General features: G+C 69.1%; 52 protein-coding genes (1 of these 52 only partly in view). 24 read left to right on the top strand and 28 right to left on the bottom strand.

The annotated features are described in order from the left end of the window. The 3 genes from CFP71_RS00690 to CFP71_RS00680 all read left to right on the top strand — a co-directional run. A protein-coding gene (locus tag CFP71_RS00690; protein WP_093931859.1) for a LysR family transcriptional regulator crosses the window boundary here: on the top strand, positions 1-650 show its 3' portion. Its footprint begins 298 nt before the window's first position; 650 of the gene's 948 nt are visible here — the last part of the coding sequence; the start codon falls outside the window, past its left edge; the stop codon is at positions 648-650. Further along, entirely contained in the window at positions 647-1,429 is a 783-nt protein-coding gene (locus tag CFP71_RS00685) for an alpha/beta fold hydrolase (protein ID WP_093931858.1), read from the top strand. The genes CFP71_RS00690 and CFP71_RS00685 overlap by 4 nt, the downstream gene beginning before the upstream one ends. A 108-nt stretch (positions 1,430-1,537) precedes the next feature. Beyond that, entirely contained in the window at positions 1,538-2,839 is a 1,302-nt protein-coding gene (locus CFP71_RS00680; RefSeq protein WP_167405947.1) for an MFS transporter, read from the top strand. A 272-nt stretch (positions 2,840-3,111) separates the two neighbouring features. Here the strand turns inward: CFP71_RS00680 and CFP71_RS00675 are convergent, their stop codons facing one another. The 3 genes from CFP71_RS00675 to CFP71_RS00665 all read right to left on the bottom strand — a co-directional run bounded on the left by CFP71_RS00675 (position 3,112) and on the right by CFP71_RS00665 (position 6,533). Further along, positions 3,112-3,414, bottom strand: coding sequence for a hypothetical protein (locus tag CFP71_RS00675; protein WP_244199510.1), 303 nt, complete (start codon positions 3,412-3,414; stop codon positions 3,112-3,114). A 740-nt stretch (positions 3,415-4,154) separates the two neighbouring features. After that, entirely contained in the window at positions 4,155-5,387 is a 1,233-nt protein-coding gene (locus CFP71_RS00670) for an HNH endonuclease signature motif containing protein (protein ID WP_425266586.1), read from the bottom strand. A gap of 87 nt (positions 5,388-5,474) precedes the next feature. Further along, a complete protein-coding gene (locus CFP71_RS00665; protein WP_093931857.1) occupies positions 5,475-6,533 on the bottom strand; it encodes an FAD-dependent oxidoreductase in 1,059 nt (352 codons plus the stop codon). An 81-nt stretch (positions 6,534-6,614) separates the two neighbouring features. Between CFP71_RS00665 and CFP71_RS00660 the strand changes: the two genes are divergently transcribed. Then, complete coding sequence (locus tag CFP71_RS00660; RefSeq protein ID WP_093931856.1) at positions 6,615-7,178, top strand: TetR/AcrR family transcriptional regulator; 564 nt, start codon at positions 6,615-6,617, stop codon at positions 7,176-7,178. On the opposite strand, the gene CFP71_RS00655 is transcribed toward CFP71_RS00660, so the two are convergent. The 5 genes from CFP71_RS00655 to CFP71_RS00635 are packed head-to-tail and all read right to left on the bottom strand — an operon-like array spanning position 7,175 to position 12,167. Continuing rightward, entirely contained in the window at positions 7,175-8,173 is a 999-nt protein-coding gene (locus tag CFP71_RS00655) for a TerC/Alx family metal homeostasis membrane protein (RefSeq protein WP_093931855.1), read from the bottom strand. The two genes, CFP71_RS00660 and CFP71_RS00655, sit on opposite strands and share 4 nt — an antisense overlap. A gap of 40 nt (positions 8,174-8,213) precedes the next feature. Continuing rightward, complete coding sequence (locus tag CFP71_RS00650; RefSeq protein ID WP_093931854.1) at positions 8,214-9,128, bottom strand: LysR family transcriptional regulator; 915 nt, start codon at positions 9,126-9,128, stop codon at positions 8,214-8,216. Then, a complete protein-coding gene (locus tag CFP71_RS00645; RefSeq protein WP_093931853.1) occupies positions 9,125-10,306 on the bottom strand; it encodes a glycine C-acetyltransferase in 1,182 nt (393 codons plus the stop codon). Before CFP71_RS00645 ends, CFP71_RS00650 begins: the two co-directional genes overlap by 4 nt. Then, complete coding sequence (gene tdh / locus CFP71_RS00640) at positions 10,306-11,337, bottom strand: L-threonine 3-dehydrogenase (RefSeq protein WP_093931852.1); 1,032 nt, start codon at positions 11,335-11,337, stop codon at positions 10,306-10,308. Before tdh ends, CFP71_RS00645 begins: the two co-directional genes overlap by 1 nt. Before the next feature lie 59 nt (positions 11,338-11,396). Beyond that, positions 11,397-12,167 carry a TetR/AcrR family transcriptional regulator gene (locus CFP71_RS00635; RefSeq protein ID WP_093931851.1) on the bottom strand — a complete coding sequence of 257 codons (771 nt, stop codon included), beginning with the start codon at positions 12,165-12,167 and terminating at the stop codon, positions 11,397-11,399. Positions 12,168-12,227: 60 nt separating this feature from the next. Here CFP71_RS00635 and CFP71_RS00630 point away from each other — a divergent pair, with 60 nt between their 5' ends. After that, positions 12,228-13,013 carry an ABC transporter ATP-binding protein gene (locus CFP71_RS00630; RefSeq protein ID WP_093931850.1) on the top strand — a complete coding sequence of 262 codons (786 nt, stop codon included), beginning with the start codon at positions 12,228-12,230 and terminating at the stop codon, positions 13,011-13,013. After that, complete coding sequence (locus CFP71_RS00625) at positions 13,010-13,786, top strand: ABC transporter permease (RefSeq protein WP_093931849.1); 777 nt, start codon at positions 13,010-13,012, stop codon at positions 13,784-13,786. Before CFP71_RS00630 ends, CFP71_RS00625 begins: the two co-directional genes overlap by 4 nt. Here the strand turns inward: CFP71_RS00625 and CFP71_RS00620 are convergent. Together CFP71_RS00620 and CFP71_RS00615 are read right to left on the bottom strand one after the other, a co-directional pair. After that, on the bottom strand, positions 13,731-14,468 hold the full coding sequence (locus CFP71_RS00620) for a GNAT family N-acetyltransferase (protein ID WP_093931848.1): 738 nt from the start codon (positions 14,466-14,468) through the stop codon (positions 13,731-13,733). The genes CFP71_RS00625 and CFP71_RS00620 overlap by 56 nt on opposite strands. Positions 14,469-14,529: 61 nt before the next feature. After that, positions 14,530-15,720 carry a PP2C family protein-serine/threonine phosphatase gene (locus CFP71_RS00615; RefSeq protein ID WP_093931847.1) on the bottom strand — a complete coding sequence of 397 codons (1,191 nt, stop codon included), beginning with the start codon at positions 15,718-15,720 and terminating at the stop codon, positions 14,530-14,532. 90 nt (positions 15,721-15,810) lie between these two features. Here CFP71_RS00615 and CFP71_RS00610 point away from each other — a divergent pair, with 90 nt between their 5' ends. The 8 genes from CFP71_RS00610 (at position 15,811) to CFP71_RS00575 (ending at position 22,038) form a co-directional block, all read left to right on the top strand. Then, the gene (locus CFP71_RS00610) at positions 15,811-16,269 is read left to right on the top strand and encodes a MarR family transcriptional regulator (RefSeq protein WP_093931846.1); all 459 of its coding nucleotides are present in this window, start codon (positions 15,811-15,813) and stop codon (positions 16,267-16,269) included. 77 nt (positions 16,270-16,346) lie between these two features. Next, a complete protein-coding gene (locus CFP71_RS00605; RefSeq protein WP_093931868.1) occupies positions 16,347-17,216 on the top strand; it encodes an STAS domain-containing protein in 870 nt (289 codons plus the stop codon). Next, positions 17,213-17,611 carry an STAS domain-containing protein gene (locus CFP71_RS00600; protein ID WP_093931845.1) on the top strand — a complete coding sequence of 133 codons (399 nt, stop codon included), beginning with the start codon at positions 17,213-17,215 and terminating at the stop codon, positions 17,609-17,611. Before CFP71_RS00605 ends, CFP71_RS00600 begins: the two co-directional genes overlap by 4 nt. After that, positions 17,601-18,026 carry an ATP-binding protein gene (locus CFP71_RS00595; RefSeq protein WP_093931844.1) on the top strand — a complete coding sequence of 142 codons (426 nt, stop codon included), beginning with the start codon at positions 17,601-17,603 and terminating at the stop codon, positions 18,024-18,026. Before CFP71_RS00600 ends, CFP71_RS00595 begins: the two co-directional genes overlap by 11 nt. Then, the gene (locus tag CFP71_RS00590; RefSeq protein WP_093931843.1) at positions 18,023-19,021 is read left to right on the top strand and encodes an ATP-binding protein; all 999 of its coding nucleotides are present in this window, start codon (positions 18,023-18,025) and stop codon (positions 19,019-19,021) included. Before CFP71_RS00595 ends, CFP71_RS00590 begins: the two co-directional genes overlap by 4 nt. Next, positions 19,018-20,202 (top strand): PP2C family protein-serine/threonine phosphatase, encoded by a 1,185-nt coding sequence (locus CFP71_RS00585; RefSeq protein WP_093931842.1) that lies wholly within the window; start codon positions 19,018-19,020, stop codon positions 20,200-20,202. The genes CFP71_RS00590 and CFP71_RS00585 overlap by 4 nt, the downstream gene beginning before the upstream one ends. After that, the gene (locus tag CFP71_RS00580; RefSeq protein WP_093931841.1) at positions 20,202-20,951 is read left to right on the top strand and encodes a sigma-70 family RNA polymerase sigma factor; all 750 of its coding nucleotides are present in this window, start codon (positions 20,202-20,204) and stop codon (positions 20,949-20,951) included. The genes CFP71_RS00585 and CFP71_RS00580 overlap by 1 nt, the downstream gene beginning before the upstream one ends. A 199-nt stretch (positions 20,952-21,150) precedes the next feature. Next, positions 21,151-22,038, top strand: coding sequence for a CPBP family intramembrane glutamic endopeptidase (locus CFP71_RS00575; protein ID WP_244199511.1), 888 nt, complete (start codon positions 21,151-21,153; stop codon positions 22,036-22,038). Positions 22,039-22,428: 390 nt separating this feature from the next. Here CFP71_RS00575 and CFP71_RS00570 read toward each other — a convergent pair whose 3' ends face one another. Beyond that, positions 22,429-23,478: an NAD(P)-dependent alcohol dehydrogenase gene (locus CFP71_RS00570; RefSeq protein WP_093931839.1), complete on the bottom strand. Its 1,050-nt coding sequence runs from the start codon at positions 23,476-23,478 to the stop codon at positions 22,429-22,431. A gap of 89 nt (positions 23,479-23,567) precedes the next feature. On the opposite strand from CFP71_RS00570, the gene CFP71_RS00565 reads away from it, so the two are divergent. Beyond that, a complete protein-coding gene (locus tag CFP71_RS00565; protein ID WP_093931838.1) occupies positions 23,568-24,170 on the top strand; it encodes a TetR/AcrR family transcriptional regulator in 603 nt (200 codons plus the stop codon). Between the two features lie 7 nt (positions 24,171-24,177). On the opposite strand, the gene CFP71_RS00560 is transcribed toward CFP71_RS00565, so the two are convergent. The 7 genes from CFP71_RS00560 to CFP71_RS00530 form a co-directional block, all read right to left on the bottom strand. After that, positions 24,178-24,768 carry a hypothetical protein gene (locus CFP71_RS00560; RefSeq protein WP_143267003.1) on the bottom strand — a complete coding sequence of 197 codons (591 nt, stop codon included), beginning with the start codon at positions 24,766-24,768 and terminating at the stop codon, positions 24,178-24,180. A gap of 126 nt (positions 24,769-24,894) precedes the next feature. Beyond that, positions 24,895-25,353, bottom strand: a complete 459-nt coding sequence (locus CFP71_RS00555) for an ATP-binding protein (RefSeq protein ID WP_093931836.1) — start codon at positions 25,351-25,353, stop codon at positions 24,895-24,897. 117 nt (positions 25,354-25,470) lie between these two features. Next, positions 25,471-27,717 carry a heavy metal translocating P-type ATPase gene (locus tag CFP71_RS00550; protein WP_093931835.1) on the bottom strand — a complete coding sequence of 749 codons (2,247 nt, stop codon included), beginning with the start codon at positions 27,715-27,717 and terminating at the stop codon, positions 25,471-25,473. Then, positions 27,714-28,625: a hypothetical protein gene (locus CFP71_RS00545; protein ID WP_093931834.1), complete on the bottom strand. Its 912-nt coding sequence runs from the start codon at positions 28,623-28,625 to the stop codon at positions 27,714-27,716. The genes CFP71_RS00550 and CFP71_RS00545 overlap by 4 nt, the downstream gene beginning before the upstream one ends. A 45-nt stretch (positions 28,626-28,670) precedes the next feature. Further along, positions 28,671-28,877, bottom strand: a complete 207-nt coding sequence (locus tag CFP71_RS00540; protein ID WP_093931833.1) for a heavy-metal-associated domain-containing protein — start codon at positions 28,875-28,877, stop codon at positions 28,671-28,673. A 68-nt stretch (positions 28,878-28,945) separates the two neighbouring features. Beyond that, on the bottom strand, positions 28,946-30,322 hold the full coding sequence (locus CFP71_RS00535; protein WP_093931832.1) for a sensor histidine kinase: 1,377 nt from the start codon (positions 30,320-30,322) through the stop codon (positions 28,946-28,948). Continuing rightward, positions 30,319-30,990 (bottom strand): response regulator transcription factor, encoded by a 672-nt coding sequence (locus tag CFP71_RS00530; protein WP_039916328.1) that lies wholly within the window; start codon positions 30,988-30,990, stop codon positions 30,319-30,321. The genes CFP71_RS00535 and CFP71_RS00530 overlap by 4 nt, the downstream gene beginning before the upstream one ends. Positions 30,991-31,091: 101 nt before the next feature. On the opposite strand from CFP71_RS00530, the gene CFP71_RS00525 reads away from it, so the two are divergent. Together CFP71_RS00525 and CFP71_RS00520 are read left to right on the top strand one after the other, a co-directional pair. After that, on the top strand, positions 31,092-31,820 hold the full coding sequence (locus CFP71_RS00525) for an ABC transporter ATP-binding protein (protein WP_093931831.1): 729 nt from the start codon (positions 31,092-31,094) through the stop codon (positions 31,818-31,820). Continuing rightward, positions 31,820-34,246: an ABC transporter permease gene (locus CFP71_RS00520; RefSeq protein ID WP_093931830.1), complete on the top strand. Its 2,427-nt coding sequence runs from the start codon at positions 31,820-31,822 to the stop codon at positions 34,244-34,246. Before CFP71_RS00525 ends, CFP71_RS00520 begins: the two co-directional genes overlap by 1 nt. Positions 34,247-34,434: 188 nt before the next feature. On the opposite strand, the gene CFP71_RS00515 is transcribed toward CFP71_RS00520, so the two are convergent. After that, the gene (locus CFP71_RS00515) at positions 34,435-36,495 is read right to left on the bottom strand and encodes a YhgE/Pip domain-containing protein (protein ID WP_093931829.1); all 2,061 of its coding nucleotides are present in this window, start codon (positions 36,493-36,495) and stop codon (positions 34,435-34,437) included. Then, positions 36,495-39,188: an MMPL family transporter gene (locus CFP71_RS00510; RefSeq protein WP_093931828.1), complete on the bottom strand. Its 2,694-nt coding sequence runs from the start codon at positions 39,186-39,188 to the stop codon at positions 36,495-36,497. The genes CFP71_RS00515 and CFP71_RS00510 overlap by 1 nt, the downstream gene beginning before the upstream one ends. 116 nt (positions 39,189-39,304) lie before the next feature. Here CFP71_RS00510 and CFP71_RS00505 point away from each other — a divergent pair, with 116 nt between their 5' ends. Both CFP71_RS00505 and CFP71_RS00500 read left to right on the top strand, forming a co-directional pair. Continuing rightward, positions 39,305-39,961, top strand: a complete 657-nt coding sequence (locus tag CFP71_RS00505; RefSeq protein ID WP_093931827.1) for a TetR/AcrR family transcriptional regulator — start codon at positions 39,305-39,307, stop codon at positions 39,959-39,961. Positions 39,962-40,341: 380 nt separating this feature from the next. After that, positions 40,342-40,782 carry a hypothetical protein gene (locus CFP71_RS00500; protein WP_093931826.1) on the top strand — a complete coding sequence of 147 codons (441 nt, stop codon included), beginning with the start codon at positions 40,342-40,344 and terminating at the stop codon, positions 40,780-40,782. Here CFP71_RS00500 and CFP71_RS00495 read toward each other — a convergent pair. The 4 genes from CFP71_RS00495 to CFP71_RS00480 form a co-directional block, all read right to left on the bottom strand. Further along, positions 40,754-43,660, bottom strand: a complete 2,907-nt coding sequence (locus CFP71_RS00495; RefSeq protein WP_093931825.1) for an AfsR/SARP family transcriptional regulator — start codon at positions 43,658-43,660, stop codon at positions 40,754-40,756. The genes CFP71_RS00500 and CFP71_RS00495 overlap by 29 nt on opposite strands. Further along, positions 43,660-44,325 (bottom strand): response regulator transcription factor, encoded by a 666-nt coding sequence (locus CFP71_RS00490; protein WP_093931824.1) that lies wholly within the window; start codon positions 44,323-44,325, stop codon positions 43,660-43,662. Before CFP71_RS00490 ends, CFP71_RS00495 begins: the two co-directional genes overlap by 1 nt. Beyond that, entirely contained in the window at positions 44,322-45,488 is a 1,167-nt protein-coding gene (locus CFP71_RS00485; RefSeq protein ID WP_093931823.1) for a sensor histidine kinase, read from the bottom strand. The genes CFP71_RS00490 and CFP71_RS00485 overlap by 4 nt, the downstream gene beginning before the upstream one ends. A 111-nt stretch (positions 45,489-45,599) precedes the next feature. Beyond that, the gene (locus CFP71_RS00480) at positions 45,600-45,971 is read right to left on the bottom strand and encodes an MmcQ/YjbR family DNA-binding protein (protein WP_093931822.1); all 372 of its coding nucleotides are present in this window, start codon (positions 45,969-45,971) and stop codon (positions 45,600-45,602) included. 112 nt (positions 45,972-46,083) lie between these two features. On the opposite strand from CFP71_RS00480, the gene CFP71_RS00475 reads away from it, so the two are divergent. The 3 genes from CFP71_RS00475 to CFP71_RS00465 are packed head-to-tail and all read left to right on the top strand — an operon-like array spanning position 46,084 to position 50,038. Then, positions 46,084-47,304, top strand: a complete 1,221-nt coding sequence (locus CFP71_RS00475; protein WP_093931867.1) for an SGNH/GDSL hydrolase family protein — start codon at positions 46,084-46,086, stop codon at positions 47,302-47,304. A 58-nt stretch (positions 47,305-47,362) separates the two neighbouring features. After that, positions 47,363-48,748, top strand: a complete 1,386-nt coding sequence (locus tag CFP71_RS00470) for an FAD-binding oxidoreductase (protein ID WP_093931821.1) — start codon at positions 47,363-47,365, stop codon at positions 48,746-48,748. Positions 48,749-48,775: 27 nt separating this feature from the next. Continuing rightward, positions 48,776-50,038, top strand: coding sequence for a class I SAM-dependent methyltransferase (locus tag CFP71_RS00465; protein ID WP_093931820.1), 1,263 nt, complete (start codon positions 48,776-48,778; stop codon positions 50,036-50,038). Between the two features lie 2 nt (positions 50,039-50,040). Here CFP71_RS00465 and CFP71_RS00460 read toward each other — a convergent pair whose 3' ends face one another. Then, the gene (locus CFP71_RS00460) at positions 50,041-51,651 is read right to left on the bottom strand and encodes a thiamine pyrophosphate-binding protein (protein WP_093931819.1); all 1,611 of its coding nucleotides are present in this window, start codon (positions 51,649-51,651) and stop codon (positions 50,041-50,043) included. Continuing rightward, positions 51,648-52,424, bottom strand: a complete 777-nt coding sequence (locus CFP71_RS00455; RefSeq protein ID WP_093931818.1) for a cyclase family protein — start codon at positions 52,422-52,424, stop codon at positions 51,648-51,650. The genes CFP71_RS00460 and CFP71_RS00455 overlap by 4 nt, the downstream gene beginning before the upstream one ends. Positions 52,425-52,543: 119 nt before the next feature. Here CFP71_RS00455 and CFP71_RS00450 point away from each other — a divergent pair, with 119 nt between their 5' ends. Then, positions 52,544-53,017 carry a GNAT family N-acetyltransferase gene (locus CFP71_RS00450; RefSeq protein ID WP_093931817.1) on the top strand — a complete coding sequence of 158 codons (474 nt, stop codon included), beginning with the start codon at positions 52,544-52,546 and terminating at the stop codon, positions 53,015-53,017. A gap of 799 nt (positions 53,018-53,816) precedes the next feature. Then, positions 53,817-55,055: an HNH endonuclease signature motif containing protein gene (locus CFP71_RS00440; protein ID WP_093931866.1), complete on the top strand. Its 1,239-nt coding sequence runs from the start codon at positions 53,817-53,819 to the stop codon at positions 55,053-55,055. A 54-nt stretch (positions 55,056-55,109) separates the two neighbouring features. Here CFP71_RS00440 and CFP71_RS00435 read toward each other — a convergent pair whose 3' ends face one another. Together CFP71_RS00435 and CFP71_RS00430 are read right to left on the bottom strand one after the other, a co-directional pair. Next, positions 55,110-56,462: a deoxyguanosinetriphosphate triphosphohydrolase family protein gene (locus CFP71_RS00435; protein WP_093931815.1), complete on the bottom strand. Its 1,353-nt coding sequence runs from the start codon at positions 56,460-56,462 to the stop codon at positions 55,110-55,112. Between the two features lie 125 nt (positions 56,463-56,587). Beyond that, positions 56,588-56,934, bottom strand: a 347-nt coding sequence (locus tag CFP71_RS00430; protein ID WP_167405946.1) for a sigma-70 family RNA polymerase sigma factor family protein, incomplete at its 5' end; no start/stop codon positions are given.

Below are 56,934 nucleotides of genomic sequence, written 5' to 3'. Positions count from 1 at the left end.
GCGCCGCCGAGCGGCTCGCCGCGCCGCTCACGACGGCCGTGCTGCGCGACCATCCGGGGATCGAACTGCGGCTGCTCACCGCGTACTCGGGGCATCTTCAGCGGTGGATCGACGACGGCGACGTCGATCTGAGCCTGCTCTACAACCTGACCAGCACGCCGTCGCTCAACGTCCGCCCGCTGGTCCGCGAACGACTTTGGGCTGTCGCTCCGCCTTCGGCCGGGTTGGATCCCACCCGGCCGGTCCCGTTCGCGGAGGTGGCGGCACATCCGCTGGTCATGCCGTCCGAGGGGCACGCGCTGCGCACTCTCATCGACGGCGCGGCCCGCGAGGCGGGCGCCGAGGCCGAGGTCACCGTGCAGACCAACTCGATGACGTTGCAGAAACGCCTGGTGCTCGGCGGGCACGGCTGGACGATCCTGCCCGGCATCGGCATCGCGGCGGACGTCGCCGACGGCGCCCTGAGCGCGGCTCCGGTATGCGAACCGGAGGTTTGGCGCACCGTCGTCCTCGGCATGCCGCGGACCGCGCGGGTCACGCCCGCCGTCGACGCCGTCGCACGGGCGTTGGTCCAGCAGATCCACCGGACCGTGCGCGAGGGCGAATGGCCCTCGGCCCGGCTCTGGGACGACCGGACAGGAGAAGAATGACCACGCTCCCCCGCACTGGCCACGCCGTCGCCGCCGACGGCACCCGGCTGGCCTACCAGTGGCAGGGCACCGGCAGGCCGCTCGTGCTGCTGGCCGGGCAGGCGAACGACCACACCTGGTGGGACCGCACGCGCGGGGATTTCCCGAGCACGATCACCATGGACTATCGCGGCACCGGAGCCAGTGACGCGCCGGATTCTCCTTATTCCACAACGGGTTTCGCTGAGGACGTGATCGCTGTCCTCGACGAGCTCGACGTCGCCGAAGCCGACGTCTACGGAACCTCGATGGGCGGCCGGGTCGCGCAGTGGGTCGCCGCGAGGCATCCCGGCCGGGTGCGACGGCTCGTCCTCGGCTGCACCTCGCCGGGCGGCGAACACGGTGTCGAGCGGTCGAACGACGTGCGGCTGGCGCTGGCCCGGCGGTCCTCTGTGGAGGCACGGGAAACCTTGGAAGACCTGATGTACACCCCTGCCTGGCGAGCGGCGAATCCAGGGCCGTATCGAGTGCTGGGAGCGCGCGGGATGCCGCCGCACGCGGTGCGCGGGCATCTCGTCGCGAGTAATAACCATGACGCCTGGGACGTGCTTCCGGAGATCTCCGCCCCTACCCTGGTTCTCCACGGCGACGACGATCTGCTGGCGCCCCCGGCGAACGCGCCCCTGCTGACTGAGCGGATTCCGGACGCGCGCATGCATCTCTTCGCCGAGGCGCGGCACGCCTACTTCGACGAGTGCCGCCCCGAGGCGAGCGACCTGGTGAGCGACTTCCTGGGGTAGGTCCCGAGCTCCATGCCGACCGGGTATGTGTCCATCGCGGATTTCTATTTCTCAACCGCAGGGATCACAGCTCATGATGGTCGGCATCCCGGAGCGCAGGAGCTTCCCTTGCCGCACAAGAAATCCGGCGTCGTGGCGAACGTGGTCCGCGGCTGTCTCGGCAACCTGGTCGAGTGGTACGACTGGTTCGTCTACGCCTCGTTCAGCATCTACTTCGCGGCGAGTTTCTTCCCCGAGGGAAATCAGACGGCGCAGCTGCTGTCCACGGCCGTCGTGTTCGCGGTCGGCTTCCTGATGCGGCCGCTCGGCGGCTGGCTCCTGGGCCTCTACGCGGACAGGTTCGGCAGGCGGGCCGCGCTGACGCTGTCCGTGACGCTGATGAGCTTCGGTTCGCTGGCCATCGCCATCACGCCCGGCTATTCGTCGATCGGCCTTCTCGCGCCCGTGATCCTCGTGGTCGCCAGGCTCGCGCAAGGCCTCTCCGTCGGCGGCGAGTTCGGTTCGAGCGCGACGTACCTCTCCGAGATCGCCACTCCGGGACGACGCGGGTTCTACTCGAGCTTCCAGTACGTCTCGATCACCGTCGGCCAGCTCGCGGCCCTACTGGTGATGATCGTGATGCAGTCGCTGCTGACCGAGGCGCAGATGTACGCGTGGGGCTGGCGGATCCCGTTCGTGCTCGGCGCGATCGCCGGACTCGTGGTCAGGTATCTCCGCCGCAGCATGATGGAGTCGGAACACTTCCAGCGCTCCTCGCCTTCCCGCGGCGGGCTGCGGGTCCTGCTGCGCTCGCATCGCCGCCAGGTCCTCGCCGTGCTCGGTCTCGCCATCGGCGGGACGGTCGCGTTCTACACCTTCACCAGTTATCTCCAGAAGTACATGGTGAACACGGCGGGAATCCCCAAGCCGACCGCCTCGCTCATCGGTTTCGCCGCCCTGTTCCTGTTCATCTTCATGCAACCCGTCGCCGGCGCCCTTTCCGACCGCTTCGGCCGCCGCCCGGTCATGTTCGGCTTCTCCGTCGGCGGCATGCTCCTGACCGTGCCGATCATGACGCTCGTGGGCAGGACCGGGAACCCGTGGATCGCCTTCCTGCTCATGATCACGGCGCTGGTGTTCCTCAGCGGCTACACGGCTCTTTCGGCGATCATCAAGGCGGAAATGTTCCCCACCAACGTCCGCGCCCTGGGCGTCGGCCTTCCGCACGCCCTGGCGACCGCTGTCTTCGGCGGGCTCTCGGAGCCGATCGCTTTGGCGCTCAAGCAGGCTGGGCACGAGAGCGTGTTCTTCTGGTGGGTCACCGGGTGTATCGCGCTGACCTTCGTGGCGACTTTGGTGGTGCGGGAACCTTCGCGGGACTCCTCCCTGGAGGTTTCCGCTTCGCCTGCTCGTGATTCTGTTGCGGGGTGAGGTTCTTTCGGGGTTGGGCCGTGGTCGATTTTCGGCGACAAGTTCGCGTTTGGGTCGGTGCGGGGCGGGGTCCCGTTGGAGAGGCGAGCGGATTTGTGCTCACGTGGCCGATTTTCGGCAACGGCCCTGAACGGAGGCGGTTCGACGGCCGGGGCCGCCTCATGGCCAAGCCAGGATCTCCTTGCGAAACCTGCGCCTACGAACCCGTGGTCGATTTTCGGCGACAGATTCACGGCTGGGCCGTTGCGCGGAAGGTGTCCATGCGGTTGCTGTCAACCGGTGCGAGTGGTCAGGTCTGCTCGGTCAGCTTGCGGGTGAGGCCGTCCAGGCGGACGGTGAGTTCTTCGGGGCCGGCAAGGTCGTAATGAACGCAGGTTTCCGATCTCGAGTTCGACTTCGCCGCTGGTCCAGATGACGAACCAGCCCACCATGTCGCCGGTCTCGCAGACAACCCAGGCCGCTCTCTTCTCGTATTCAGAGCCAAGAGTGAGCTGCCATCGAATCGAGGTGGCTTCCCACTTCGGCGCGTAGGTATGGACGGCCGCGACGAACTGGGCGAGGTCGAGCTTGATCACCTGCCGATGCTATGCCGCCGCGGCTGTGATTGGGCGCGCGATTGGATGTCTTGCTACGGAGTATGGCGGCAGGACGTCGCGGGGGCGGACCAGCGCGGCCTCGCGTATGGACAGAGATGGCGTGGTCGTCCATCGGTAACGGCTTCACGACGACGAGGTGCTGCACCGTGGGCGTGTGCGGGGTGGTGACGGTCAACGTGCCACCGGATGCGAGGTGGCCGATCCAGCCAGGTTCGTCCTTAACCGATGACCGCGACGGCACGGCAAGGGAGCAGGCAGGAGTCTCGTTGCCCGGAGGGGTTTCTGTGGAGGCCTGCTCCATTGGAGACGGCGTGGCCGATTTTCGGCGACGAAGGCGGATGGGTCGCTGTGGCTTGGTGCGCGTAAGGCGTAGGCGAAGCCGCGTCTCCGTGGCCGATTTTCGGCGACGGGCTCAGAACGGCGGCTCGTCTTCCGCGGACACTGTCGGGCAACGTGCGTGCAGGGGTGGTGACGGTCAACGTGCCACCGGGCGCGAGGCGGCCGACCCAGCCAGGTTCGTCCTTGACCGATGACCGCGACAGCACAGCGAGGGACGCAGGCAGGACTCTCGTTGCCCGGCGAGGGTTTCCTGTGGAGGCCTGCCCCATTGGAGGGGCCGTGGCCGATTTTCGGCGACAAAGGCGGGTGGGTCGCCGCGGCTTGGTGCACGTGAGGCGTGGGCGAAGCCGTGTCTCCGTGGTCGTTTTTCGGCGACGGGCTCAGAATGGTGGTGGTTCGTCGTCCGGGGACACTGCCGGGCGGGGTTCGTGCAGGGGTGGTGGTTCGCTGGTGTGGCGCTGCCCGGTCGGGGTGGTGACGGTCAACGTCCCATCAGAGGTGAGGTGATAGATCCAGCCGGGTTCGTCCTTCAGCCGGTGATCACGGCGGCACAGCGCGGCGAGGTCGGCGGCGCTGGTGTGACCACCGAACTGCCACGGCACGGAATGGTCGAGATCGCAGGCCTGCGCGACACGGTGGCAACCGGGTCTTCGGCATTCCCGGTCCCGCACCCGCACGAACTCGCCGAGACCGGCGGTCGGCCGGTACCGCTCCCGGCCCAGATCCAGCACCTGCCCGGACAACGGATCGGTGATGATCCGCCGCAACACCGTATCCGCCCCGGTGGCGATCTCCCGCGCCAGCGACGCCGGAATATCCCCATGCCCCGCCAACTCCGCCGGATCCTCATTCAGACCGAGATAGGTGGCCAAGTCCAGATAAAGGAACACCTCCGCCCGCTCCCCAGTGCCGCCCTGCCCGCCCAGCAAAAGATCCAACGCCACATCGGCACGCAACTGATCCAAAGTCCGCGTCTCGCCACCGGCCCGTAACGCCCGGGCCTCCCGATCGATCCGCGTGTAGGCGGCGGTCACCTTTTCGACGGGGCCGTCCTCGACCTCGATCGACGCCACCCCGCTCTCACCCTGCCGCACCAACAGACGACGCCCGGCACGGTGCCGCTCGACACGACGAGAGGCGCCGTCGCGGTCGGCCATTATCGCCGCATGGTTCGCCGCTTTCCGGATCTGCTCGGAGTTCCGGTCCGGTAACCGGTCCTCCAGCACCGCGTCCACCGCGCGGGCGTCCTCATCCGACAGCCAGGCGGTGGCTGTCGCGACTTTCATCGCCCCGTAACCGCCTACCTTCCCCTGGTCCAGCAACCCCAGCGTGCGAGGCAGGCGGGTGGTCAGCGCTTGGGCGGTGGAGACCAGGCCGGCGGCATGTCCGTCCACAATGTACAAAGCGAGAGCGACCTCCTGCGCCACGCTCGACGCCCCACCACGATGACGGCTCAACTGCCCCAAAGCGCGAAACCGAACGGCCTCCAACCGTGCGATCCCCTCCGACGCCGCCACCGCGGCGGCCACGGCATCCTCGTCCCCCAACGTATCCAGCGAAGCATTGACCTCCTTCAAGACTTCCGAATCGGTGATTTCCTTGAGTAGCGCCACAGTGGCGTTGAGTGTGTCCACACGCAGAACGTACAAGCGACCACCGACAGTTTTCGAAGTCGACAGTGTTTCCCTTGTACAGCAAAGCTAATCGACCTCAAGCAACTCCTGAGAACCGTTCTCCAGCCGCCGCGCGTACTTCTCCGATCGGGGAAGCATGGTCTTCTCATAAACCGCGACAGCTTCACCGACACTCCCGGAACCGGCCAGCGCGAGAGCGAGCTCGCAAGCGTCGACCATGGCCAGATTGACACCGACGCCGAGTGGCGGCATCAGATGGGCGGCGTCGCCCAGCAGGGTTACCGACGGCGTGTGCGCCCACGTATGCGGAACCGGAAGCACGTACAGTGGACGGTCCACATAGGGCCCGTCGTTGTCGGTGACCATCTGAAGCATCGACGGCGACCAGGAAGAAAACGAGTCGAGCAGCCGGGCGCGAATCTCCGCGGTACCAAGGGAACCGGCCCAGTCCGCGGGCAGACTCTGAATCACATAGACCCTGATGTGGTCGCCACTGTTGCGCTGGGCGAAGAGGCAACGCTCACCGTCGGCCGCCATCGCACTGCCATGACCGACGAGCGCGGCGAGTTCGGGATGCGCGTTCTCGACGTCGTCGAACCAGGCCTCCAGGAAGGTGATCCCGGAGTACTCGGGCACCGCCGCCGACACCGCCGGCCGGACCCGCGACCACGCGCCGTCGGCACCGATGACCAGATCCGTCTCGACTGTCGTCCCGTCGGCGAACCGCAAACGCCCCGGAAGCTCGACCTTCTCCAGAACAGAACCCCATCGCACGGTGCCCGGCTCCAGCGAGTCCAGCAGCAGACCCCGCAGCTGGCCTCGGTCGATCTCCGGTTTGAACAGCTCCCCTTCGGCCGGGACATGGTGCTCCAAAAGCACGCCGGCGGGATCCAGCTTGCGCATCTCCTGCCCCTCCGGGCGGGCGAGCGCGAAGAACTCGTCGAGCAGACCCGCTTCGCGCAGGGCCATCTGCCCGTCGTCCGCGTGCAGGTCGAGCGTGCCGCCCTGGTTCCGGGCCCGAGGGTGCGGGTCGCGGTCGTAGACCGTCACGGGGATGCCGTGCTTTTGCAGGATGCGGGCGCAAGTCAGGCCGCCGGGGCCCGCTCCGATGATGCTGATCGTCATGCGACCAGAAAAGCAGAACGAGTTAAAAAGTGCAACGAGTCAACTTAGTGAGCGTGACAACTCATGAGGTAGACTGCGCTCATGGAGACACCGGGACGGCGTGAGCGCAAGAAGGCGGCCACTCGCCAGGCACTGGCGGACGCCGCCCTGGAACTGTTCCTGGAGCGCGGCTACGACCAGGTGAGCATCCGCGACATCGCCGAGGCGGCGGACGTGTCGACCACGACGCTGTTCAAGCACTTCCCCGGCAAGGAAGCCCTGGTCTTCGACGAGTCCGAAGACCGTGAAGCGAACCTGATCGCCGCCGTACGAGACCGCGAAGCAGGCCAGAGCGTCGTCGAGGCCCTACGCGAGTACGTGCTCGCGACGTGGCTCCCGCTCACGGCCCACCCCCAGTACCCCGAGTTCACCGCGCTGGTGAGCGGCACCCCCGCGCTCCAGGAGTACGGCGAACGCATGTGGACCCGGCACGCCGCGGCTCTCGGCGAGGCCATCGCCGAAGACGCGGGCAAGGCCCCCGAAGACACGGCGTCCCGGGCGCTGGCGCGATTCGTCCTGGACATCCCGGCACTCACCCGCGGCCGGGAAGACCCCGAGAAGGCCGTCGAGGAGATCTTCGACCTCCTCACCCACGGCTGGCGCTAGTCTTCTTCGGACGGACGAGAGCCGCGCAGCGAGCCCGGATGCGCCTTGGCGGAGGGGTCGTTCCGGGTCTTGAGCAGGCTGGCCACGGTCACCACGACGAGGATGCCGATGATCACCGCGAGGCTGACCGGTGTCGAGATCTCCGGAACGCTCTCGTCGATGTCCACGTGGGCCCAGTGCAGGATCAGCTTGATCCCGATGAACCCGAGGATCACCGCGAGCCCGGCCGACAGGTACACGAGCCGGTCGAGCAGGCCCTTCACGAGGAAGTACAGCGCGCGCAGGCCCAGCAGGGCGAAGGCGTTGGCGGCGAAGACGATGTACGGCTCGTCGGTGACACCGAAGACGGCCGGGATCGAGTCCAGCGCGAACAGCAGGTCGATCCCGCCGATCGCGAGCAGCACCACCACCAGCGGCGTGCCCACCCGCTTACCGTCGAGCCGGGTGAACAGCTTCCCGCCGTCGTAATCCTGCGACAGCGGCAGGAGACGGCGAGCGGTCCGCACCACCACGTTGTTCTCGACGTCCGGATCCTCGTCGCGATGCCGGAACAGCTGAATGCCGGTGTAGATCAGCAACAGCCCGAACAACAGGAACATGAAGGAGAACAACGAAAGCAGCGTCGCGCCGAGCGCGATGAAGATCGCGCGCATGATCAGCGCGACCACGATGCCGAACGTGAGCACCTTGTGCTGATGTTCCTCTGGCACCGCGAAGGTGCTCATGATGATCACGAAGACGAAGAGGTTGTCGACCGACAGGCTCTTCTCCACGATGTAGCCCGCGAAGTACTGCTGCCCGAAGTCGCCGCCGTGCGCCAGGGTCAGCCAGACACCGAACGCCACCGCGACCAGGATGTAGCCGACCGACCAGGCCACCGCCTCGCCGAAACCGACCTTGTGCGGCCGCACCGCCGCGAGGATGAGGTCGAGGGCCAGGAGCCCGAGCACCAGCCCGATCGTCAGGGTCCAGGTGAGGCCATCGATCTGGAGCATCCGGACCCTGTCTTTCGTTCGGCGGCAGGTGAGGAAGATCTTAAGTGGAACTCCCGCGGTCCGCATTCGCATGACCCGGCGCCGCGTCCAACAGCGCGGCGAGGACGGTCTTGAGCAGCGGGTGATCCGCGCTCCCCCGCCGGACGGCGGCGAACACGCGGCGCAGCGGCGGCTCACCACGCAAGGGGATGGCGACCGAGCCGGGAACAGCGGTGAAAGCGTTGCGCGGCACCAAGGCCACGCCCTCTCCCGCCGCGACCAGGGTGGTGATCGCGTGGAAATCGTCGGAGACGTGCCGGATCCCCGGATTGGCGCAGACGATCATCAGCACGTCACGGCAGGGATTCCCGGGTTTCGGGGCGATCCAGTCGTCGTCCGCGAGTTCGTCGATGTCCACTTCGGACGCTTCCGCGAGCCGGTGCGCGGTGGGCAGCACGACGTCGAACGGCTCCACGTACAGCGGGAACCGGGTGAGCCTGCTCTCATCCGTCCGTGGCGAGAGCCGGTACTCCTCGGTGATCGCCAGATCGACCTCGCCGTCGAGCAGCAGCGGGATGCTCGCGTGCCCCTCGACGTCCTGCACCTGCATGGTGACACCGGGCGAACCGGACCGCAGCGAGGCGATCGCCGGCGCGACGACCAGGGTGATCGCGGAGGCGAAACTCGCCAGCCGCACCATGCCCCGCACCCCCGAATCGAGCGCGGCCAGGGTGGCGTGCGCCCGTTCGAGTTCCGCGGCGACGGCGTTGGCGTGCACCACCATCAGCTCACCGGCGGCGGTCAGGGACACCCGGCGACCCCACCGGCGAAGCAGCTGCTGGCCGCACTCGGCTTCGAGCGCGGCCAGCTGCTGGGACACCGCGGACGGCGTCAGGTGCAGCGCCTGTCCCGCCGCCGTCACGGTGCCGTGGTCGGCGAGGGCGCGCAGCACGCGCAGCCGTCGCGGATCGATCATTCGTCCATCATGGACCTTGCTGTCACGAACGCGTCGACGGCCCGGTTGACGTCGTCGGCGGAATGCGCCGCCGACATCTGTGTCCGGATCCGGGCCTTGCCGTGCGGCACCACCGGATACGAGAACCCGACCACGTAGATGCCCTGGTCGAGCAGCAGATCCGCCATCTTGCCCGCCTTGGCGGCGTCGCCGATCATCACCGGGATGATCGGGTGCTCGCCGGGCAGCAGGTCGAAGCCCGCTTCGGTCATCCGACGGCGGAAGAGCTCGGTGTTGGCGCGCAGCTTGGTCAACAGCTCGCTCGAAGAGCCCAGCAGTTCCAGCGTGGCGAGCGCGGCCGCGGTGATCGACGGCGCGAGCGAGTTCGAGAACAGGTACGGCCGCGAACGCTGCCGCAGCATCTCGACGATCTCCGCGCGGCCCGAGGTATAGCCGCCGCTCGCGCCGCCGAGGGCCTTCCCGAGGGTGCCGGTGAGGACGTCGACCTTGTCCTGCACGCCGAACAGCTCCGGCGTGCCGCGACCGGTCGGACCGGTGAAGCCGACGGCGTGCGAGTCGTCCACCATCACCAGCGCGTCGTACCGCTCGGCCAGCTCGCAGATCTCGTCGAGCGGCGCGAGGTAGCCGTCCATCGAGAACACGCCGTCGGTGGCGATCATCCGGTAACGCGCGCCGGACGCCTCCTTCAGCCGGGCCTCCAGGTCCGCGACGTCGCGGTTGCGGTAGCGCATCCGCTTCGCCTTGCACAGCCGGACGCCGTCGATGATCGAAGCGTGGTTGAGCTCGTCGGAGATGATGACGTCCTGGTCGGTCAGCAGCGTCTCGAAGAGCCCGGCGTTGGCGTCGAAGCACGAGCTGTAGAGGATCGTGTCCTCGGTGCCGAGGAACTCCGAGAGCTTCGCCTCGAGTTCCTTGTGCGGCTGCTGGGTCCCGCAGATGAACCGCACCGACGCCATGCCGAAGCCCCAGCGGTCCAGCGCCTCTTGCGCGGCCTTGATCAGCTCGGGATGGTCGGCGAGGCCGAGGTAGTTGTTGGCGCAGAAGTTGAGGACGTCGCCGCCGGCGACACTGACCGAAGCCCGCTGCGGCCCCTGGATCACCCGCTCGCCCTTGTACAGCCCGGCTTCCCGGATCTCGGCGAGCCCGGCCTTGAGGTCGTCGCGCATCGCGCCGTACATCAGTTCTCCGTCCAATCCAGGATGACCTTGCCGCAACGACCTTCCCTGGCCGTCGCGAACGCCTTCTCGTACTCGGTGTAGCCGAACCGGTGGGTGATCACCGGCGAGATGTCCAGCCCGGCCTGCAACAGCACGGACATCGAGTACCACGTCTCGAACATCTCACGCCCGTAGATGCCCTTGAGCTGGATCATCTTCAGCACCACGGACGCGATGTCGACCGACACGTCGGACGCGGGCAGGCCGAGCAGCGCGATCCGGCCGCCGTGCGACATGTTCGAGATCATGTCGCGCAGCGCCTCGGGCCGTCCGCTCATCTCCATGCCGACGTCGAAGCCCTCGGCCATGCCGAGCCGTTCCTGCGCGTCGGCGATGGTCGAGGAAGAGACGTCGAGCGCGAGGTCGACGCCGACCTTGCGGGCCAGTTCCAGGCGGTGCTCGCTGACGTCGGTGACGACGACGTTGCGCGCGCCGGCGTGGCGGGCGATCGCGGCTGCCATGATGCCGATCGGGCCGGCGCCGGTGACCAGCACGTCCTCCCCGATGACGGGGAAGGACAGCGCGGTGTGCACGGCGTTGCCCAGCGGGTCGAAGATCGCGGCGATGTCGAGGTCGACCTTGGTGCGGTGCACCCAGGCGTTCTGCTCGGGCAGGACGGCGTACTGCGCGAACGCGCCGTCGGTGTGCACGCCGAGGCCCTTGGTCCGGGCGCACAGGTGACGCCGCCCGGCCTTGCAGTTGCGGCAGCTCCCGCAGACCAGATGCCCCTCGCCGCTGACCAGGTCGCCCACCTTGACCGTCGTCACCGACCGGCCGATCTCGACCACCTCGCCGACGAACTCGTGCCCGACGACCAGCGGCGCGGCGATGGTGCGCGCCGCCCAGTCGTCCCAGGAGTCGATGTGCAGATCCGTGCCGCAGATCCCGGCGCGCAGCACGCGGACGGCGACGTCGCCGGGGCCGACCGCGGGGTCCGGAACGTCGGTGAGTTCCAGCCCGGGTGCTCGGTCGGCTTTGACCAATGCCTTCATGGCGCGAAGTCTGACCCGGCCACGCTGTTCAGTCCATCGCGAGTTTCTGAAATCCCTCGTTAGCGTGTCTTCACAAGAGTGATCACGCCGTCGAGCAGCCGGGCGAGCCCGAACGCATAGGCGTGCTCGGGATCGTGAGCGCCGTTGTGCGCCTCACCGGCCGACTGTCCGACGCGCGCGGCGAGCGGGAAACGTTCGGGCTCGAAGACCTCCGCGAGCGCCGGACCGGCCTTCGCCCACCACTGCGCGTCGTCCATCCCGGTGCGGCGGACCGCGCGGTCGGCCTCGATCCGGCGGCGCGCGGTCCCCTGGACGTGGTCGTGCACCAGCGTGATCACCGAATCCATCTCGACGTCGGTGAGGCCGAGGCCCTCGACGACGGCGAGTTCGCGTTCGTACTTCGCGATCGACCGGGGCCCGAGCGGCGGACGGCCGGTGAACACCTGCAGCACCCACGGATGCCGCAGGCAGAGGTCCCAGTTCACCCGCGCGACCTCGCGCAGCCCCTCCACCCAGTCGCGATCGCCGGGTTCGCCCAGTTCCCGGACCGCCTCGCCGTAGACCCGGTCGAGCATCGCTTCGAGGAGCTCCTCGCGGGACGCGACGTAGGTGTACAGCGACATCGTGCCGACACCCAGCGACTCGGCGACCCGGCGCATGGACAGGGTGGCGAGATCTTGGTCGCCGTCGGCGAGTTCGACGGCGGCGGCGATCACCTGTTCGCTGGTCAGCGTGTGTTTCGGCCCGCGGCGCGGCAATTGCCGGGTACCCCACAGCGTGGCGATCGTCCGCGCGGGATCGCCGCCGCCGTTGTTCTCGGTCCGGGTCATGGCGCCATCATAGGCGAACTACTCCGTAACCTGTACGAAGTTTGTGCTATCTTACTTCGTATGCCATACGAAGAAGCGGCGCTGGAAGCCGTCGACCTGCGTAAGCGGTACCGGGACAAGGTGGCGTTGGACGGGTTCGATCTCACCGTCCCGGCGGGCACGGTCTGCGGCCTGCTCGGCCCGAACGGCGCGGGGAAGACCACGGCGGTACGGATCCTGAGCACCCTGCTGCGCCCGGACAGCGGAACGGCCCGCGTCGCGGGGCACGACGTGGTCGCCGACCCCCGGTCGGTGCGCTACCGGATCGGCCTGGTCGGGCAGAACGCGTCGGTGGACGAGATCCTCACCGGCCGCCAGAACCTCGTGCTGTTCGCCAGGCTCTACCACCTGAAGAGCGCGGCGGCGAAACGCCGGGCGGACGAACTCCTCGAACAGTTCGATCTCACCGAGGCGGCCGGGAAACCCGTCGCCGCGTACTCCGGCGGGATGCGACGACGGCTGGACCTGGCGACCAGCCTGATCCTCTCGCCACCCGTGCTGTTCCTCGACGAACCGACCACCGGTCTCGACCCCCGGGCCCGCATCGAGGTCTGGTCGTCGATCAGGGACCTGGTCGGCTCGGGCACCACGGTGCTGCTGACCACGCAGTACCTGGAGGAGGCGGACCAGCTGGCCGATCGGATCGCCGTCATCGACGCGGGCCGCGTCGTCGCGGCGGGCACCCCGGACGAACTCAAGGCGAAGGTCGGACCGGACCGCGTCGAGACCATCACCCGCAAACCCACCCTCGACGAGGTGTTCCTGCACCTCACCGGCCACACCGCGACCACAGGAGAGCCCGTATGACCGCGATCACGGACACCACCGCCCTCGCCGGCCGCATCCTGCTGCACTGGCGGCAACGGCCCGGCTCGATCCTGGTCGGCTTCCTCTTCCCCGTCCTGATGGTGCTGATGTTCGGCTACCTCTTCGGCGGCGCGATGGCCGTTCCCGACGGGGACTACCTGGACTTCCTGATCCCCGGCATGTTCGCGATGACGATGCTGTTCGGCCTGGAGGCGATGGTCGTGGCCGTCACCACGGACACCGCGAAGGGTGTCACCGAGCGGATCCGCGCGATGCCGGTCTCCGCGACGGCGATCCTCGCCGGGCGCGGCGTGGCCGATCTGCTCAACGCCGTCGTCGGTCTCGCGGTCATGGTGGTGACCGGGCTACTGGTTGGCTGGACACCGGAACGCGGCCTTCTGCCGTCGCTGGCCGCGTTCGGGTTGCTGCTGTGGCTGCGGTTCGCCTTCACCTGGGTGGGGATCTACCTCGGCTTGCTGCTCAAGACGCCGGAATCGGCCGTCGCCGTGCAGATCCTGGTCTGGCCCGTCGGGTTCCTTTCGAGCGCGTTCGTTTCGCCGTCGACCATGCCGGGCTGGCTCGGCGCGATCGGCGCCTGGAATCCCTTGTCCGCCACCGCGACCGCGATCCGGGACCTGTTCGGCAACCCGACCTGGGGCGCGGCCGATTGGGCGAGCACGCATTCTGTCGCGCTCGCCCTGCTTTGGCCGGCCGTGCTCACGGCACTCTTTCTCCCGCTGGCAGCGAACCGGTATCGCGCACTGGGCCGGTGACGGCGGAAGTCCCGGGGACACGGACCGAGACGAAGTCCGGCCGCGGCACCAGTTCGAACCCGATCGACTGGTACAGGCGGATGGCCGAGGTGTTCGTGGCCGCCGCGTGCATCATCGGCCGCTCGCCGCGGGCCCGGATTCCCGCCGCCACCGCGCGGATGAGCCGGGTCGCCAGGCCCTGGCCGCGATACGCCGGGTCGGTGCAGACGGCGCTGATCTCGGTCCAGCCCGGTGGGTGCATCCGCTCGCCCGCCATCGCGATCAGCGCGCCGCCGCGCCGGATCCCCAGGTACGTCCCGAGTTCGATGGTCCGCTTCCTGAACGGGCCGGGTTTGGTCCGCTCGACAAGGTCCAGCATCTCCGGGACGTCGTCCGGGCCCAGAAGGACGGCCTCGGGATCTTCGGCGGCTTCGAGCGCGACGTCGACCAGCCGGACCCCGGCGATCCTGCCGAGGACCTCCCACCCCTCCGGGAGGGGCAGCGAGTTGTGGATGGTGACCGTCGCGCCCGGACCGGCCAGCGCGGCGACGTCGGCCCAGACGCCGTCGTCCGGTTCGGGTGGCAGCGCGAAGAAGGGGGCGACGTCGACCTGGTAGCGCAGAACCTGGCCGAAACGTTCGGCGAAGCGGGCGTGCGGCCCGGTCAGAGATGACCAGACCGGATCGTCGGGAGGGGTGACCATGACGGCTGCGACATCGGCGGGCGGGCTTTCATTCCCGCTCCCACATCCTGAACGCGGCCGGTCAGGATCCGGCGGTCACCGCGAGGTCCGCGCCGGGATTCGGCCCGAACCAGTCGAGGCAGACGACCATGGCGTCGTCCGCGGCCGGCCCGCCGCCGCGGTGCTCGCCCAATTCGGCGAGGACCGCCCTCGGCACGTGGGCGGCGGGCAGGTCCGCGGTCGCGACGATGGCCTCGGTGAGTTCGCGGTCGCCGTAGAGCTCGCCGTGCGGGCCCGCCACGTCGTAGACGCCGTCGCTCACGAACACGTAGCGGTCGCCGGGCACCGCTTGCAGGCGTTCGATGGTGTACGAGGTGTCTTCGAAGGTGCCGAGTGGCAGTTGCTCGTCGAAGGCGACCCGTTCGGCCTTTCCGTGGCGGAATCGCCACAGCCGGGGTGATCCGGCGTCGACGGCGTCGATCGAGCCGGTCGCGAGGTCGAATTCCAGCAGCAGGGTCGCGACGTGCTCTTGGCCCCGGTACTGCGCGTAAAGGGCCTGGTCGGCGAGTTCGGCCTGGGCGTCGAGCGGGATCCCGGCCCGCCGGGCGTTACGGAGCGCGTTGACGGCGAGGTTGGTCAGCAGCGCCGCGCTCGTCCCGTCCCCCATGCCGTTGACCAGCGTGACCGACAGCTTTCGCGCCGAGGCCGACCAGTCGAAGCAGTCGCCGTAGATGGCGTACGCGGGTTCGAGCTGGCCGCCGAGGGCGAATTCGGGGCGCGCGCACGCGCGGCCGGGGAGCAGTTGCCACTGCATCTCGGCCGCGAGGGTGAGCCGGGACGACCGGCGCGCCTGCACGTAGAGGTCGGTGTCGCGGTCGGCGACGAAGACCTCGTGCGCGAGCGCCTCGGCGAACCGGCCGAGTTCCGCCCACACGGGCGGTTCCTGGTCCTCGGGGAGTGTGACGACGAGGACGCCGAGCCGGTCTCCGCGCACGGAGACCGGAAGGTGGGCGCGGACGCCGTCCTCGACGGTCTCGAACGTCGCGCACTGCGTGGTGAAGGCCTCGCCCGCCGTCGTGCCCGCCACCGGCAACGGGTCGGTGGTGTAGGGCAGCACGGTCACCCGGCGTAGTTCGGCGAGGCTGTAGTCGGCCATCAGCAGTTCGGCGGCCACGGCGTCGAAGTGCTCCCGCAACGCCGAACGCAAACCGTCCAGCAGGTCGTGCGGCTGGACGCCTCTCAGTATCCGCTCGACCACCAAGGATCTGTCCACCTTTTTCCGCCTCCCGCACCGGGCCGCGCGGGCCGGCCGATGGGCGTACCGCGACCAGCTGAGCTGACAGTTCAGCATAAGGATGCGAGAGTGGGTGTCGTGAATCGGTCCGCTGAGCCCCCCGGCGCCGAAACCGTGGCGGCGGTGGTGACCGAGACGGCCGAGCTGCTCGAGATCATGTTCGAACGCGCCCGTGAGGCGTCACCGCGTCCGCTGTCGACGTCCCAAGTACGCGCCGTCGTGGCGCTCGACCACCACGACGGCCTGAATCTGCGCGCGCTCGCCGAGCTGCTGGGTTCGACCCCGCCGCTGGTGAGCCGCCTGTGCGATCGGCTGGAGGCCGTCGGCTTCGTCGACAGGCTGCCCGGCACGCACAGCCGCCGCGAACTCACCCTGCGGCTCAGCGACCGGGGCCGCGCCTACCTGCGTGACCTGCGGGCACGCCGTCGCGAAAGCCTGGAGTCGGTGCTCGAGAAGCTCAGCCCCGAGGCCAAGGCCGCGCTCGCCGCCGGACTCCGCGAGTTCCGCGAGGCCGCCGCGGAGTTCTGACGCCCGTACGGTGTCCGCGTCACCACTGGAGTAGGGTCACTGTTGTCATATGACAACAGTGATCTCTGGAGGTGTGGGTGCAGGCGACCGACGACTCCGCCGTCCGGGACCTGCTTTCGCGGATCTTCGACGCCGGTCAGGACGACCTGGTCGACGACTGGGTCCGCCGGCAGCTGACCGACTCGCCCGCCTGGACCGGCGAGCAGGAGCTGCGGCGCGAGGCCAAGGAACTGCTCGGCGCGCTCCGCGGGGCCCTCGGTACCGAGCTTCGCCTGGAACGGATCGTCGACCGCGACGAGGCCGTCCGTGCCGCGTTGCGGGGGCTGTCCGAGCGGCGGGCCCGTGCCGGCGCGGCGCCGACCTCCACCGCGATGGCGATCCTCGGCCTCAAGCGGACCACCCTCGCCGCCCTCGAAGAGCTGACCGGAGACCCCGAGATCCGCTACCAGGCTTCCTTGCAGGTCAACGGTTTCCTCGACGCCGCGAGCCTGCTGACGTTCTCGGTGTACGTCGAAGGCAGGGAAGAGATCATCCGGCGGCAGCACCAGCAGATGCTGGAGTTGTCCACGCCGGTGGTGCGGCTGTGGCGGCAGGTGCTGGCCGTTCCCCTGATCGGCACTCTCGACAGCGCCCGCACGCAGGTGGTGATGAACAGCCTCCTGGAGGCGATCCAGGCCCACGAGGCCAGGGTGGCGATCATCGACATCACCGGCGTGTCCACAGTGGACACCGCGGTGGCGCAGCATCTCCTGCAGACGGTCAGCGCGGTCCGGCTCATGGGCGCGGAATGCCTGATCAGCGGTATCCGGCCGTCGATCGCGCAGACCGTCACCCAGCTCGGCATCGACCTGTCGCACATCGAGACCCGCGGTTCGCTCGCCGACGCGCTGGCCACGGCGATGCGGCTGATCGACGACCACACCCGGCGCGGCGCGGTGACCGGGTGAACCCGCGCGCGGGACTGCCGATCCTGCGGCTCGGGGACATTCTGATCGGCGGGCTGCTCAGCGATCTCGACGACGCCACCGCGCTCCAGTTCACCGGCGAGCTCACCGCCCGGATCTCCGACGAGGGGATCCGCGGCGTCATCCTCGACATCTCGCGGCTGGAGATCGTGGACTCGTTCGTCGCGCGGGTGCTGATGGAACTGGCCGCCACCGGACGGCTTCTCGGCGCCAGGATGATCGTCGCCGGGATGCGCCCGGCCGTCGCGATCACGCTGTCCGAACTGGGGCTGGGGCTCACCGGCGTCCAGACCGCGCTCAACGCGGAACAGGCCATGGAACTCCTGGGATGGAGACGTCCCGCCAAGGCCGCCGAAGAGGCGCCTCGTGCTTCCTGACGAGCTCACCGCCCCCGAAGCGCGCACCCACGCCGTGCGCGCCGAAGAGGATCTGCTCACCGCCAGGCACGCCGTCCGGGCCGACGCGGTCGCGGCCGGTTTCTCGATCGTCGACCAGACGAAGATCGTGACCGCCGCCAGCGAACTCGTGCGCAACGCCTACATCCACGGCGGTGGCGGCACGATGACCATCGCCACCGTGCGGGATCTCCAGGGACGGACGGGGATCGCCCTGTCCGTCCGCGACGAAGGCCCCGGCATCGAGGACGTCGAACTGGCCATGACCGACGGGTTCAGCACCGGCGCCGGGCTCGGGCACGGCCTCGGCGGCACCCGGCGGCTGGTCGACGAGTTCACCATCGACACCACACCCGGCGAGGGCACCACGGTCACCGTCGTCCGCTGGAAGCCATGACCGTCGTCGACGCGGCACTCACCCGGTTGATACACATCGACCACATCAGCGCGGTCTACGCCGCGACACGGGCCGCGCGCGAGGTCGCGGCCGAAGCGGGCCTTCCCGAAGTCTTGGCCGAGCGCACCGCCGTCATCGCCTCGGAACTGGCGACCAATCTCGACAAGCACGCCGGTGGCGGTGCCGTCTTCGTCCAGCGCTCGCTGGCCGGACCGGGAGTGGAGGTCCACGCCGTGGACACCGGCCCGGGGATGGACGACCTCGCCCATTGGCGCGTCGACGGCCACACGACCACCGAGACGCTCGGCACCGGCCTCGGCGCCGTCGGCAGGCTCGCGACCGACTTCCGCATACGGTCCGCGCCGGGCGTCGGCACCGTCGCGGCCGCCAGAGTGCTCGCGCCCGGGCACCACGGCGCCGATCTCGCGCATGTCCGGCTCCCCCGCGAGGGCGAAGAGCGGTGCGGCGACGCGGTGGCCGTCTCGGCGATGCCCGGCGTCCGCACGGCCGTCGTCGTCGACGGGCTCGGCCACGGTCCCGAAGCGAGCGACGCCGCGGAAGCCGCGATCGCGGTGTTCCGCGGCGATCCGGACCGGGCGCTGCCCGAGCACCTCAACGCCATGCACCGGGCCTTGCGACAGACCCGCGGCGCCGCGATCGCGCTCGCCCGGCTTTCCGAACGCGGGCTCGAATTCTGCGGTGTCGGCAACGTCAGCGGTCTCGTGCTGACGCCGCGGCAGACCAGGCCGCTGCTGAGCGTGCCCGGCGTCGTCGGCCTCACCCTGCCGCCCGTCCGGGCACGGACACTTCCCTTGACCGGCCACGAACTCCTCGTCCTGCACACCGACGGGATCGGCACCGCCTGGCGTGGCTCGGCCGCGCTCGGACCACTTCCGGCCACGGCCCTCTTCGCCGCGGATCTCGCCCACCGTCACCGCGATCTTCGCGACGACGCCGCGTTGATCGCCTTCGGACCGGGAGAGGGACTTTCGTGACCGACGCCGTCCGGCTACGCCGCCGCGTGCGGGAGGCGTGCGCGGCCGCCGGGGTCCCGGCCGACCAACGCGCGCGGCTGGTACTCGCGGTGACCCTGCTCGCCGAAAACGACCCGACGCCGGAACTTTCGACCGTCACGGCCGACGGCAAGCTGTCCGTCACGCTGGACTCGTCCAGTCCCGTCGGACAGGAGCGGCGCAACACCCTCCCGTTGCTTCCCGCGGCGGGCGGCGGCACGAGCCTGACCTGGCATCTCGACGCGGGCGGGCGACCGGTGCCGGTCGCGGCCGACGACGAGGTGGCCACCAGGGACGAGATGCTGGCGCTGGTCGCCCGCGCCGACGCGGTCGCCAAGGAACAGCGCGAGCTCAAACACGAACTGGCCGAGACGAACAGCGGCGTGCTCGCGATGTACGTCGAACTGGAGGAACGGGACGAGCAGCTCCGGAAGGCGCACGCGGTGATCTTCCGCGAACTGGAGGACGCGCTGCGCCCGCCGCCACCGCCCGCCGGCCCTTTCGAGCTGGCCGTGCACTACGCGCCGAGCCAGCAGGATTCGCCGACAGGCGGGGATCTCTACGACTGGTTCGTGCTGCCCGACGGCTGCGTCCACATCACCCTCGTCGACGCTGTCGGGCACGGCGTCACCTCGACCCGGCACGCGCTGACCGTCACCCACGCGATCCGCACCCTGGCGCTGGAGGGCCATCCGTTCCGCGATCTGATCGGCCGGGCCGCCCGCACGCTGGCGACGATCGAACCCGAACTGATGGCGACGGTGCTGCTGGCCCGGCTGGACCCGGCCACCGGCGATGTGACTTTCGCCAACGGCAGTCATCCCCGTCCGGTCCTGGTCACCGCCGCCGGTGACACCGAATTGCTCGCCGCCTCGACATCGGGGCGGGGTGTCGGTTTCCCCGACCCCGGCAGCAAAAGCCTCGTCCACCGCACCCTCGCCGACGGCGACCTGCTCGTCATCTACACCGACGGTCTCGTCGAGAGCCGCAAAGACTTCCAGGAAGGAGAAGAACGACTGCTCGCGGCCGCCCGGCGCAACGCCGGACGGCCCACCGGCCAGATCCCGGACGTCCTGGCCACCGAGATGCTCGACGTCGTGCTGCACGCCGATGACACCGTGGTCATCGCGATCCGCCACCGTCCGTATTACGGTGGCGGTTGATGTGGGAAGACGCCGAGCAGGACACAGCGGACGCCACGCTGCTCGACGCCTTCCGTGCCGGTGACATCGCCGCCGGCGAAGCGCTCTTCCGGCGGCACGCCGAACCGCTCCGCCGGATCGCGGCGGGCTGGGTCGCCGAGCCCGCCGAGCGGGATGACCTCGTGGCCGAAGCCTTCGTGCGTGTCCTGACCGTCATCCGTGACGGCGGCGGCCCCCGGGAGAACCTCCGCCCCTATCTCACGGTCACCATGCGGAATCTGGTGGTGAAGTGGAGCCACCACAACAAAAGGGTCGAGCTGTACGGCACGACCCCGGCGACCGAAGAGGCCACCGGGGCCGTGAACGCGGAAGACCTCCTCATCCTCCGCGCGAACGCCCGGCTGGCGTGGACCGCTTACTGCGCGCTCCCCGGCCGCTGGCGGACCGTGCTGTGGCGGACCGAGGCCGAAGGCGACTCGCCGAAGGTGGTGGCACCGCTGCTGGGGGTGTCCCCCAATGGCGCCTCCGTCCTGGCGCTGCGTGCCCGCGAAGGACTACGCCAGGCCTTCCTGCAGGCACAGGTGCCCGAAACGGGCACGCCGTGCTGTCAGGAAGCGCGACGCCGGATGGGCGCGTGGCTGCGCGGCGGGGTGCCGGGCCGCCGGGCGGATCTGATCGCCGAGCACCTCACGGGCTGCGAACCCTGCCGGACCGTCGCCACCCGGCTCGGCGAGATCAACCGCGAGATGCCCCGCTCCGTCTCAGCCTGATTCAGTCGCCGTAGGCGCCGCCACGCAACGCCGTGGCACCACCGGGACAGGTGAAGATGATCCGGTACTCCCCCGCGCCCCGGCCGTAGGCGTACCGGGAAATCAGGACAAGAGCCGAAAGGGCTGTACAGAAGGGAAGACCTGGGTCCTCCGAAGTGATGACGCGGACGCGCGCCGCATCGATGATCCTTTCCCGGTGATGGAAAAAACCGGCACCCGCACGGGTGCCGCCTGGGGAATCCTCTTCGGCGGGCTCGCGGTCTTCGTGGCCGCCCCCGCGCTACTGCTGGCGACCGGGCACGACACGATCAAGCCGTCCGCGGATTCGGCCAAGGAGCTTTCCCTCGCGGGCGCGCTGATTCCCGCGCTGGCCGGGCTCCTGCTGATCCACGGGATCCCGCTCCACGCGCCGAGACTTCTCCCCCAGGTGCCCGACCGGCGCGCGCTGGGCAGGCAGGCGACGGCCTTGGCACTGATCGCCTTCCTGTGGCCTCTGGCGTTGTTCCTGGTTTCCCAGGCGGGACAGCACGCTCTGGTCCGCGACATCTGGGCGCTCGCGAAGCCGCTCGTGTACCTGGCGCTGCCGCTGGTTCTCCTGCGAACCCTTCGCCCACAGGGGGAACCGGATCCGTTCCGGCTCGGTTGGCTGCCCCGGCGCGCCTGGCAGTGGCTCGCGCCGATCCCGGCGGTGCTCCTGTTCGGCTGGCTCTCCGTCCTGGGACCGCTCGCGCCGCCGCTCCCCAGCGCGGAGGACTATCCCGACCCGGTGTACCTGGCGGTGGGCGCGACTCTGACCTTCTTCACCGCGAACGTCCTCGAAGAGGTGTTCTTCCGCGGCATGCTGCAAACCCGGCTGGAGGCACTTTTCGGGCGGTGGCCCGGAATCCTGCTGTCGGCCGCGCTGTTCGCGTGGCTGCACCTGCCGACGCACGGCCAGGGGTCGCTTCCGCTCACCCTCGGCGCCATCGTGGCCTTCCAAGGGTTCTTCGGTTTGTTCACCGGCTACCTGTGGTCGCGCTACCGCAACCTGTGGGCGCCGATCGCCGCGCACACCACGATGAACACCTTGCCCCTGCTGCTGATGTGACGCCGCGGGTGGGCCGCACCGACCGTGGACGGTCGTCAGTGGTGAGGACGGTCAGAACCCAATGCCACGGATAAGTCACCGGCACCGAACCCAGGGCGCGACCGTCTACAGAGGACGCCAACTGGGATCGAGGTGTCCGATTTGGTTGCTTTGCATAGTCTTACGAGAGGGTCGTGAGTGGCAAAGAGGGTTCTAACGCTCTTTGCCACTCACGACCCCTTGACGGAATCGCCTGTTCAGCCACAAATCAGACATCCAGCCAGGGATAAGTGTCCACAGTGGACACCTGGCGCTTGGTCGGCTCCCCTCGGCCAGGACGACCAAGTATCAACTCAAGTTACGTGGCATTGGGCTAGAACCGTCCTCACCACTCACGACCACCTGTACCGGCTACGCGCCGATGGTCGACGCGTCGATGACGAACCGGTAGCGCACGTCGCTGTTCTCGACCCGGTCGTAGGCCACGTTCACCTGGTCGGCCGAGATCGTCTCGATCTCCGCGCCGATCCCGTGCTCGGCGCAGAAGTCGAGCATCTCCTGGGTCTCGGCGATACCGCCGATCATCGAACCGGCGAGCACCTTGTTCCCGCCGAGCAGCGAGAAGGCGTTGTAGGACAGCGGTTCGCCGGGCGCGCCGACGTTCACCATCGCGCCGCCGACCCGCAGCATGCCGAGGTAGGAGTCGATCGGCAGCGTCGCCGAAACGGTGTTGAGGATCAGGTCGAAGCGGCCGCGCAACGTCTGGAACGTCGAGGCGTCACCGGTCGCGAAGTAGTCCTTCGCGCCCAGTTTCAAGCCGTCTTCCTGCTTCTTGAGGCTCTGGCTGAGCACGGTGACCTCGGCGCCCATGGCGACCGCGATCTTGACCGCCATGTGACCGAGTCCGCCGAGGCCGACGACGGCGACCTTCTTGCCCGGTCCGGCACCCCAGCGGTTCAGCGGGGAGTAGGTGGTGATGCCCGCGCACAAAAGCGGCGCGGCGATGTCGAGGCCTATCCCCTCCGGGATCCGGCAGACGAAACCGTCCTTCACGACGATCTGACGGCTGTAGCCGCCGTAGGTGTTCTCGCCGTCGAAGCCGACGCCGTTGTAGGTCTGGATGTTCCCCTTGAGGCAGAACTGCTCGGTGCCCGCGAGGCAGTACTCGCACTCGCCACAGGAGTCGACCATGCAGCCGACCCCGACCCGGTCCCCGACCTGGTACTTCGTCACCTCGGAGCCGACCGCGGCGACGACGCCGGCGATCTCGTGACCGGGCACCATCGGGAAGATCGCACTGCCCCAGTCCTCCTTCACCTGGTGGATGTCGCTGTGGCAGATCCCCGCGTACGCGATGTCGATCAGCACGTCGTCCGGACGCAGGTCGCGACGCTCGATGGTCGTCGGCGACAGTGCGGCGCCCGGGGACGGCGCGGCGATGGCGTGCGTGGTCGTCGTCATGAAACCCTCCGTGAAAACAGTGAGACCATGTAAGAGGTCACTTACACCTAGCGTAAGAGGGCTCTTACATATTCCGCGACCGGAACGGTGTGATCCACGACATGGGCGGCAAGTACCACCACGGCGACCTCCGCGCCGAACTAGTGCGGGTGTCGCTCGACCTGATCGCCGAGCAGGGGTTGGGCGCGTTCTCCGTCGCCGAGGTCGCCAGGCGCGCCAAGGTCAGCCCCGGCGCGCCGTACCGGCACTTCCCGGGCAAGGAGAGCCTGCTGGCCGCGATCGCGGCCGCCGTCGCGTGTCAGCTGGCCGACAAAGTGCACGACGCGATCGAGGCCGAGAGCGAGCCCGTCGCCGCCCTCGCCGCGGCCGCCGGCGCCTATACGGAGTATCTGATCGAGCGCCGGGCGGGGATGAACATCATCTACTCGGACGGCCTACAGGGACCGGAACACGCCGCGCTGCACGAACAGACCCGTCGGCTGACCGACCAGTTCGTCATGCTCTGCCTCACCGTCGCCGACCGGCCGCAGGACGGGCTCGAACTGATGGAGCAGCTGTTCACGCAGGCCCACGGCTACGGCACGTTCTACCTCGACGGGGTCTTCAAGAAACAGGGCTATTCCCCCGAAGTGGTCGTCCGGAAGTCGGTCGAGGCGGCCCGCGCCGCCATCGAGGGCCGCACGAGACCGTGACGTGTCCTTACGGCGCGACGACGGTGAACTCGATCTCGCCGGGAATCGGCGTCCCCTTGCACTTCAGAGTGGCCGTATAGGTTCCGGGCGTGGTGACGACAGTGGTATCACCGCTGAACCGGCCGAAGTTGCCGCCCCGGGTCCATTGCAGAGGCGCGGCGAACCCCGGCGAGGTCGCCGGTCCCTCGGGACCGCCCGGGCAGCCGTAGATGGTGTCCGAGCCGCCGGAGATCACCCCGCCGGGCGCCACTTCACGCGGGCCGAGCCCCCAGGACGGCGGCGCGTAGTCCAGCACGGTGAACTGCGTGGTCAAGGTCTTGCCGTCACACGTGGCCGTCGCGGTGTAGGTGCCCGGTACTCCGGAGGCAGGTCCGTTGCCCCACAGGTTTTCCCGGTCGCCGCCGACCGCGACCAGCTCGACGGGTCCGGCGAACCCGGGCGAGGTCACCGCGGAGTAGTTGTCACAGCCTCCGCCGATACCCGTACCGAAGATCTCGTTGGGCCGCACCTCGGTCGGATAGACACGCAGCGACGGCTCGGTCTCCGCCGAAGCCGCCGGTGCGACGGCCAGCCCCAGCGCCGCCACCGCCAACACCATCGTGCTCTTCTTCCCCCACATTTCGGGCCCCTCCCCGTTCGCTTCACAAGCTTGGTCCGGGACCACTTTGGCAGCACGAAAGGAGGCCCGTCTGCGTCATCTGACACAGAGGTCCTCAGACAGGGTTCAGTTCCTTCGGCGGTCGTTCGGGGCGCGCGCCGCAACCGGGCAATGGCCGTCGCAGCGGATGTGCGCCCAGACGATCTTCCCGCCGCGCACCCGCTCGCGCCGGACGCCCCACTGCACCGCCACCCCGTCGACGACGAGCAACCCGCGTCCGCGCGGGTCCTCGATCTGGGAGCAGCGCGCCCGGGGCTGCTCGACGCTGACGTCCGCGACTTCGATGCGGATCGCGCAGGGTGACACGCCTCGCCACAGCTGGATGTGGCGTGCGCCACCCCCGTGCACGTAGGCGTTGGCGACCAGTTCGGTGGCCGCCAGCAGGACGTCGTCACGATGGCCCTCGCCGAGATCCGGCAGGCATCTGACCACCCAGGCGCGCATGTCCGGCAACGCCCGTGGCGTCGTGGCTCGCAGGTCAAGCACCCAGGTCCCCGGCACCGGATGCTCCGCGATACTGATCATGGAGCCACCCTTCCCCGTTGCACGACCTCCCTGCTGAAGTCGCACAATCGAGTTACCCAGAACGCCCGCTGATCAACCCGTGTCGAATCCGACACGGCGACCAGCGGGCGTCCCTCGTCAAGCGGTGATACTCCGGAACCCGCGCAGGCGCAGGCTGTTGAACACCACGAACACCGAACTGAAGGCCATCGCGGCACCGGCGATCATCGGGTTGAGCAGGCCCGCCGCCGCGAGCGGAAGCGCGCCCACGTTGTAGGCGAAGGCCCAGAACAGGTTGCCCTTGATGGTGCGCAGGGTCCGCCGCGAAAGCCGGATCGCGTCCACCGCCGCCCGCAGGTCACCGCGGACCAGGGTCAGGTCCCCGGCCTCGATGGCGACGTCGGTGCCGGTGCCCATCGCCAGGCCGAGGTCGGCCTGGGCCAGCGCGGCCGCGTCGTTGACGCCGTCCCCGACCATCGCGACGACCTTGCCCTCGTCCTGGAGCCGCTTGACGACGTCTACCTTGTCCTTCGGCAGCACCTCGGCGATCACGCTGCCGATCCCGACCTCGGCGGCCACCGCGCGGGCGACGGCCTCGTTGTCGCCGGTCAGCAGCACCGGGGTCAGCCCCAGCTCGCGCAACCGGGAGATCGCCTCGGCGGACGACGGCTTGACGGTGTCCGCGACCACCAGGACCGCTCTCGCCTCGCCGTCCCAGCCGACCACGACCGCCGTGCGGCCGAGTTCCTCTTCCGCCGCCTTGGCTTCCGCCAGTTCGGCCGTCAGACGGTGACTCCACTGCTCCAGCAACGCGTTCCGGCCGACCAGAACCGCCGAGCCGTCGACGATCCCTTGCACACCAAGGCCTTCGAGACTGGTGAACTCCTCGACCGCCGGAAGCTCCCCGGTGCGTTCCCGGGCCGCGCGGGCGATGGCCTGCGCGATCGGGTGCTCCGACGCGTTCTCGAGCGCGCCCGCCAGACGCAACGTCGTCTCCTCGTCGACACCGTCGGCGACGTGGACCGCCACCAGCGACATCTGGCCCGTGGTCACGGTGCCGGTCTTGTCCAGGACGACCGTGTCGACGGCGCGGGTCGATTCCAGCACTTCCGGGCCCTTGATCAGGATCCCGAGCTGCGCGCCCCGGCCGGTGCCCACGAGCAGCGCGGTCGGGGTCGCCAGGCCGAGGGCGCACGGGCAGGCGATGATCAGCACGGCCACCGCCGCGGTGAACGCGGCCGCGACCGAACCGCCGGTGCCGAGCCAGAACATCAGCGTGCCGACGGCGAGTGCGATCACGATCGGCACGAAGACCGCCGACACCCGGTCCGCGAGTCGTTGCACCTGTGCTTTTCCGGTCTGGGCCGTCTCGACGAGTTTCGCCATCTGCGCCAGCTGTGTGTCGGCGCCGACCCGGGTCGCGCGGACGACGAGCCTGCCGCCCGCGTTGACCGTCGCACCCGCCACCGTGTCACCGGGGACGACCTCGACCGGGACGCTCTCACCGGTGAGCATGCTCGCGTCGACCGCCGACGCGCCTTCGGTGATCACGCCGTCGGTCGCGATCTTCTCCCCCGGCCGCACCACGAATTCCTCGCCCGCCGCGAGTTCGCCGATCGGGACACGGATTTCCTCGCCGTCGCGGAGCACCGCGACGTCCTTCGCGCCGAGTTCGAGCAGAGCACGCAGCGCCGCGCCCGCCCGCCGCTTGGACCGGGCTTCGAAGTAACGTCCGGCGAGGATGAACGTCGTGACCCCGGCGGCGACTTCGAGGTAGATGTTGCCGTCGCCCGCCATCCGCTGGACGGTGAGTTCGAAGGGGTGCGTCATCCCCGGCGTCCCGGCGGTGCCGAACAGCAAGGCGTACAACGACCACAGGAACGCGGCGAGCGTGCCCATCGAGATCAGCGTGTCCATCGTGGCCGCGCCGTGGCGCAGATTCGTCCACGCCGCCTTGTGGAACGGCCACGCCGCCCACACCAGCACCGGCGCGGCCAGCGTCAGCGAGATCCACTGCCAGTAGGTGAACTGGAGCGCGGGCACCATCGCGAGCACGATCACCGGCACGGACAGCACCGCGGAACCGAGCAGCCGCTGCCGCAACGGAGCGATCGGGTCGATCTCTTCCGCTACGGCTTCTTCCTTTTGCACCGCGGGCAAGGCGGCCGAGTACCCGGCCGCCTCGACCTGTTCGATCAGCAGCCGCGGCTCGATTTCGGCCGGGTAGCTGACCTTCGCCTTCTCCGTGGCGTAGTTGACCGTCGCGGTGACACCGTCGAGTTTGTTCAGCTTCCGCTCGATGCGCATGGCGCACGAGGCACAGGTCATCCCGGTGATCGCGAGTTCGACTTCGGCGTCGGCCACCCGCGCGGTTTCGGTGCTCATCGGTGGCTCCCTTCCCCGGTCGCGACGGTGAATTCGGCGGTGCGGACCTTGCCTTCGTGCTGGAAGTCCAGGAACAGCCGGTAGGTGCCGTCCGTCGGGACCTCGGCGAAGAAGGTGACCGCGGGACCGGCCACGGTCCGGCCGTCACCGGGTTCACCGTCCGGATGGACGTGCAGGTAGGCGAGGTCGCCGCCGCGCAGCGCGACCAAGTGCCCGTAAGCACCCAGGTACGGCTGGAGATCGGTGACCGCACGACCGTTCTTGGTGACGGTGAGCGTCACTTTCGACGACGCGCCCGGCTTGAGGTCCCCGTCGAGGTGGACCTGGTAGCCGTCCACCTCCGCGACGTGCGAGGGACGGTACTCGGCGGGCCGGAAGTCACCGCCGGCGAAGAGGTCCGCACCTAAGGTCGTCGCCTCGCCACCGCCGGGCTTGAAGTCGGCGAAGACGCGGTAGACCCCGGCGTCGCCGACGGCCAGCGGAACGGTCCAGGTGCCGTCGTCGCCGAGTTCGGGGTGGATGTGCTGGAAACCGGCGGTGTCGCGGCGGACGACGATGAGGTGCATCCGCTTTTCGTGTTCGACGTCGTAGGCGGTCACCGGCGCGCCGTCGGCACCGAGGATCCGGAAGGTGAAGGGAGCCGTCTTCCCGGGGGTGAGCGTCGTGGAGGTGGGCGTGAGGGTGTAGCCGCCCCTGGTCGACGCGAGCCCGGCGGGTTCGTGGTCCTGTTTGCCGTGCGCCGCTTCCGCGACGGTGCCGCCGTGGGTGTCCGAGTGTCCGGTGTCCTCACCACCGGGCACCCCGGCGGCGCCGGGATGCGGACCGACAGCGGTGCCGGTCGCCCAGCCGCCACCGGCGACCAGGGCGAGAACCACACCGTAGGCGGAGAGCTTCGCTGCTGTGTTCATCGTGCAAGTCCTTAGTGCGGGTGCCACCCGCGATCGTGGAGCCGCTCAAGCGGTCAGCTGGTATCCGGCTTCTTCGACGGCGGCGCGCACTTCGGCGGCCGCGGGTTCACGGGAACCGGTGACGGTCACCGCGCCGGTGGGCAGATCGACCCGGACGTCGGTGACGCCGTCGATCTTGGCGACCTCTTCGGTGACCGAAGTCGCGCAGTGGCCGCAGGTCATGCCGGTGACGGTGTAAGTCGTTTCGCTCATGACCTCAACGTACATACCCCAGGGGGGTACCGCAAGGACATGCAGTTACCCCCGTAGGGTATCGTGGGTCACATACCCCTGAGGGGTAGCCTCGCGATCAGTCGCGCACCCTGTCCGCCGTCCGCCACCCGGAGCGATCCGCCGTGCCGGACGGCGATGTCGCGGGCGAGCGTGAGCCCGAGGCCGGTACCACCCGCGTCCCGTGCGCGGGCGTCGTCGAGCCGGGCGAAACGGTCGAAGACACGCTCACGATCGGCGGCGGGGATGCCGGGGCCGTCGTCGATCACTTCGAGGACCGCCTCCCCCGCCTCCCGCCGCAGCCGCACGGTGACCGACGAACGCGCGTGCCGCACCGCGTTGTCGAGCAGGTTCCGCAGCAGGCGTTCCAGCTGGACGGGTTCGCCGGGCACCGGCGCCGGACCGTCCACATCGGACACTATGGCGGGCCCGGGTTCGAGCGCGCGCTCGGCGACCTGCTCCCCCACCACGTCGGCGAGGTCGACGACGCCTTCCGGAGCCGGGACTTCGGCCGGGTCGACGGCCAGCTGGAGCAGATCCGCGGTGATGCGTTGCAGCCGCTGGATGTCGAGCAGCGACCGCCGGGCGACGGCGGGCCAATCCGCGCGATCGGCGTGGGTGAGCGCGACCTCCAGCCCGGTGCGGAGGTTCGCGAGCGGGCTGCGCAGTTCGTGACTGGCGTCGGCGACGAACCGTTCTTGCTGGTCGTAGGCCCGCTGAAGCCTGTCGAGGGTCGCGTTCGTGGTGGTGGCCAGCCGGGCGACCTCGTCACGGGACGGGGGCACCGGCACGCGGCGGTCGAGCCTGCTCCCGCTGACCTCGGCCAGTTCCCGGCGGATCGCCTCCACCGGCCGCAGCGCCCGGCCCGCCGCGAGCCACGCGGCCAGCGCGGTGATCAGCACCGCGAGCGGGATGAAGAACCGCAGGGTGCCGTCGAAGGTGCCCAGCATCCGGAGCGTTTCCCACGGCAGTACGAACAGGTAGACAGTGAGCCGTCGCCCATCGCTGTCGATCACCTTTCCCACCACGGTGTATTCGCGATACTCACGCCACTGTGGATGGTCGCCGGGTTTCAGAGTGGCCTTGGTGGTGATCGTCCAGTCCGCGGCCGCACCGGCGGGCGCGGGCGGCAACGGCGTCCACGCGGGATCCCAGCGGCGGAGGTTCTCGCTGCTGGCGAACGACCGCCCGGAATCGTCGACCACCTCGAACAGGGCGTCACCGCTGGGCGGCTCCGGCTGCCCGGCCCGGTAGGTGTCGGCCAGCCTGTCCAGCTGGGCTCGCGTCGCGCTCACGGCGCTGCCCGCGAGCTGCCTGCTCAACAGCTCGCGGGTACCCAGCCAGCCGAGGGTGAACACGATCGCGCAGAGCAGCGCCGCCGAAAGCGCGGTGCTCCGCCGCACCGACGAAGGCCACCAGCCGGTCATTCGGTCACCAGCCGATAGCCGGCGCCGCGTACGGTCGCGATGGTGTGCCGCCCGAACGGCGCGTCCAGTTTGCGCCGCAGCGCGCTCACGTAGACCTCGACGATGTTGGGATCGCCCCGGTAGGCCAGATCCCAGACCTGGTCGAGGATGTCCCGTTTCGTCACCAGCTGCCCGCCGTGCCGCAGCAGGCATTCGAGGACGGCGAACTCCTTGGTGGTCAACGAGACCGGCGTCCCCGCGCGGCGGCAGGTCCGCTTCGCCGGGTCGAGCACGAGGTCGCCGAACTCCAGCACGCCCGCCGAGCCCGCCGCGCCCCGCCGGGTGAGCGCCCGCAGCCGCGCGGTGAGCACGACGTACGAGAACGGCTTGCTCAGGTAGTCGTCGGCACCGGTGTCGAGCGCCTCGGCTTCGTCGTACTCGCCGTTCTTCGCCGTCAGCATGAGGATCGGGGTGGTCACCCCGCGTTCCCGCAGCGCCGCGCAGACGCGGTAGCCGTTGAGCTTCGGGAGCATGATGTCCAGGACGATTACCTGATACGGGTATAGCTGCGCGAGTTCGAGGCCTTCGAGACCGTCGTGGGCCAGGTCGACGGCGTAACCGTCGGCCTCGAGTCCCCATTGGAGGGTCTCGGCCAACCGCATTTCGTCTTCCACCACGAGCACGCGCATGAGTCGATCCTCCCAGATCGCCGTCGACGTTCCTGAAGCGTTCTTCAGGTTGTTTCAGGAACCGTTCAGGTGCTCCTCGCCATGATCGAAGAATGAACACAATGGACGGTCCCGCCGCGGGCGCGATCGATGTCTCGAAGGTCTACGGCAGGGGCGACACGGCGGTGCGGGCGCTGGATCGCGTGTCGCTGGACTTCCCGCGTGGCCGGTTCACCGCGATCATGGGCCCGTCGGGTTCGGGGAAATCGACTCTCATGCACTGCCTCGCGGGGCTCGACACCGTCGACAGTGGACGAGTCCACATCGGACGAACGGAGATCACCGGCCTGTCCGACGCCGAGTTGACCAGGCTCCGCCGTGACCGGGTCGGCTTCGTCTTCCAGTCGTTCAACTTGCTGCCGACCATGAACGCCGAGGAGAACATCCTGCTCGGGCTCCGGCTCGCGGGCCGCCGCCCGGATCCGGCGTGGTTCGACACCGTCGTCGCCACCCTGGGGTTGCGGCAGCGTCTGAAGCACAAACCGGGTGAGCTCTCCGGCGGCCAGCAGCAGCGGGTGGCCTGCGCCCGCGCGCTCGTCGGCAGGCCGGACGTCGTGTTCGCCGACGAGCCCACCGGCAGCCTCGATTCGCGGTCCGGCGCCGAGGTGCTCGACTTCCTGCGCACGTCGGTCCGCGAACTGGGCCAGACGGTGGTGATGGTGACCCACGACCCGGTCGCGGCCTCGTACACCGACCACGGGGTGCTGCTGGCCGACGGCCGGATCGCCGCGCGGATCCCCCGGCCGACCACCGACGCCGTCCTCGGCGCGCTCACCGGTCTGGGGGCGTGATGCTGCGAACCGTGCTCGCCGGGCTCAAGGCCCGGCCGCTGCGGCTGCTGCTGTCGGCCGTCGCCGTCACCCTGGGCGTGACCTTCGTGGCCGGTTCCTTCGTGCTCACGGACGCCGTCGGCGCGGGACTGCGGGAAGCCGTCGCCTACCAGACTCGCGGCGTGGACGCCTCGATCAGGGCCAAGCGGGGTGCCGACCTCGACGACACGACCCTGGCTGCGGTCCGGCGAGTACCGGGAGTCGCCGCCGCCGAGGGCCGGGCCACCGTCGGCTCGCCGGTGCTCGGCCCGGACGGACGTCCGCGAGACGCCGCAGCGACCGCTTCGAGCACCGACGAAAGACTGCGCCCGTACGACCTCGCGGACGGCCGTTTCCCCGCTGCCGCCGGGGAAGTCGCCATGGAGAAGAACAGCGTCGAAGGCTTCGCGCTGGGCGGTCCCGTGACCGTGCTGGACGAAACAGGTGGCCGTCACACCCTGACGCTGGTCGGCACGTTCAGCCGCCCGGGCGACGCGGGGCTGGGCGGGGCGACGCTGGTGGTACCGCCGGAAACGCTGAGGCAGCTGGCCCTCAAGGCGATGTTCGGCGAGATCGTCGTGCGCGCCTCGCCCGACGCGGACAAGGCCCAGCTCGTCGCGGACCTGAAGAAGACACCGGGTGTCTCGGTGAGCACGGGGAAAGAGGCCGCCGCCCAGCTGCTGAGGGAGACAGCGCCGAACACCGCCGGACTGGCGAAGTTCTTCACCGCCTTCGCCGTCCTCGCCATGGTGGTGGCCGCGATGGTGATCACCAACTCCTTCACCATCCTCGTGGCCCAGCGATCGCGCGAACTGGCGTTGCTGCGCTGCGTCGGCGCCGGAAAACGACAGATCTTCGGCAGTGTGCTCATCGAGGCGGCCGTGGTGGGCGCGATCGCGTCCGCGGCCGGGTTGTTCGGCGGGCTGGGTGTCGCCGCCGCGCTGCAGGCCGTCGCGGGTCAGGAGACCGTGTACCTCCCGTTGACGACGCGGACCGTCGTCGCCGCCCTCGCGATCGGGATCCTGGTGACCGCGCTCGCGGCGTCGATCCCGGCGTGGTCCGCGACCAGGGTCGCGCCGATCGAAGCGCTCCGGACGCCCACCGAAGCCAAACGCGCCGGGCGGCTCAGGGCCGTCTTCGCGATGATCCTGCTCGCCGCGGGCGTCGGCTCCGGCGTGGTTGCTCTTCAGTCCACAGTGGAGGATGGTGCCGCTCTCGCCATGGTGGCCATGGTCGCGCTGCTCGGTGCGACGCTGGCGGCCGGACCGCTGGTGGCGGGACCTGTCGTCCGCGTGCTCGGCTCGCTCGTCCCGGGGCAGCCCGCCGACCTGGCCGCGCTCAACGCCGACCGCAACCCCAAACGCACCGCCGCCAGCGCCGCCGCGCTCACCATCGGCCTCGCCGTCGTCGCACTCGCGACCACCGTGGCGGCCGGCGTCGAAGCGGGCCGGAGCCAAGGGCTGGACGAGCAGCTGGCGGCCGACTTCACCGTCACCTCGGCGGTGTCGAGCAGGCCGCTCCCCGCCACCCTCGCGGACACCCTCGCCGCGGTGCCCGGCGTGACCGCCACCGCGACGCGCCGCTCGTTCAGCGGCGACCTCGGCGAATACGGCACGTTCCAGCTGACCGCCGTCAGCGGCGACCTCCTGCGCCCGACCGTGCTCTCGGGGAGCCTCGGCCGGCTCGGCCCCGGCCAGATCGCCATCGGCAAGGAGCTCGCCGACCAGACCGGGCTCGCCGTCGGCGACACCGTGCGTTCGTTGCGCGTGGTGGCGGTCTACGACAGCGTGGACGCGCCGGGCGTCGACCTGGGCTTCGCGCTCGTCGATCTCGCGGAGCAGGGGAAGCTCGCCATGAACGGGGAAAGCTACGACGGGAGCGTTCTCGTCAAGGCCGCTGATCCCGGGCAGGTCCGGTCGTCGCTGGAGCAGGCCCTGTCCGGTACGCCGATCGCGAAGCTGAGCAGTCTCCAGGAACTCAAAGAGGAGGCAGCCGAGCCGCTGCGGGCGACGCTGAATCTCCTGTGGGCGTTGACCGCGCTCGCGGTGCTGATCGCTTTCGCCGGGATCGCGAACACGCTTTCGCTGTCTGTCCTGGAGCGAACGCGGGAATCGGCGCTGCTGCGCGCCCTCGGCGTCACGCGCGGCGGGCTCGGTGCGGCGCTGACCACGGAGTCGGTGTTCGTCGCGGTTCTCGGCGCCGCGTGCGGGCTGTTCGTCGGGATCGCGTCCGCGTGGCTGATCACCGAGGTGGCGTCGAGCGGCGGTGAGCCGATCGTGTTCGCGCCGCCTTGGGGGCGGTTGGGGGTCCTGGTGGCGGCGGCCCTGGTCGCGGCTCCGCTGGCGGCTTTGGTCCCGGCGCGACGGTCGGGACGGGCTCCTGTCGCGGCAGGCCTTGCCGCTGACTGAGGACGCAACACCGAACTCGCGTGATCAGACACGGAACTCGCGTGATCAGAGGCGTGACTCGCGTGCTTGAAGACGGAACTCACGTGTGCGGAGTCTGATCACGCGAGTTACGGCTTCACGCACGCGAGTCACGGCTTCAAGCACGCGAGTTACGACTTCAAGCACGCGAGTTCCGTCTTCGGGATCGCTCAAGCCAGTCGCAGTTCCCGCCCCGGCAAGGATCGCCGCCGGTCCGTCACCAGGATCATGGCCAGCGTCCCGATCCCCAGCCACACCACCAGCTGCACGATCCCCGACGTCAGCCCGTCGGTCCCCGTCAGCAACGACCGCAAAGCGACCAGGGCGCCATTCGTCGGCAGAATCCCCAGCACGGTCCCGAAAATCCCGGGCACGGTCGAAACCAGTGAAGCGCCGACGGTGAAGACGAGGATCGCGAGAGCGGCGAAGCGGCCGGGGCGTTTGAAGATCGCCACCAGGGCTTGGTTGACCACGGTGAACGTTCCGGCAGCGAGGACGAGCAGCACCAGCAGGGTCATCGCCTTGCCGAAGCTCAGCCCGAGGAATGCCCAGAACACACCGGTCAGGATCAGGGCGGTCAGCACCGCGAGCGTCGCGCCGGGGATGGCCGCGGCGAGGATGATCCGCCAGCTCGGTTCGCGGGTGGTGAGCACGCTCGGCGGCACCGCCTGGATCACCTGGTACGTCGCCAGCGCGCACACCCACAGTGCCAGCACGAGAATCAGCGCCACCGCGCCTTCACCGAACGAGCCCGAGCCCGCCGTGTCGGTGATCGCGGGGGTGGCGGCGACCTGTTTGAGGTGGTCGCGTTCCGCCTGGGAGTAGTCGGGTACCTTGCCTCGGCCGTCGTTGAGGCCCTTGGCCAGCTCCGACGCGCCCGATTCGGCGCGCCGGCTGCCGTCGGCGGCCGCGCGGGCGCCGGTGGCGAGCTCACCCGCGCCGGTGGACAGGGTGGTCGCGCCGCCCGCCAGCTGACCGGAGCCGTCGGCGAGCTGCCGCGCGCCGGAATCGGCTTGTTTGACACCGGCGTCGAGTTTCCGCGCGCCGTCGGCCGCCGAGCCGATGCCGCCCGCCAGGTCCTTCGACTTGTCCGCGAGCTGCTTGTTCCCGTCGGCGACCTTCTGCGAGCCCGCCGAGAGGTCTTGCACCGCCTTTTTCGTCTGCACGACGGCGTCGCGGATTTCGGCGCGTTTGCCGTCGAGGATCTCGGCGTCGGCCGTGAACTTGTCCGAGGCAGCCTTCAGATCGGCACAGAACTTGGTGTCACCACTGCACTTCTGCGCGAGTTCGGCGAACTTGCGCGCCGAATCGCCCGCCGTCGGCAGCGCGTCGATGATCCGGACGACCTTGTCCGCCAACGGTGAGATCTCGTCGGCCAGCTGCTTGTTGCCGTTCGCGACCTGCTGCGCCCCGTCGGCCAGTTCCCTGGTCAGCCGGGGCAGCTGGGCGGTGTCCTTCTCGGCCTGGGTCAGCCCCGAAGACAACTGGCCGGACCCGGTCGCGAGCTGCCCGGTGCCGTTCGCGAGCTTGCGAGCCCCGTCCGCCAGTTGTCCGGCGGCGCCGCTGAGTTTTCCGGCCCCACCGGCGAGTTCCCCGGCACCGGAGGCGAGTTTCCCGGTGCCGTCGGACAGCTCCCGCAGCCCCACGACGAGCTGGTCGCTGCCGTCGGCCGCGGTCACCAGCTGCTGATGGATCGAGGAGAACCCGATGTACAGATTGTCCACATAGGTCTCGACGATCTGCCGGTTGAGCGCGGTGAGCGTCGCGTTCGCGACCTCCCGGCTGGCCACCGGATCGACGAGGCCGGTGCGCTGCGACGTTTCGACGCGCATGATCGCCTGCTTCGCGTCGAGCGGCTTTCCCGACGTCGACGTGGCCTGTGCGGAGAAGTTCGGCGGAATGGTCACGACCGCGGAATACGTCCCGTCCGAGATGCCTTCCTTGGCGTCCTCGGCGTCGGTGAGCACCCAGGTGTACGCGGAATCCTCGCCGTGCACGAGGTTCCCGGCCAGTTCACGGCCGAGCGGGATCAGCTGCCCGTTCACCGTGACCGGCTCGTCGGTGTTGACCACGGCGGCCTTGGCGGCGCCGTGGTTGTCGTCGGGCGAGAAGAACGCCCACGCCAGCCCGAGCGCGACGATCACCGGCACGAGCACGATCCCGAGCCAGGTCTTCCAGGTCAGCGGGCCGAAGGCGGTCGCACGGGCGGAGCCGGTGAAGAAGCGGGACATCAGCGGACCTCGGCGGGGACGGGAGCGGGCGCCATGGCGAGGCCCGCGACGGCGGTGGTGGGCAGCAGATCCCGCACGATGGCGAGGCTCTGGCAGGACACGGCGAAAGTCGCGGCCCTGCTCGCGAACGCCGCTCTCAGCGCGGCGCGCTGAGCGGTGGCGACGACGGTGTCCAGATCGTCGACGAAGACGAGTCCGACGCCGTCCTCGATCGCGCGCCGGACCTCGCCGGCGGGATCGTCGGTTTCCTTGCAGGCGACGAAGGCGGCGTTCCGGCGGACGGCGTGCGCGTGCTGCGGCAGTACCCGGCCGAGCACCTTCAGATCGCCGAGGACATGCGGGACACGACCGGCGAGCGCGTACAGCAGGGCGCTCTTGCCAGCCGGACCGGAACCGTGCACGGCGAGGATCTCCCCCGGGCCGATGTGCAGGTCGACGTCGCGGAAGAGGGTGCGGCCGCGGTCGTCGTCGACACGGAGCCCGGCGGCGCTGATCACCTCGGACGAGCCGGGCTCCGGCCAGTCGGCGAGCCGGAGTTCGTGGACGAGACCGTCGCCCTCGGCGTCGAACACCGGCAGTTTGCGGTCCAGCCACGGCGGCAGGCCCCAGGCACGCGGGCCCAGCAACGCGAGGATCGCCGGGACGAGCGTCATCCGCACGAGGAACGCGTCCACGAACACCCCGACGGCGAGGCTGAACGCGATCGGCTTGATCGTCGCGCTGCCGTCGGGGACGAAGGCGGCGAACACGCCCAGCATGATCACCGCCGCCGCGGTCACGACTCTCGACGCCGACACGAAACCGGTCTCGATCGCCTGGTGCGCGTCGCCGTGATGGACGTAGTCCTCGCGGATCCGGGACACGAGAAAGACTTCGTAGTCCATGGCGAGCCCGAAAAGGACACCCATAAGGATGATCGGCAGGAAGCTGATCACGCTGCCGGTGCGGGTCACGCCCAGCGCGTCGGCCAGATGCCCCTGCCCGAACACGAACGACGTCGCCCCGAAAGCGGCACCGATCGAGAGCAGATAGCCGAAGGTGGCCTTGAGCGGGACCAGGATCGAGCGGAACACCATCGCCAGCAGCACCAGGGAGAGCCCGACGACCAGGATGCCGAACGGCAGCAGCGCGTCGCCGAGTTGCGCGGACACGTCGATGCCGACGGCGGTGAACCCGGTGACCGCGGTCTGCACGCCGTAGCGGTCCTTGAACTGGCCTTCCATCGACCGCAGCCGTTCGACCAGTTCGTCGGTCGCCTCGTCGTAGGCGCCGGTCGTGGGCACGACCTGGATGATCGCGGTGTCGCCCTTGGGGTTCGGCGTTGCGAGCGGGACGACGGCGACACCGGGGACCTCGCGGATGTCGTCGGCGATGCCGTTGGTGATCCCGACCGGGTCGGTGGTCGACAGGATGTCCGCGGTGACGACCAGCGGGCCGTTGAAACCGGGCCCGAAATGCTCGGCGACGACGTCGTAGGCGACTCGGGCCGGGGTGCCGTCCTCGTCGGTTCCGTTGTCCGGCAAGGCGAGACGGAGGTCCAGCGCGGGGATCGACGCCACCGCGAGCACACCGACGATCAACGCGATCGTCACCCAGGGCGACTTGGTGGCGAGCCGGACCCAGCGCAGGCTGAACCGCGCCTTCTTCTTGCGCTTGACCTTGCGCGGCTTCTTGGGCCGCAGCCGTTCACCGGCGAACGCCAGCAGCGCGGGGATGAGGGTGATGGCCACGATCACCGCGACGGCCACCCCTCCGGCCGCCGCGACACCCATCACGGTCAGGAACGGGATCCCGGCGACGAACAGGCCCAGCAGCGCGATCACCACGGTGAGCCCGGCGAAGATGACGGCGGACCCGGCGGTCGCGGTCGCCCTGGCGATGGACTCCTCGACTTCGAGTCCTTCGGCGAGCTGGTCGCGATGCCGGGAAAGCAGGAAGAGCGCGTAGTCGATGCCGACGGCGAGGCCGAGCATGACCGCGAGCATCGGCGCCGTGGAAGACACCGTCGCCACCGAGGTCGCCGCGTAGACCAGCGCCACCGACACCCCGACGCCGAGGATCGCCGTCAGCAGGGGCATTCCCGCCGCGATGAACGAACCGAACACCATCAGCAGCACCACGAGCGCGATGACGAGCCCGATCCCCTCGGTGGGGCTGAGCTTGGGCACCTTGTCCGAGAAGGCGTCGCCGCCGGTGAGCACCTCGGTGCCGTGACCGATCCGGTTCTCCATGTCCTGCGCGATCCCGGCGAGCGCGGTCCGCGTCGACGGCTGGATGTCGGCCAGCCCGACGTCGAGTTGCACGGTGACCAGCGCGGCGCGGCCGTCCTTGGACACGGCGTCGTGCACGGCCGCGTCGAAGGGGTTCACCACCGTCGAGACCTGCGGTGCCGCGGTCAGGTCGGGCACCTCCGCGGCGACGGCGTCGCGCACGGCGGCCGAATCGGCCCGCTCTCCTTCGGGAACGAGCACGACCAGCTGCGCCGAGGTGCCGCTCACCTGCGGGAAGACCCGGCCGAGATGGTCGAGCGCCTCTTGGGACTCCGAACCGGGGATCGCGAACGTGTCGTCGGTGCCCTGACCGAACAGCAGCGCCGCCCCGCCCGCGACACACAACACGACCAGCCACAACGCGGTGACCAGTACCCGTCCGCGAGCGGCCAGCCTGCCGAGGCGGTAGAGGAATGACGACACGATCGGCTCCCGGCACTCGTTGGATACATGGCGTATCGTAATGCACTCTGTATCCGATTCACGATGTATCCTGTCCCACAGCCGGGTGAACCGGGGGCGTACGAAAGAATGGCGAGATGACCGAGGAGCGGGGCGCCACCATGACCAGGCGCCGGGCGGACACCCGCCGACGGCTGATCGACGCGGCGTACGAGGCCTTCTCCGAGCACGGCATCCGGGACACGCCGGTCGAGCTGATCTGCGAGCGCGCCGGCTTCACCCGCGGCGCCTTCTACTCGAACTTCAGCTCGAAGGAAGACCTGTTCCTCGCTTTGTTCCAGGAAGAGACCGAGGTCCGGCTCAAACGCTTCCACGACGCCACGGAGAGCGTGCTCGGCGAGGTGGACGTCCGCGCGGACGAAGACCTCTCCCCCACCCTCGGGCGGATCGCGGACCTGTTCATGGTCGCGCTCAGCGCGGACAAGAACTGGTACCTGTTGTGCGCGGAGTTCCGCACCCAGGGCCTGCGACAGCCGGAGATCCGCGACCGGATCGGCGCGGCGTTCCGGTACTTCCACGCCGAACTCGGCAAGGTCCTCGTCGGCGCGCTCGACCGGATGGGCCGGGAACTGACGATCTCACCGGACGACGCGGTGCTCGTGCTGATTGCCCTGTACGAACAGGGTTTGCAGAACTACCTGCTGGAGGGCAGCGAACTCCCCGCCGACGGCCGGTTCGTCAGCGAGCTGATCCCGAAGGTGATGGCCTCACTCATCGTCCCCGCGCGAAGCTGATTCGACCCAAGCTTCGCGAGTGGTGAGTCTCTTGACCGCACTTCCCACTCACGACCACCCCGAGGCCGTTGATCGAGACCAACTCAGCTCAGTAGGTCAGGCGGTTTCGTGTGTTTGGAGGGACGACACGCGTGTCGTCCATCCAGTCACGCGTGTCGTCCATCGGATCACGCGTGCCGTCCAACCGATCACGCCGCGGTGGGACCTCGTCCCAGGTCTCGTGAGTGGCGTTTCGGGTTAGAACACGAAACGCCACTCACGACCAACTCGACCCAACGCGTTCCGGCAGCACAGGCGTTTCATCGGGATTTCATGACTCCGACCTACCGTCCGGGCACGGATCCGCACCGGCGGACCGGAAATTCCCCGAGGAGACGTGCATGAGCCCGGCCGGCCGGACCCCGTACAACATGGTGACGCCCCGGGACGACGCGCCGAGTCCCGGGGAACGGGACGGACTCGTCGGACCGGGCTGGAGCTGGGCCGCGTTCTTCACCCCGTGGGAAGACGGCCGCCCGGCGCCGAAGTACCGGTGGACTCTCTTCGACACCGCCGCCCACGCCGTCGAAGACCTCCGCCGCTGCCTCGACGACGGCAGTGTCGGCAGGCGCGGCGCCCTCTGCTCGTCCGTGCTCCGCAAGCGCGGCGCGCCCAGGGAACTGGTGCTGTGCGACGCCGCGGACTGGGCTTACGTCGTCCATGAAGTCCGGGCCGGGACTCACCTTGCCGACGCCGCCGACGCCTACTTCGCGCGCCGTCGCCAGGACATGGCGGGGCACCGCTTCACGATCATCAACGCCGGCGTGCCGACTGTCTGGTGAGGTCCAGACCTTCGAGCGCGAGGGCGCGTTGCTGGGAGTCCCCGTCGGATCCGATGGCGGTGAGCACCCATTCGAAATGCTCCCGCGCCGCGACCGGATCGCCCGCGGCGAGATGGGTGCGACCGAGCCGGTTGCGGATCTCGGACTCCATCCCGACGATCGTCTCCTCGGTGACCGCCGTCAGCGCCCGCCGCTGGAGTTCGAACGCCGCGTCGAGATTCCCGAGCTCCAGTTCCGCGGCGCCGAGCCGGACCAGGCTGGTCGCGGTCAGCAGGCCGTCCGTGGTCTCCTCCGCGAGCTCGACGGACCGGCGGAGATCGAGCGCGGCCTCGGCGAACCTGCCGATCTCGAGCCGTACGGTTCCGCTGTGGCACAGGACCCTCGCCAGCATCCCGGGGCTGCCGATCTCCTCGCCCAGGTCGCGGGCTCGGGCGAGATGGGTGAGCGCGTCCTCGTGCTCACCTCTCAAGTAGGCGAGATAGCCGAGCGCCGACAGCGCCCGCTCGGCGAGCCAGCTGTCCCCGACCTCCTCCGCCAGGACCATCACCCGGCCCATCCCGGGTATCGCGCGTTCGTGATGCCCCTCGATCAGGTCCGCCATGGTGAGCCCGCCCAGCGCCCGCGCCTCCACGCCGCGGTCACCCGAGGCCTGACCCGCCCGCAGCGCGTCGTCGAACCAGCCTCTCGCCCGGTCCAGCTGCCCTTGCATGGCGTAGGCGTAGCCGAGGCAGAACCGCAGCGACGAGATCAGGCGTTCGTCCTCGGCCCGTTCGGCCAGCGGCAGCGCGACCTGCAACGCCGTCCGGCATTCGTGGTAGCGCTGCTGGCGCGCGAGATAGTCGACCAGTCCCTCCGCGATCGAACACGCGAGGTCGTCCAGCCCGGCTTCGGCGGCTTGGGTGACCACATCGGGCAGGTCACCGGCGGCATCCAGCCAGGCGGAAGCATCACGCTGCCCGGAAAACGGCCCTCGGCCGGACTCGACCGGGAACCGCGCGACACCCCACTCGCTCGCTCGGCGGACGGCACTGACGTACAGCCCGTACACCCGTTCCCGCGCGGCTCCGGCGGCCTCCTCGGGCATCTCCCCGGCGAGCCGGCGGGCGTAGACCGCCACCAGGTCGTGCAACCGGTACCGGCCGCTCGCCGGTTCCTGCACGAGGCTCGCGTCGACGAGACTTTCCAGCCGGCGCTCGGCTTCGGCGGGCGAACAGTCCAGCAGGGCGGCGACCGAGAGCCGGTCGAATTCGGGCGTCGGCGTCAGTCCGAGCACGCTGAACGCGGTCTGCTCGGCGGGCCGCAGCTGCTCGTACGACAGGCGCAGCGCCACCTCGACGCTGCGGTCCTCGGCGGTCAGTTCGCCGAGCCGCCGCTCGTCGTCCGACATCCGGTCCACCAGATCCTTGAACGTCCACATCGGACGGTTCTGCAGCCGGGCCCCCGCGATCCTCAGCGCGAGCGGCAACCGCCCGCACAACCCGGCGAGCGCGCGGACGGCGAACCGCTCCCCTTCGGCCCTCGGCGCGCCCACTATCCGGCCGAGCAGCTTCTCCGCCGCTTCGAGTCCCAGCGCGCCAAGGGAAACGCGGCGGTCGGCGTCCAAACCGGACAGACGACGGCGGCTGGTCACCAGCACGCGGCTGCCCGGGCCGGACGGCAGCAGCGGCCGCACCTGCCCGGCGGACTCGGCGTTGTCGAGCACCAGCAGCAACCGCAGGTTCGCGGTCGCCGCCCGCCACGACGCGGCCAGCTCGTCGAGATCGTCAGGCATGACGCCGTCTTCGACACCGACAGCGCGCAGCAACCGCCGCAGCGCGCGTTCCGGCGTCACCGGCTCCCGGCCTTCGGTGTAACCGTGCAGATTTACGAACAACGCACCGTCCGGATAGGACTCGCGAAGCCGGTGTGCCGCGCGCACGGCGAGCGTGGTCTTCCCGGCACCGGGGACGCCGTCGACGGCGTCGACCGAGACCGCCTCGGGATCACCTTCCTCGGCGAGCAACGCGAGTTCGCGGTCCCTGCCGACGAGTTCGCCGTTGGTGGCGGGCAGTTCGTTGCGGACGCGGCGCGTCGTCTCCCGGCGCTGCGTGACGCCGAGCTGCGCGTCGTCCCCTCGCAACACCGCTTCCTGCACCTGCCGCAGCTCCTCGCCCGGCTCGACGCCGAGCTGCTCCACCAGCCGCTCGCGGACGTCGGTGAACACCTCCAGCGCCTCCGCCTGGCGTCCGCCGCCGTAAAGCGCGCGCATCAGCAGCGCGGCCAGCGGCTCGCTCGGCGGATCCGCCGACACCAGCGCCGACAGCTCACCGATCACCTCGTCGAACCGGCCGAGTTTCAGCTGGGCCCGCAGTTTCCGGCGCAGCAACAGAAGCCTGCGCTCTTCCAGCCGTCGGCGCTCACCCTGGACGAACGCGCCGGGCAGTCCCGTCAGCGGCTCGCCGTGGAACAACCGGAGCGCGTCGGCGAAGGTGTTCACCGCGGTGACGAGATCACCCGACTCCTCGGCGGCGGCCGCGACGACCGCGACCTCTTCCAGCCGCGCCACGTCCAGCCGGACTCCACCGCTGGCGAAGCGGTAGCCGCCGCGATCGGACACGATCACCGAGTCACGCGGCTTCTCCCCGGAGGTGTCCAGGCATTGCCGCAACCGCCGGACGTACACCGGCAGCACGTTCGACTCCGGTGGCTTTTCCCAGAGCCCGTCGGTGAGTTCGTAATGGCTGACGGTCACGTCCGGGCGCAGCAGCAAAGCGGCCAGCACGGCCTGCTGCCGGACCGGACCGAGGTCCAGCCGTTTCTCCCCGTGCCAGGCCCGCAACGGGCCGAGCACCTCGAACCGAAGCCGCGAGTCGGACATGATCCCCCCGTCGTCGATCATCAGCCCGGCACCACGATCCCGTTGTCGAACGCGTAGACGATCGCCGCCGCCCGGTCCCGCAACCCGAGTTTGGTGAAGATCCGGCCGATGTGGCTTTTCACGGTCACCTCCGAAATGACGAGTGCGGCGGCGATCTCGGCGTTGGTCAGCCCGCGGCCGATCGCGCGGAGCACGTCCTGTTCCCTCGGTGTCAGCAGTTCGGGCGAACGTCCGCCGCTGCCGTTCCCGGCGGCCTGCCGGTAGGCGACGAGCACCCGGCCGGTGACCCCCGGGTCGAGCCAGGCGTCGCCCCCGGCGACCGCCCGCACGGCGCGGATCAGGTCTTCGGCGGGCGAATCCTTGAGGACGTAGCCCGCCGCGCCCGCCCGCAGCGCGTCGGCCAGGAGGTTGTCGTCGTCGAAAGTGGTGAGCGCGAGCACCGGCGGATGGCCCGCCGTGCGCCGCAGCCGCCTGGTCGCCTCGACCCCGCCGACGTTCTTCATCCGCAGGTCCATCACGATGACGTCGACCTCGTGCGCGGCCAGCGCCTCGGGCACTTCCGAACCGTCGCCGCATTCCCCCGCGATGACGAACCCGTCGCGGCGCCGCAGGATGCGCCGCAGCCCCGACCGGACCAGCTCCTGATCGTCGACCAGCAGCACCTGGATCTCGGCGGCGGCGGTCATGACTTGGCCCCCGGCACGGTGACCTGCACGATCCACTGCCTGCCCTGGGGCCCGGCGCTGAGGTCGGCGCCGAGCTGGGCCGCGCGGACGGCCATCCCCGCCAGTCCCGAGCCATCCTCGGCGGTGCCGCGGACGGCGCCGGCGAGCGTGTTGCTGACGATGAGCCGCACACCCGAGCGACCGGCGTCCAGCCGGACCTCCGCGTTCGCGCCGGGGGCGTGCTTGACGACGTTGACCAGTGATTCCTGCACGATCCGGTAGAGGCCCAATCCTTCCGAGGCGCCTACCCGGCCGAGGTCGCCTTCCTGTGTATAGCGCACCGCCAGTCCGGCGACCCGCGTGCGTTCCACCAGCGTCGCGATGTCCTCCACGCCCGGCAGCGGCGCGCTGCCCGACGGGGTGTCGGCGAGCAGGCCGACCGTGCGGCGGATGTCGGCCATCGCGGCCCGTCCCACCTGCTCGGCCTCGGTGAGCGCTTCGATCGCCTCGTCGACGTCGCGATCCTGCTGGAGCGCGTGGCGGGCCCCGGTCAGGTGCAGCAGCGTGATGCTGAGCGAATGGCCGACGACGTCGTGCACCTCGCGCGCGATCCGCTGGCGTTCGGCCAGCAGGGCCTTTTCCCGGTACGCGTCACGGTTGTCGCGTTCGGCGTCCAGCACCCTGGTGTACCAGCGGACCATGAGCCCGCCGCTGAGCCCCAGCAGGATCGCGACCATGTACACCGGGCCGCCGACCAGCCCGCCCCAGATCCCCGCCACGACCAGCACCAGCTCGCCCACGACGGTGACGACGACGATCCCCCACGTCGTCCGCAGGACACTCGCCGCTTCGGTCGCCGCGACCAGCAGCAGCAACGGCGCGAAGTCCGGGAGCACGGGCTCGATGAGCAGGACCGAGGCGGCGGTGATCAGCGCCGCCATCCGCACCCACGGCATGATCCAGTCGGTGACCACCCAGATCACCGACGGCGCGATCACGATCAGCCCGGCCAGCGCGATCGGCTCGGGCGGCAGCAGGGCGTCCCGCTGCACCAGCGCGACCGCCGTGAACACGAAGCTCACCGCGCTGGCGCACAACGCCCCCCACCAGGGCAGGCTCAGTCCGGCCCGGGTGAGACTGACCTGCACCCGTGCCCGGAACCGGTCCCGCAAGATCTCCAGCACGCCTCAAGACTAGGAAGTGCCGGGAGGCGCGTCATCGTGCGGCGGTCGGCATCCGTCTCCGCCCACGGTAGGAGGCCGGGACCGATGAAATCCGGATGAAACGCGGCGCGCTCACTCCTGGCTGAGCGCGACCCACTTCAGCTTCTCCTGTTCCCGTTTCGGCAGGCCCGCGACGACGAGGTCGTAGGAGTCCTCGATCAGCTCCCGGACGAAGTCGCCGGACAGCGAACCGTCCAGCCGGACGGTGTTCCAATGCTGCTTGTTCATGTGATAGCCGGGGATGATCTCGGGATGTTCGGCACGCAGCCGGACCGCGACGTCGGGCTCGCATTTGAGGTTGATCCGCAGCGGTTTCGCCTTGAGCGGGCTGAGCGCGAACATCTTGCCCGCGACCTTGAACACACTGGAGTGCTCGTCGAACGGGAACTCCTCACGGGCACCGGGGAAGCCGAGACAGAGCTTCCGGAGAGCGGCAGGGGTCATGGCATTCAGCGTAAGCGGCACCACCGACAGAAACCTGTCCTGTCGTGCGCATTGACCGTCTGTCGGTGATTCGTTGACGATGAGTGGAGCCGACTGGGTGGAGGCGGAACACATGCGCGTGAAGCAGCTCGCGGTGGCGGGAATCCTGCTACTGGGCGTCGTTCCCGGAGTCGCCGCGGCGGCACCGGCGGGTCAAGGTCAAGTCGAGAGCACGGCCGCGAACGGCTGGGTGGGCACCTGGGCGGCGGCGCCCGCGGCAGGGGTGGCCGGGACCGACAACGGCTACCCGAACTTCTCGATCCGCAACATCGTGCACACCAGCGCCGGCGGGCACGAGGTGCGGGTGCGGCTGTCCAACGCCTTCGGCCGGACGCCGGTGCTGTTCGGCCGGGTGACCGTCGCGGTCGCCGCGGGCCCGGACACGCCCCAGGCGGTCCCCGGCACGATGCGCACGCTGACCTTCGGCGGCGATCGCGAGATCACCGTGCCACCGGGCGCCGACATCCTCAGCGACGGCGCGGCGCTGCCCGTGCCGAGGGACGGCGATCTCCTGGTCACCACGTACACACCGACGCCGTCCGGCCCGGTCACCTACCATCCGCTGGCCATGCAGGACTCGTACTTCACCCGGAACGGCGACAAGGCGGCCGACGAGTCGGCCGCGGCGTTCCCGGAGAAGACCGCGGTGTGGCACTACGTTTCCGGAGTCGACGTCCGCGGCGCCGGACTACAGGGCAGTGTCGTGGCGATCGGCGACTCGATCACCGACGGGGCGAACTCGACCCGGGGCGCGAACCTGCGCTGGCCCGATCAGCTCGCCGACAAGATCAGCGCCCGCATGGGCGTGCTGAACGCCGGGATCAGCGGGAACCGGCTGCTGCTCGACGGCGGCAACTACGGCGTCAACGCGCTGGCCCGGCTCGACCGGGACGTGCTGAGCCAGTCCGGCGTGCGGACGGCGATCGTGTTCGAGGGCATCAACGACATCCAGCAGACACCGCACCAGACCGATCCGAACAAGATCATCTCGGCGCTGAAGCAGATCGCCGGCCGGGCGCACGACCGCGGCCTGCGGGTGCTCGGCGCGACGATCACGCCGTGGAAGGGCTGGGGTTCGTACACGCCTCAACTCGAGGAGACCCGGCAGGCGGTCAACCGGTTCATCCGCACCAGCAGGCTCTTCGACGGCTACATCGACTTCGACGCGGTGATCCGCGATCCCGCCGATCCACAGCGGATGAAACCGGAGTACGACTCCGGAGACCACCTCCATCCCGGGGACAAGGGTTTCACCGCCATGGCGGACGCCGTCCCGTTGCGGCGACTGAAGTAGGAATCAAGGGCTGCGCCAGGCGGTTCCTTGGGGCACGATGAGCTGATGGCGATCAGGAATGACTAGCGGCGACAGCGGGATGCGGGCGACGGCGCGGCTGGTCCGGTTCGCCGAGCACGAAGCGCGAGCGGAAACGCTCCGGGCCCGCCTGGCGGATCTCCACGGCACGATCCGGCTGGCGAAGCGGACCTCGAACCTGTTCCGCGCGCGGACGGCGACCAGTACCCCTGGTCTGGACGTCTCCGGGTTCACGCATGTGCTCGACGTCGATCCCTTGGCGCGCACGGCCGACGTCGAGGGAATGGTCACCTACGAGCAACTGGTGGACGCGACCCTGCCACACGGGCTGATGCCGATGGTCGTGCCGCAGCTCAAGACGATCACGCTCGGTGGCGCCGTCACCGGCCTCGGCATCGAGTCGTCCTCCTTTCGCAACGGCCTCGTGCACGAGTCCGTGCTGGAGATGGAGTTGCTCACCGGCGACGGCCGGATCGTCGTCGCGCGGCCGGACAACGAGCACAGCGACCTGTTCCACGGCTTCCCGAACTCGTACGGGACACTCGGCTACGCGCTGCGGCTGAAGATCGAGCTGGAGCCGGTCAAACCGTACGTGCGGCTCGACCACGTCCGGTACGACGACACCGAGGAGTACTTCGCGGCGCTCGGCGAGGCATGCCGTGACGGGGTGGCCGATTTCGTGGACGGAACCGTCTTCGGGCCGGGCGAGCAGTACTTGACGCTGGGCACGTTCACCTCGTCGGCGCCCGCGACCAGCGATTACACCTGGCTCGACATCTATTACCAGTCGATCCGCTCGCGCGAGGTCGACCATCTCAGCGTCCGGGACTACCTGTGGCGCTGGGACACGGACTGGTTCTGGTGCTCGCGGGCGTTCGGCGTGCAGCGCCGGCTCCCCCGGCTGCTGCTGGGCAGGCGGCTGCTGAGGTCGTCGGTCTACTGGAAAGCGGTGGCGCTCGACCGCCGGTTCGGGATCGCCGCGAAGCTCCTCAAGCTGCGCGGGCTCCCTCCCGAAGAGACCGTCGTGCAGGACATCGAGGTGCCGCTGTCGCGAGCCGCCGAGTTCCTGGACTTCTTCCGCCGCGAGATCCCGATCAGCCCGGTGTGGGTCTGCCCGCTGAAGCAGCGGCCGGGTGGCGTGAACTCGCCACTGTACGAAATGGACCCGGGAACGCTGTACGTCAACTTCGGCTTCTGGTCCGCGGTCCCGCTGGATCCCGGCGAGGCCCCGGATACGCACAATCGGCTGATCGAGGCCGAAGTGACGCGACTCGGCGGGCGGAAGTCGCTGTATTCCGACAGTTTCTATTCCGAAGACGAGTTCTGGCGGCTGTACAACGGCGACGCCTACCGGAAACTGAAGACGGCCTACGACCCGGACGGCCGCTTGCTCGACCTGTACGCGAAATGCGTGCGGCGGCGGTGACACGGGCCGGGAAGAAGAGAGACGAACATGGCTGAGACGACGACCGTCGGGAAGATCTTCGAGCGGTTGCTCGGCCCGAACGCCGAGGTGTCCATCACCGCCTACGACGGCAGCAGGAGCGGTCCGGCCGACGCGCCGGTGTCGATCCAGGTACGGTCACCGCTGGCGCTGACGTACCTGATGTCGTCCCCTGGCGACCTCGGGCTCGCCCGCGCCTACGTCGCCGGAGCGCTCGATGTGGACGGTGACCTCTACTCGGCGTTGCGCGCGCTCGTGGCCCAGGTCGATCAGCTCAGCCCCGCGGACCGGGTGTGGCTGCTGCGCAAACTCGGCCCCACGCACCTGCGCCGCGTCGCCCCGCCCGCCGAGGAACTGCCGAGCAGGCTCAAGCGCACCGTCGACGGGTTGCGGCACTCGAAAGCACGCGACAGCAACGCGATCTCGAACCACTACGACGTCTCGAACCGGTTCTACGAACTGGTGCTCGGGCCGTCGATGGCCTACACCTGTGCGGCGTATCCCTCTGCCGACGCGTCGCTGGAAGAGGCGCAGGAGCACAAATTCGACCTGGTGTGCCGGAAACTCGGCCTGCGTCCAGGGATGCGGTTGCTGGACGTCGGTTGCGGCTGGGGCGGAATGGTCGAGCACGCCGTCTCGCATTACGGCGTCGAGGCGCTGGGCGTCACCCTTTCGCGGGAGCAGGCCCAGTGGGCGCAGAAGGACATCGTGACCAAGGGGCTCGCCGACCGGGCCGAGGTGCGGCATCTCGACTACCGCGACGTCACCGAAACGGACTTCGACGCGGTGTCGTCGATCGGGCTCACCGAGCACATCGGCGCGCGGAACCTGCCGTCGTACTTCCGTTTCCTCGCCGGGAAACTGAAGCCGCACGGACGCATGCTGAACCACTGCATCACCAACCCGGACACCTCGGTGGCGCACCGTTCGCGCGGGTTCATCGACCGGTACGTCTTCCCCGACGGCGAACTGGAATCCGTCGGTGAGATCGCCACCGCGATGCACGACAGCGGGCTGGAGGTGCGGCATTCGGAGAACCTCCGCGAGCATTACGCCACCACCCTCGGCGCCTGGTGCGCCAACCTCGACGCGAACTGGGACGAAGCCGTCACCGAAGCGGGCGCCGGGCGGAGCCGGGTCTGGGCGCTGTACATGGCCGCGTGCCGCCTCGCCTTCGAGCGGCGCGAGATCGAACTGCACCAGGTGCTCGGGGTGAAGGTCGGCGAGGACGGTGACGCGGGCATGCCGCTGCGGCCGGACTGGGGCGTTTAGCTTCAGTGGCGAAAGGCTTCGGCGAGCCACCACGAGCCGCCGTCGTCGGCGATCTTGGCGTCGATGACGAGCGGTGCCTGGCGTGGCCCGCCGAGCCACTCCTCGACAGCGGCGAGGTCCTCGATCGACCGCACGGTGACGCCGTCACAGCCGAAACCGCGGCCGATCGCGGCGATGTCGGTGTCGGGGAACCGGACCGTGGCCATGTCGGCGTCGCCGAAATGATGGATCTCGGCGCCGTACGCGGCATCGTTGTAGACGATCACCACGAGCGGGATCCCCAGCCGGACGGCGGTTTCCAGCTCGGAGACCGCCAGGTGGAACCCGCCGTCGCCGACGCCGAGCACCGGTAGCCGCTCCGGCCGGGCCAGCGCCGCGCCGATCGCCGTCCCCAGACCGAGTCCGATGCTTTGGAACGCCTGTGTGAAGCAGAAGCCGTTCTCGTCGGGGACGGACAGGTACGCACTCGGGTAGCCCATGAAGTTGCCGGAGTCGATCGAGACCACCCGTTCGGCGGGCAGGATCTCGTCGAGACGGCGGCTGAGCGTGCGCGGATCGATCCTCCCGCCGCCGGATAGGTCGTTATACGGGACGTCGTTCCATCGTGTGCTCGCGGGGACTTCACGGCTCGCTCGGTGGCCACGCCTGGCGAGCTCCGCGTGAACGTCTCTCGCGGTGCTGGTGACGTCGCCGACGACACCGAGGGCGACCGGACGGTGCGCGCCGAGCGCGGACTGGTCGACGTCGACCTGGACCAGCCAAGCGTTCGGATCGAGAAGCTTGCCGTGCCGGGTGGTCCACATGTTCAGCGCGCACCCCCAGCCGATCACGAGGTCAGCGTTTCCGATGAGCTCCGCCGTCCGTGGGGACGAAAAGCCGCCCGAGATCCCGAGCGAAAAAGGGTCGTCGTGGAAGAGACCGTGCGCCACCGCCGAGGTCGCCAGCAGCGCGCCGGAGACTTCCGCGAGTTCCCTGAGAGCGGCGGCGCTCGCCCGCGCGCCGCGGCCGGCGACGAACACCGGCCGCCGCACTCCGGCGAGGAGGTCGGCCAGTTTCGCGACCGCCTCGGCATCCGGTCTGATCGGCGCCGGACCGGGGACCTCCGGTATCTCGACCGCGTCGGGCGCTTCCTGCGCTTGGACGTCGAGCGGGAGGTTGAGCAGGACGGTCCGGCGTTGCTGCACGGCCGTCCGGTACGCGCGGACGGTGTCGGCGACCGCGGTGGGCGCGCCGTGGACGCGCTCCGGCACGGCTCCGACAGCGGTCGCGAGCGCGTCCTGGTCGATCCGGAAGTTCGACAGCACCGAAGACGCCGAAGTATCCCCGCTCAGGACGATCATCGGCGTCCGGCTCTTGGCCGCCTCGGTGATCCCGGTGAGCGCGTTGGTCAGCCCGCAGCCCTGGTGGACACTCAGCACCGACACGCGGCCGCTCATCCGCGCGTACGCGTCGGCCATACTCGCCGCGCCGCCTTCGTGCCGCGCGGCGACGAACCGCACTCCGCCCGCCCGCAACCCGTTGGTGGCCTCGAAGTTGCCGCTGCCCACGACCCCGAAAGCGGCATCGACGCCGAGCTCCGCCAACGCGCGGCCGACCAGCTCCGCGACCTTCATGCCCGCTCGACCAGCGCGTAGACCCGGGCAGGGCTGCCGGAACCGCCGACGATCGGCAGCGGGCTGACCACCAGCAAGGCACCGGTAGGCGGCAGGCTCGCCAGGTTCCGCAACTGGGTCAAGCCGTGTTTTCCCGCCCCCAGAAGGAGTTCGTGACAGGGGAAGGCCGGCTCGATGGCCAGTGCCTGTCCCGCGTCGGTGCCCACCGTCTCGACGCCGAACCCGGTGATCGGCGCCTCCTCCGCGAGCCAGCGGGCGCACTCCCCCGAGATACCCGGCGTATGCGGGCCGTCCTCGTCGTTGTTGAGGAAGGACTCCTGGTCGTGCGAACGCGCGTCCCAGCCCGTGCGGTAAAGCAGCCAGCCGCCGTCGGGCAGCGGGCCGTTCTCGCGCTCCCACTCGCGGATATCCTCCACGGACAGGAGGAAATCCGGGTCTTCGGCCGCACGCGCCGACGCGTCGAGCACCACGGCCGGGGCGACCAGTGTGCGCAGCGGCACCTCGGAGACGTCGTGACCGTCCTTGCCCGACACCCAGTGCACGGGGACGTCGAGGTGGGTCCCGGTGTGCTCGCCGGTGTGGATGTTGTTCCAGTACCAGCGCGGCCCGCGTTCGTCGTAGCGGCTGATCTCCTCCAGGCCGAACGGGATCGTGTTCGCGAACGGCTCCGGCAACTGGAGGATCGGTGTGCTCTCGCTCAGCGGCGCGGTGAGATCGACGACCTCGATCGCGCCGGTGGAGATCGCGGTGTTCAGCTGGGCCAACAGCGACATGCGTGCCTCCCGGATGTGACTGGCGTTCTTGGCCACCTTAGGCGGGTTTGCGGAGTGTGGGCCAGGATTGTCGGACGTCACCGATACATTGCGTCGCGGACTACATGAGGAGGACATCAATGGTCGAGGTGGCACTGCGGTTGGTCGAGGATTCCGATCTCGACGCCCTGTTCGAACAGATGCGTGACCCCGAGTCGGTCAGGATGGCCGCGTTCATCGCCAGAGACCCCGACGATCGCAAAGCGTTCGACGCTCATATGGCGAAGCTGAGGTCTTCTCCGGACATCATCCTGCGCGCGGTGACCGGTGACGGACATTTCCTCGGCACCATAGGAAGTTTCGTCGTGGAAGGTGATACTGAAATCACCTACTGGATCGAAAGTTCGTCCTGGGGGCAGGGAATCGCCAGTCAGGCAGTCGCGCTGCTCCTCGACCTCGTCGAGGTCCGCCCCTTGCACGCCCGCGCCGCCAGCGACAACCTCGGATCGCTTCGAGTCCTGCAGAAGGCAGGCTTCACGATCATCGGCACCGAGAACTCCTACGCCTCCGCTCGGGACGCCGAAATCGAAGAAACCATCCTTCGCCTCGGTTAGTGAGGGCTGATCCTGTCCAGAAGGGACACTGTCCAGACAGGACATACGCGCGGGGGTTTTCCCGTGTCGGGTGGGTGAGTGTGTCCCGAGCGCCACGCCCGGGACACTCACCGTCTCAAACGTGGCGCTCGTGACGCACTGCCCTGATGCCCGAGGCCGAAGCGTACTGAGACAGGGCCGATGCACCCTGGCAGGACCCAACGCCGCGACCGGCAGGGGCGCGAGCGGTGGAGCACGATATCTCGCCTTCGGCCCAGTAACCCACTTTGCCACTCATGAACACGCGCGAAACCATTCTTACGACATACTTCAGGAACACGATCGCCACCGCTGCCCCACGTGGACGCTCGCGACCACTGTGACGACAGGTGTTATTGAGGGGTCAGGCAAAGGTGGCGTGTGACTGGCCTGCCCACCTGCTGGTTTCGGATGTTGCGAAAGCCACGTTCGCAACGCTCAACGTTGCGAACGTGGCTTTCGCAACACCGCCGAGCCTCCGCCGCCCACGAGACCCGCAGTACCCGCAAGACCTGCCGTGAAGGGGACTTTCCGCTCATGCGATGAGAAGAAAGTCCCCTTCACCACACTCATGTCTCCCGAGCGCAAAGTCCGTGAAGGCCTCCTTGAGGGACCCTGGGTCCCTCAAGGAGGCCTTCACGGACATCACCTCCTGCACTGTGCCGACTATCTCCTGTAGATGCCAACTATCGCCTGTCGTCACAACCACCCTGATCCGGAAACTAAATTCGAAACACTTTTCACGTTCGCACATGTGTTCGATTTCCGGTATTCTTGGTTGGTGTCCAGTCAACGGATCCTCGAGCCGCCGCACGAGTTGTGGCGTGCCGGTGCGCGGGAGCTCGCGCACGGTGTGGTCGAGCGTCTGTCGGTGGCACGCCAGGCTTTGGCGGAAGTCGGGCAGTTTCTGGTGGAGATCGAATCCCGGGGTCCTATGGAGTTGTTCGGGCACGGCTCCACGGCGGGCTGGTTCGCCGAAACCGCCCGGATCAGCCCCAAGGAAGCAGGAGCCACCGTCGCGCGGGCAGTCGCGCTGAACGAGGGCCGGAATCTGGACGGCACCCCCGCGCCTGCTTTCGCGCCGATCGCGGGGGCGGCCGCAGCCGAGGGTGACCTCGGCCCTCAGCAACTCGACCCTCTCCTGGCGGTGCTGAAGAAGATCCCGGCCGACGTGTCAGCGGAAGACCGGTCGGGGGCCGAGCGGATTCTGGTGAAACTGGCCCGCAACGCCGGTCCGCAGCAGATCGCCAACGGCGGCGCGGAACTCTTGGGCCACCTCGATCCCGACGGGAACGAACCCAAGGACGAAGACCTCAAGCCACCCTCCCGCGAAGTGCATCTGCGGAAACGTGATGACGGCTGGTGGCGACTCAACGGCCTCCTCGACCCCGAGTTCGGGGCTCGCGCGAACGCCCTGTTCGAGACGTGGGGACAGCGAAGACCCGTCGACGAGGACGGCAACCGCGACCCCCGCACCCCCGGCGAACGCCACGGGGACGCGTTGTTCGACGCAATCCACTACGCGATGACCAACGACAAAGCCCCCACCCTGTCCGGAGACCGCACCACCATCGTCGTCACCATCCCCCTCGACACCCTCACCACAGGACTGGGGATGGCGTGCGTCGACGAAGTCACCCAGATCACCGCCCGCCACGCCCGCATGCTCGCCTGCGACGCGAAGATCATCCCCGCGGTGCTCGGGTCGGAAAGTGAACCCCTCGACATCGGCCGGGCCGCCCGCACCGTCACCCCCGCACAACGCCGGGCATTGAACCTCCGCGACCACGGGTGCGCTTTCCCCGGCTGCCACCGCAAACCCAAGCACTGCGAAGCCCACCATATTCTTCCCTGGGGCGCACTCGGCGACACCGACCTCGGCAATCTGTGCCTGCTGTGCCGCTACCACCACATGGTCATCCACGGCCAATCCGGCTGGACAGTCCACCTCGCCACCGACGGCAGGCCCGAGTTCGTTCCACCCCAATACCTCGACCCACTACAGAAGCCACGCCGCTGACCCCGAGGGAGCCCGCCACCACCACCGGCGACGGGCCCCTCGGCATGCCCACGTTCAGTTGAACCAGGTACCGAACATCGAACTCTGCGACCGTCCGGCCAGCCGCTCTCCGAGATCGACCGCTTGTGCCTCGGTGAGCAGGCAGATGTAGTCGGTGACCGCCCGAGCGCACCGGGCCTCCTTGTTCTTCTCGGATATCCCCTCGGCCGTGTCGTCATGCGTGATATCCCGATAGATCCCCCGGAGTTGGATGGGGATCTTCGGGCTGCTCGGCGACTTCTCCAGACACGCGAGCAACCGATCGAAGAGGGAGCCGATGATCCTCTTCTGGCCTTCCTGGTGGATCGCCAGCGGCGGCCTGTCGATCACGTAGAACCACGTGAGTTCCTTCAGCGCGGCGACCCGGTACTGACTGCTTTGTTCGATCTCCACGTAGGGCGGTTCGTCGAGAAGCCGGACCGCCTTCACGAACCGGGTGAGATGGCCGCTGCTGATCTTGTTCATCTGCACCCGGTTCTTCCGGGTCTCCCAGCACTGAGAGTGCAGGCGCCCGCCGAACTCGGCGATGATCGTGTCGAGCTCGTTCCGAAATCGAAACTCGTCGAATCCCTTGTGTTCCTTCAAACGACCGAGGCCATGCTTGACCATTCTTTCCTTGTCGACCGACAAACTATGCAAAGGGATCAGCCCCGCCCGGAAGTAGTCCTCGAGATCATGGGTCGCGTAGCTGATGTCATCGGCCCAGTCCATCAGGACCGCGTTCGCCGACCTCAAGTCCTCGCGGCTGCCTCTCCTCGCCCAATCGAAATCCACCTTTTCGGTCTGATAGGCGCCCCACTTGTCGCCATAGCCACGGTCGGTCCACAAGGCCGTCGGCTTGGCCGAACCACGCGGCTTGAGGCGCGGGTACTTGAGGATCGCGTTCAACGTCGCCTGGGTCAGGTTGAGGCCCGCGTGCTCCGTCTTCCGCCGCGCGAGTTTCGTCACCACTCGGAAAGACTGCGCGTTCCCCTCGAAGCCTTCCAGCCCGTCCACCTGGGCCAGCCGCTGGTCCAGGACCTCCTCGGCGATGTGTCCGAACGGCGGATGCCCGATGTCGTGCACGAGTCCCGCCGTCTCGACGACGTCCTCGTTCAGATCCGATCCCTCCGGAAAGCCCGCGTCACTCGACTTGTAACGCAGATGCTGCACGAGTCTTCGACCCATCTGCGCGACCTTCAGACTGTGCGTGAGCCGGTTGTGCAGCACCAGCTGCTCATTGACCGCGGCGACCTGCGCCACCCCCGCCAGCCTCCGAAACGCGGATGAATAGAGCACTCGGTCGCGGTCGCGTTGATACGCGTCCCGGTAGGTCTCCTCCTCGCGCACTTTGTGGCGTCGAGCCTTTCCGGACGTCCCCTCCGACATGGTCGCCTCCTCGTCGTAGCTCCAAGAGCCTTGAAAAGAAGGCGGACCATGCCGAGAAATCGTTAACGGCTCCGCGCTGGCGGCGAAGTCATCGGTACTGGTTCGCGACCGAACCGCAACCCGGATCAGTCCAAAATCGCCAGCTCCAGCCCTCGCAACCGGTCTTGGTCCGCGATGACGTCGATCTCGGTGATCCGCCCGTCCTCGAACGTGAACGCGAGCACCACCGAAGGCCGTCCTTCGTCCGCCATGACGAGGCCGACGCCGCCGTTCACGAGCGCGAGCTGCGTGACAGCCGCCCGCACGGAAGCGGCCGCGGCACCCCGCGCCACCATGCCGGCACCCCGCAGGAAGACCGGCGCGGGCGAGGGGCCCGCCGCCTTGTCGGCACGGAGGACGACGTCGGGGTGGAGCAGTTCGAGGAGCGCTTCGAAGTCCCCGCCGCGGGCTGCGGCCAGGTAGGCGTCGACGA

It is taken from the genome of Amycolatopsis thailandensis (assembly GCF_002234405.1).
GTDB lineage: Bacteria > Actinomycetota > Actinomycetes > Mycobacteriales > Pseudonocardiaceae > Amycolatopsis > Amycolatopsis thailandensis.
This window is presented reverse-complemented; position numbering and strand designations above follow the sequence as displayed.

Excerpts from the sequence above, each read along its gene's own strand:
- CFP71_RS00540 (WP_093931833.1), bottom strand. The coding sequence starts at position 28,877 with ATGAGCGAAACGACTTACACCGTCACCGGCATGACCTGCGGCCACTGC.
- CFP71_RS00650 (WP_093931854.1), bottom strand. The coding sequence starts at position 9,128 with ATGATCGATCCGCGACGGCTGCGCGTGCTGCGCGCCCTCGCCGACCAC.
- CFP71_RS00460 (WP_093931819.1), bottom strand. The coding sequence starts at position 51,651 with ATGAAGGTCGCGGAGCTGGTCGGCCGCGCGTTGGCGGAGCTCGGCGTC.
- CFP71_RS00455 (WP_093931818.1), bottom strand. The coding sequence starts at position 52,424 with ATGTCGCTGTTGGCCCAGCTGAACACCGCGATCTCCACCGGCGCGATC.
- CFP71_RS00560 (WP_143267003.1), bottom strand. The coding sequence starts at position 24,768 with ATGGTGTTGGCGGTGGCGGCGCTGGGGCTGGCCGTCGCACCGGCGGCT.
- CFP71_RS00525 (WP_093931831.1), top strand. The coding sequence starts at position 31,092 with ATGGACGGTCCCGCCGCGGGCGCGATCGATGTCTCGAAGGTCTACGGC.
- CFP71_RS00475 (WP_093931867.1), top strand. The coding sequence starts at position 46,084 with ATGCGCGTGAAGCAGCTCGCGGTGGCGGGAATCCTGCTACTGGGCGTC.
- CFP71_RS00465 (WP_093931820.1), top strand. The coding sequence starts at position 48,776 with ATGGCTGAGACGACGACCGTCGGGAAGATCTTCGAGCGGTTGCTCGGC.
- CFP71_RS00535 (WP_093931832.1), bottom strand. The coding sequence starts at position 30,322 with ATGACCGGCTGGTGGCCTTCGTCGGTGCGGCGGAGCACCGCGCTTTCG.
- CFP71_RS00520 (WP_093931830.1), top strand. The coding sequence starts at position 31,820 with ATGCTGCGAACCGTGCTCGCCGGGCTCAAGGCCCGGCCGCTGCGGCTG.
- CFP71_RS00625 (WP_093931849.1), top strand. The coding sequence starts at position 13,010 with ATGACCGCGATCACGGACACCACCGCCCTCGCCGGCCGCATCCTGCTG.
- CFP71_RS00665 (WP_093931857.1), bottom strand. The coding sequence starts at position 6,533 with ATGACGATCAGCATCATCGGAGCGGGCCCCGGCGGCCTGACTTGCGCC.
- CFP71_RS00500 (WP_093931826.1), top strand. The coding sequence starts at position 40,342 with ATGAGCCCGGCCGGCCGGACCCCGTACAACATGGTGACGCCCCGGGAC.
- CFP71_RS00555 (WP_093931836.1), bottom strand. The coding sequence starts at position 25,353 with ATGATCAGTATCGCGGAGCATCCGGTGCCGGGGACCTGGGTGCTTGAC.
- CFP71_RS00545 (WP_093931834.1), bottom strand. The coding sequence starts at position 28,625 with ATGAACACAGCAGCGAAGCTCTCCGCCTACGGTGTGGTTCTCGCCCTG.
- CFP71_RS00620 (WP_093931848.1), bottom strand. The coding sequence starts at position 14,468 with ATGGTCACCCCTCCCGACGATCCGGTCTGGTCATCTCTGACCGGGCCG.
- CFP71_RS00570 (WP_093931839.1), bottom strand. The coding sequence starts at position 23,478 with ATGACGACGACCACGCACGCCATCGCCGCGCCGTCCCCGGGCGCCGCA.
- CFP71_RS00435 (WP_093931815.1), bottom strand. The coding sequence starts at position 56,462 with ATGTCGGAGGGGACGTCCGGAAAGGCTCGACGCCACAAAGTGCGCGAG.
- CFP71_RS00685 (WP_093931858.1), top strand. The coding sequence starts at position 647 with ATGACCACGCTCCCCCGCACTGGCCACGCCGTCGCCGCCGACGGCACC.
- CFP71_RS00580 (WP_093931841.1), top strand. The coding sequence starts at position 20,202 with ATGTGGGAAGACGCCGAGCAGGACACAGCGGACGCCACGCTGCTCGAC.
- CFP71_RS00660 (WP_093931856.1), top strand. The coding sequence starts at position 6,615 with ATGGAGACACCGGGACGGCGTGAGCGCAAGAAGGCGGCCACTCGCCAG.
- tdh (WP_093931852.1), bottom strand. The coding sequence starts at position 11,337 with ATGAAGGCATTGGTCAAAGCCGACCGAGCACCCGGGCTGGAACTCACC.
- CFP71_RS00550 (WP_093931835.1), bottom strand. The coding sequence starts at position 27,717 with ATGAGCACCGAAACCGCGCGGGTGGCCGACGCCGAAGTCGAACTCGCG.
- CFP71_RS00470 (WP_093931821.1), top strand. The coding sequence starts at position 47,363 with ATGACTAGCGGCGACAGCGGGATGCGGGCGACGGCGCGGCTGGTCCGG.
- CFP71_RS00655 (WP_093931855.1), bottom strand. The coding sequence starts at position 8,173 with ATGCTCCAGATCGATGGCCTCACCTGGACCCTGACGATCGGGCTGGTG.
- CFP71_RS00490 (WP_093931824.1), bottom strand. The coding sequence starts at position 44,325 with ATGACCGCCGCCGCCGAGATCCAGGTGCTGCTGGTCGACGATCAGGAG.
- CFP71_RS00480 (WP_093931822.1), bottom strand. The coding sequence starts at position 45,971 with ATGACCCCTGCCGCTCTCCGGAAGCTCTGTCTCGGCTTCCCCGGTGCC.
- CFP71_RS00635 (WP_093931851.1), bottom strand. The coding sequence starts at position 12,167 with ATGACCCGGACCGAGAACAACGGCGGCGGCGATCCCGCGCGGACGATC.
- CFP71_RS00630 (WP_093931850.1), top strand. The coding sequence starts at position 12,228 with ATGCCATACGAAGAAGCGGCGCTGGAAGCCGTCGACCTGCGTAAGCGG.
- CFP71_RS00495 (WP_093931825.1), bottom strand. The coding sequence starts at position 43,660 with ATGATCGACGACGGGGGGATCATGTCCGACTCGCGGCTTCGGTTCGAG.
- CFP71_RS00530 (WP_039916328.1), bottom strand. The coding sequence starts at position 30,990 with ATGCGCGTGCTCGTGGTGGAAGACGAAATGCGGTTGGCCGAGACCCTC.
- CFP71_RS00505 (WP_093931827.1), top strand. The coding sequence starts at position 39,305 with ATGACCGAGGAGCGGGGCGCCACCATGACCAGGCGCCGGGCGGACACC.
- CFP71_RS00590 (WP_093931843.1), top strand. The coding sequence starts at position 18,023 with ATGACCGTCGTCGACGCGGCACTCACCCGGTTGATACACATCGACCAC.
- CFP71_RS00575 (WP_244199511.1), top strand. The coding sequence starts at position 21,151 with ATGGAAAAAACCGGCACCCGCACGGGTGCCGCCTGGGGAATCCTCTTC.
- CFP71_RS00515 (WP_093931829.1), bottom strand. The coding sequence starts at position 36,495 with ATGTCCCGCTTCTTCACCGGCTCCGCCCGTGCGACCGCCTTCGGCCCG.
- CFP71_RS00645 (WP_093931853.1), bottom strand. The coding sequence starts at position 10,306 with ATGTACGGCGCGATGCGCGACGACCTCAAGGCCGGGCTCGCCGAGATC.
- CFP71_RS00450 (WP_093931817.1), top strand. The coding sequence starts at position 52,544 with ATGGTCGAGGTGGCACTGCGGTTGGTCGAGGATTCCGATCTCGACGCC.